Annotated in this window: 65 protein-coding genes, 1 tRNA gene, 1 other RNA gene and 1 other annotated feature (1 of these 68 running past the window's edge); of the genes, 56 read left to right on the top strand and 11 right to left on the bottom strand. The window is 47.3% G+C overall.

All coding sequences use genetic code 11. The annotated features are described in order from the left end of the window. Positions 1 to 347 carry the 5' portion of a DinB family protein gene (locus C3B52_RS29100; protein ID WP_103109857.1) on the bottom strand. The gene continues 157 nt to the left of window position 1, outside the view, so the window shows 347 of its 504 coding nt (coding positions 1-347); it begins with the start codon at positions 345 to 347; the stop codon falls past the left edge of the window. Positions 348 to 457: 110 nt separating this feature from the next. Here C3B52_RS29100 and C3B52_RS29095 point away from each other — a divergent pair, with 110 nt between their 5' ends. Continuing rightward, positions 458 to 1054 (top strand): nitroreductase family protein, encoded by a 597-nt coding sequence (locus C3B52_RS29095; RefSeq protein WP_103109894.1) that lies wholly within the window; start codon positions 458 to 460, stop codon positions 1052 to 1054. Continuing rightward, entirely contained in the window at positions 1054 to 1533 is a 480-nt protein-coding gene (gene tadA / locus C3B52_RS29090; RefSeq protein WP_103109856.1) for a tRNA adenosine(34) deaminase TadA, read from the top strand. The genes C3B52_RS29095 and tadA overlap by 1 nt, the downstream gene beginning before the upstream one ends. A 61-nt stretch (positions 1534 to 1594) precedes the next feature. Here tadA and C3B52_RS29085 read toward each other — a convergent pair whose 3' ends face one another. After that, entirely contained in the window at positions 1595 to 2314 is a 720-nt protein-coding gene (locus tag C3B52_RS29085) for a pseudouridine synthase (RefSeq protein WP_103109855.1), read from the bottom strand. Between the two features lie 171 nt (positions 2315 to 2485). Here C3B52_RS29085 and C3B52_RS29080 point away from each other — a divergent pair. Beyond that, a tRNA-Ser gene (locus tag C3B52_RS29080) sits at positions 2486 to 2574 on the top strand. 297 nt (positions 2575 to 2871) lie between these two features. Here the strand turns inward: C3B52_RS29080 and C3B52_RS29075 are convergent. The 3 genes from C3B52_RS29075 to C3B52_RS37580 form a co-directional block, all read right to left on the bottom strand. Then, entirely contained in the window at positions 2872 to 3546 is a 675-nt protein-coding gene (locus C3B52_RS29075; protein WP_103109854.1) for a hypothetical protein, read from the bottom strand. 457 nt (positions 3547 to 4003) lie between these two features. Beyond that, the gene (locus C3B52_RS37585; RefSeq protein ID WP_103109853.1) at positions 4004 to 4369 is read right to left on the bottom strand and encodes a C40 family peptidase; all 366 of its coding nucleotides are present in this window, start codon (positions 4367 to 4369) and stop codon (positions 4004 to 4006) included. After that, on the bottom strand, positions 4366 to 4650 hold the full coding sequence (locus tag C3B52_RS37580) for a hypothetical protein (protein WP_103109852.1): 285 nt from the start codon (positions 4648 to 4650) through the stop codon (positions 4366 to 4368). The genes C3B52_RS37585 and C3B52_RS37580 overlap by 4 nt, the downstream gene beginning before the upstream one ends. A gap of 153 nt (positions 4651 to 4803) precedes the next feature. Here C3B52_RS37580 and C3B52_RS29060 point away from each other — a divergent pair, with 153 nt between their 5' ends. The 8 genes from C3B52_RS29060 to C3B52_RS29025 all read left to right on the top strand — a co-directional run bounded on the left by C3B52_RS29060 (position 4804) and on the right by C3B52_RS29025 (position 10556). After that, positions 4804 to 5490 (top strand): response regulator transcription factor, encoded by a 687-nt coding sequence (locus C3B52_RS29060; protein ID WP_103109851.1) that lies wholly within the window; start codon positions 4804 to 4806, stop codon positions 5488 to 5490. A gap of 25 nt (positions 5491 to 5515) precedes the next feature. After that, a complete protein-coding gene (locus C3B52_RS29055) occupies positions 5516 to 6892 on the top strand; it encodes a sensor histidine kinase (RefSeq protein WP_235615891.1) in 1377 nt (458 codons plus the stop codon). 117 nt (positions 6893 to 7009) lie between these two features. Beyond that, the gene (locus C3B52_RS29050; protein ID WP_103109849.1) at positions 7010 to 7234 is read left to right on the top strand and encodes a sulfurtransferase TusA family protein; all 225 of its coding nucleotides are present in this window, start codon (positions 7010 to 7012) and stop codon (positions 7232 to 7234) included. Positions 7235 to 7552: 318 nt separating this feature from the next. Then, on the top strand, positions 7553 to 8341 hold the full coding sequence (locus tag C3B52_RS29045) for a sulfite exporter TauE/SafE family protein (RefSeq protein WP_103109848.1): 789 nt from the start codon (positions 7553 to 7555) through the stop codon (positions 8339 to 8341). An 86-nt stretch (positions 8342 to 8427) separates the two neighbouring features. After that, positions 8428 to 8910: a DsrE/DsrF/DrsH-like family protein gene (locus C3B52_RS29040; protein ID WP_103109847.1), complete on the top strand. Its 483-nt coding sequence runs from the start codon at positions 8428 to 8430 to the stop codon at positions 8908 to 8910. 96 nt (positions 8911 to 9006) lie between these two features. After that, positions 9007 to 9273, top strand: a complete 267-nt coding sequence (locus tag C3B52_RS29035) for a metal-sensitive transcriptional regulator (RefSeq protein ID WP_103109846.1) — start codon at positions 9007 to 9009, stop codon at positions 9271 to 9273. Between the two features lie 39 nt (positions 9274 to 9312). Beyond that, entirely contained in the window at positions 9313 to 9687 is a 375-nt protein-coding gene (locus C3B52_RS29030; protein ID WP_235615898.1) for a rhodanese-like domain-containing protein, read from the top strand. Positions 9688 to 9920: 233 nt separating this feature from the next. Beyond that, a complete protein-coding gene (locus tag C3B52_RS29025; protein ID WP_103109845.1) occupies positions 9921 to 10556 on the top strand; it encodes an NAD(P)-dependent oxidoreductase in 636 nt (211 codons plus the stop codon). A gap of 82 nt (positions 10557 to 10638) precedes the next feature. Here C3B52_RS29025 and C3B52_RS29020 read toward each other — a convergent pair whose 3' ends face one another. Continuing rightward, positions 10639 to 10947 carry a DUF4870 domain-containing protein gene (locus tag C3B52_RS29020; RefSeq protein ID WP_103109844.1) on the bottom strand — a complete coding sequence of 103 codons (309 nt, stop codon included), beginning with the start codon at positions 10945 to 10947 and terminating at the stop codon, positions 10639 to 10641. A 281-nt stretch (positions 10948 to 11228) separates the two neighbouring features. Between C3B52_RS29020 and C3B52_RS29015 the strand changes: the two genes are divergently transcribed. The 3 genes from C3B52_RS29015 to C3B52_RS29005 all read left to right on the top strand — a co-directional run bounded on the left by C3B52_RS29015 (position 11229) and on the right by C3B52_RS29005 (position 13472). Next, positions 11229 to 11816 carry a class I SAM-dependent methyltransferase gene (locus tag C3B52_RS29015; protein WP_103109843.1) on the top strand — a complete coding sequence of 196 codons (588 nt, stop codon included), beginning with the start codon at positions 11229 to 11231 and terminating at the stop codon, positions 11814 to 11816. Between the two features lie 14 nt (positions 11817 to 11830). Next, complete coding sequence (locus tag C3B52_RS29010; RefSeq protein ID WP_103109842.1) at positions 11831 to 12487, top strand: DedA family protein; 657 nt, start codon at positions 11831 to 11833, stop codon at positions 12485 to 12487. A gap of 106 nt (positions 12488 to 12593) precedes the next feature. Continuing rightward, a complete protein-coding gene (locus C3B52_RS29005) occupies positions 12594 to 13472 on the top strand; it encodes a DMT family transporter (RefSeq protein WP_164684986.1) in 879 nt (292 codons plus the stop codon). A gap of 13 nt (positions 13473 to 13485) precedes the next feature. On the opposite strand, the gene C3B52_RS29000 is transcribed toward C3B52_RS29005, so the two are convergent. Continuing rightward, on the bottom strand, positions 13486 to 14376 hold the full coding sequence (locus tag C3B52_RS29000; protein WP_103109840.1) for an EamA family transporter: 891 nt from the start codon (positions 14374 to 14376) through the stop codon (positions 13486 to 13488). Positions 14377 to 14577: 201 nt separating this feature from the next. Between C3B52_RS29000 and C3B52_RS28995 the strand changes: the two genes are divergently transcribed. The 10 genes from C3B52_RS28995 to C3B52_RS28950 all read left to right on the top strand — a co-directional run bounded on the left by C3B52_RS28995 (position 14578) and on the right by C3B52_RS28950 (position 23342). Beyond that, positions 14578 to 16266, top strand: a complete 1689-nt coding sequence (locus tag C3B52_RS28995) for an HD domain-containing phosphohydrolase (protein WP_103109839.1) — start codon at positions 14578 to 14580, stop codon at positions 16264 to 16266. 103 nt (positions 16267 to 16369) lie between these two features. After that, positions 16370 to 16634: signal recognition particle sRNA large type (gene ffs / locus C3B52_RS28990), an RNA gene on the top strand. Between the two features lie 304 nt (positions 16635 to 16938). After that, positions 16939 to 18366 (top strand): PAS domain-containing sensor histidine kinase, encoded by a 1428-nt coding sequence (locus C3B52_RS28985; RefSeq protein WP_103109838.1) that lies wholly within the window; start codon positions 16939 to 16941, stop codon positions 18364 to 18366. Positions 18367 to 18493: 127 nt separating this feature from the next. Continuing rightward, complete coding sequence (gene dnaX / locus C3B52_RS28980) at positions 18494 to 20200, top strand: DNA polymerase III subunit gamma/tau (protein WP_103109837.1); 1707 nt, start codon at positions 18494 to 18496, stop codon at positions 20198 to 20200. A 41-nt stretch (positions 20201 to 20241) separates the two neighbouring features. Continuing rightward, entirely contained in the window at positions 20242 to 20553 is a 312-nt protein-coding gene (locus tag C3B52_RS28975) for a YbaB/EbfC family nucleoid-associated protein (RefSeq protein WP_103109893.1), read from the top strand. Between the two features lie 39 nt (positions 20554 to 20592). Continuing rightward, positions 20593 to 21189, top strand: coding sequence for a recombination mediator RecR (gene recR / locus C3B52_RS28970; RefSeq protein ID WP_049742884.1), 597 nt, complete (start codon positions 20593 to 20595; stop codon positions 21187 to 21189). A 106-nt stretch (positions 21190 to 21295) separates the two neighbouring features. Beyond that, positions 21296 to 21772: an SRPBCC family protein gene (locus C3B52_RS28965; protein WP_103109836.1), complete on the top strand. Its 477-nt coding sequence runs from the start codon at positions 21296 to 21298 to the stop codon at positions 21770 to 21772. Between the two features lie 70 nt (positions 21773 to 21842). Beyond that, the gene (locus C3B52_RS28960; RefSeq protein ID WP_103109835.1) at positions 21843 to 22817 is read left to right on the top strand and encodes a CPBP family intramembrane glutamic endopeptidase; all 975 of its coding nucleotides are present in this window, start codon (positions 21843 to 21845) and stop codon (positions 22815 to 22817) included. A gap of 16 nt (positions 22818 to 22833) precedes the next feature. After that, positions 22834 to 23064, top strand: a complete 231-nt coding sequence (locus tag C3B52_RS28955; protein WP_103109834.1) for a DUF2508 family protein — start codon at positions 22834 to 22836, stop codon at positions 23062 to 23064. A gap of 11 nt (positions 23065 to 23075) precedes the next feature. Continuing rightward, positions 23076 to 23342, top strand: coding sequence for a pro-sigmaK processing inhibitor BofA family protein (locus C3B52_RS28950; protein WP_103109833.1), 267 nt, complete (start codon positions 23076 to 23078; stop codon positions 23340 to 23342). 22 nt (positions 23343 to 23364) lie between these two features. Here the strand turns inward: C3B52_RS28950 and C3B52_RS28945 are convergent, their stop codons facing one another. Next, positions 23365 to 23892, bottom strand: coding sequence for a hypothetical protein (locus tag C3B52_RS28945; RefSeq protein ID WP_103109832.1), 528 nt, complete (start codon positions 23890 to 23892; stop codon positions 23365 to 23367). A gap of 305 nt (positions 23893 to 24197) precedes the next feature. On the opposite strand from C3B52_RS28945, the gene C3B52_RS28935 reads away from it, so the two are divergent. The 12 genes from C3B52_RS28935 to rsmI all read left to right on the top strand — a co-directional run bounded on the left by C3B52_RS28935 (position 24198) and on the right by rsmI (position 33086). Beyond that, positions 24198 to 25205 (top strand): hypothetical protein, encoded by a 1008-nt coding sequence (locus C3B52_RS28935; RefSeq protein ID WP_103109830.1) that lies wholly within the window; start codon positions 24198 to 24200, stop codon positions 25203 to 25205. A gap of 60 nt (positions 25206 to 25265) precedes the next feature. Next, positions 25266 to 25448, top strand: a complete 183-nt coding sequence (locus tag C3B52_RS28930; protein WP_049742915.1) for a sigma factor G inhibitor Gin — start codon at positions 25266 to 25268, stop codon at positions 25446 to 25448. Between the two features lie 145 nt (positions 25449 to 25593). After that, on the top strand, positions 25594 to 27066 hold the full coding sequence (locus tag C3B52_RS28925) for an aminotransferase class I/II-fold pyridoxal phosphate-dependent enzyme (RefSeq protein WP_103109829.1): 1473 nt from the start codon (positions 25594 to 25596) through the stop codon (positions 27064 to 27066). Between the two features lie 60 nt (positions 27067 to 27126). Next, positions 27127 to 27768, top strand: a complete 642-nt coding sequence (tmk, locus tag C3B52_RS28920) for a dTMP kinase (RefSeq protein WP_103109828.1) — start codon at positions 27127 to 27129, stop codon at positions 27766 to 27768. 163 nt (positions 27769 to 27931) lie between these two features. After that, the gene (locus C3B52_RS28915) at positions 27932 to 28261 is read left to right on the top strand and encodes a cyclic-di-AMP receptor (RefSeq protein ID WP_007719896.1); all 330 of its coding nucleotides are present in this window, start codon (positions 27932 to 27934) and stop codon (positions 28259 to 28261) included. A 106-nt stretch (positions 28262 to 28367) separates the two neighbouring features. After that, positions 28368 to 28814: a YaaR family protein gene (locus C3B52_RS28910; protein ID WP_103109827.1), complete on the top strand. Its 447-nt coding sequence runs from the start codon at positions 28368 to 28370 to the stop codon at positions 28812 to 28814. 15 nt (positions 28815 to 28829) lie between these two features. Further along, the gene (gene holB, locus C3B52_RS28905) at positions 28830 to 29810 is read left to right on the top strand and encodes a DNA polymerase III subunit delta' (protein WP_103109826.1); all 981 of its coding nucleotides are present in this window, start codon (positions 28830 to 28832) and stop codon (positions 29808 to 29810) included. A gap of 3 nt (positions 29811 to 29813) precedes the next feature. Continuing rightward, on the top strand, positions 29814 to 30629 hold the full coding sequence (locus tag C3B52_RS28900; protein WP_103109825.1) for a PSP1 domain-containing protein: 816 nt from the start codon (positions 29814 to 29816) through the stop codon (positions 30627 to 30629). Positions 30630 to 30657: 28 nt separating this feature from the next. After that, positions 30658 to 31029 carry a DNA replication initiation control protein YabA gene (gene yabA, locus C3B52_RS28895; protein WP_103109824.1) on the top strand — a complete coding sequence of 124 codons (372 nt, stop codon included), beginning with the start codon at positions 30658 to 30660 and terminating at the stop codon, positions 31027 to 31029. 86 nt (positions 31030 to 31115) lie between these two features. Beyond that, positions 31116 to 31883, top strand: a complete 768-nt coding sequence (locus tag C3B52_RS28890) for a tRNA1(Val) (adenine(37)-N6)-methyltransferase (RefSeq protein ID WP_103109823.1) — start codon at positions 31116 to 31118, stop codon at positions 31881 to 31883. Next, positions 31819 to 32202 carry a GIY-YIG nuclease family protein gene (locus C3B52_RS28885; RefSeq protein WP_103109822.1) on the top strand — a complete coding sequence of 128 codons (384 nt, stop codon included), beginning with the start codon at positions 31819 to 31821 and terminating at the stop codon, positions 32200 to 32202. Before C3B52_RS28890 ends, C3B52_RS28885 begins: the two co-directional genes overlap by 65 nt. Further along, on the top strand, positions 32199 to 33086 hold the full coding sequence (rsmI, locus tag C3B52_RS28880) for a 16S rRNA (cytidine(1402)-2'-O)-methyltransferase (RefSeq protein WP_103109821.1): 888 nt from the start codon (positions 32199 to 32201) through the stop codon (positions 33084 to 33086). Before C3B52_RS28885 ends, rsmI begins: the two co-directional genes overlap by 4 nt. Positions 33087 to 33402: 316 nt before the next feature. On the opposite strand, the gene C3B52_RS28875 is transcribed toward rsmI, so the two are convergent. Continuing rightward, complete coding sequence (locus C3B52_RS28875; protein ID WP_049742869.1) at positions 33403 to 33654, bottom strand: AbrB/MazE/SpoVT family DNA-binding domain-containing protein; 252 nt, start codon at positions 33652 to 33654, stop codon at positions 33403 to 33405. Between the two features lie 445 nt (positions 33655 to 34099). Continuing rightward, positions 34100 to 34353 (top strand) — a binding site (T-box leader). Between the two features lie 57 nt (positions 34354 to 34410). Between C3B52_RS28875 and metG the strand changes: the two genes are divergently transcribed. The 11 genes from metG (at position 34411) to spoVG (ending at position 44175) form a co-directional block, all read left to right on the top strand. Further along, complete coding sequence (gene metG, locus C3B52_RS28870; protein ID WP_103109820.1) at positions 34411 to 36441, top strand: methionine--tRNA ligase; 2031 nt, start codon at positions 34411 to 34413, stop codon at positions 36439 to 36441. Positions 36442 to 36468: 27 nt separating this feature from the next. Then, the gene (locus tag C3B52_RS28865; protein ID WP_103109819.1) at positions 36469 to 37239 is read left to right on the top strand and encodes a TatD family hydrolase; all 771 of its coding nucleotides are present in this window, start codon (positions 36469 to 36471) and stop codon (positions 37237 to 37239) included. A 347-nt stretch (positions 37240 to 37586) separates the two neighbouring features. After that, the gene (locus tag C3B52_RS28860) at positions 37587 to 38681 is read left to right on the top strand and encodes a 3D domain-containing protein (protein ID WP_103109818.1); all 1095 of its coding nucleotides are present in this window, start codon (positions 37587 to 37589) and stop codon (positions 38679 to 38681) included. Positions 38682 to 38849: 168 nt separating this feature from the next. After that, positions 38850 to 39398 carry a ribonuclease M5 gene (rnmV, locus tag C3B52_RS28855; RefSeq protein WP_103109892.1) on the top strand — a complete coding sequence of 183 codons (549 nt, stop codon included), beginning with the start codon at positions 38850 to 38852 and terminating at the stop codon, positions 39396 to 39398. A 3-nt stretch (positions 39399 to 39401) separates the two neighbouring features. After that, positions 39402 to 40298, top strand: a complete 897-nt coding sequence (gene rsmA, locus C3B52_RS28850) for a 16S rRNA (adenine(1518)-N(6)/adenine(1519)-N(6))-dimethyltransferase RsmA (RefSeq protein WP_103109817.1) — start codon at positions 39402 to 39404, stop codon at positions 40296 to 40298. Between the two features lie 212 nt (positions 40299 to 40510). Beyond that, positions 40511 to 40783 carry a biofilm formation stimulator Veg gene (veg, locus tag C3B52_RS28845; RefSeq protein WP_005830485.1) on the top strand — a complete coding sequence of 91 codons (273 nt, stop codon included), beginning with the start codon at positions 40511 to 40513 and terminating at the stop codon, positions 40781 to 40783. Positions 40784 to 40894: 111 nt separating this feature from the next. Beyond that, entirely contained in the window at positions 40895 to 41077 is a 183-nt protein-coding gene (locus tag C3B52_RS28840) for a small, acid-soluble spore protein, alpha/beta type (RefSeq protein WP_103109816.1), read from the top strand. Positions 41078 to 41376: 299 nt separating this feature from the next. Then, positions 41377 to 42255 carry a 4-(cytidine 5'-diphospho)-2-C-methyl-D-erythritol kinase gene (gene ispE / locus C3B52_RS28835; RefSeq protein ID WP_103109891.1) on the top strand — a complete coding sequence of 293 codons (879 nt, stop codon included), beginning with the start codon at positions 41377 to 41379 and terminating at the stop codon, positions 42253 to 42255. A gap of 55 nt (positions 42256 to 42310) precedes the next feature. Next, positions 42311 to 43144: a pur operon repressor gene (gene purR, locus C3B52_RS28830; RefSeq protein ID WP_103109815.1), complete on the top strand. Its 834-nt coding sequence runs from the start codon at positions 42311 to 42313 to the stop codon at positions 43142 to 43144. Positions 43145 to 43151: 7 nt separating this feature from the next. Then, positions 43152 to 43535 (top strand): RidA family protein, encoded by a 384-nt coding sequence (locus tag C3B52_RS28825; RefSeq protein ID WP_103109890.1) that lies wholly within the window; start codon positions 43152 to 43154, stop codon positions 43533 to 43535. A 352-nt stretch (positions 43536 to 43887) separates the two neighbouring features. Next, positions 43888 to 44175 carry a septation regulator SpoVG gene (spoVG, locus tag C3B52_RS28820; protein ID WP_049742862.1) on the top strand — a complete coding sequence of 96 codons (288 nt, stop codon included), beginning with the start codon at positions 43888 to 43890 and terminating at the stop codon, positions 44173 to 44175. Positions 44176 to 44222: 47 nt separating this feature from the next. On the opposite strand, the gene C3B52_RS28815 is transcribed toward spoVG, so the two are convergent. Beyond that, positions 44223 to 45239 carry a CobW family GTP-binding protein gene (locus C3B52_RS28815; RefSeq protein ID WP_103109814.1) on the bottom strand — a complete coding sequence of 339 codons (1017 nt, stop codon included), beginning with the start codon at positions 45237 to 45239 and terminating at the stop codon, positions 44223 to 44225. Between the two features lie 195 nt (positions 45240 to 45434). On the opposite strand from C3B52_RS28815, the gene glmU reads away from it, so the two are divergent. From glmU to spoVT, 9 genes are all read left to right on the top strand, one after another. After that, a complete protein-coding gene (gene glmU, locus C3B52_RS28810; protein WP_103109813.1) occupies positions 45435 to 46820 on the top strand; it encodes a bifunctional UDP-N-acetylglucosamine diphosphorylase/glucosamine-1-phosphate N-acetyltransferase GlmU in 1386 nt (461 codons plus the stop codon). A 22-nt stretch (positions 46821 to 46842) separates the two neighbouring features. Continuing rightward, positions 46843 to 47793 (top strand): ribose-phosphate diphosphokinase, encoded by a 951-nt coding sequence (locus C3B52_RS28805; protein WP_103109812.1) that lies wholly within the window; start codon positions 46843 to 46845, stop codon positions 47791 to 47793. Positions 47794 to 47884: 91 nt separating this feature from the next. Further along, positions 47885 to 48508, top strand: coding sequence for a 50S ribosomal protein L25 (locus tag C3B52_RS28800; protein ID WP_103109811.1), 624 nt, complete (start codon positions 47885 to 47887; stop codon positions 48506 to 48508). Between the two features lie 136 nt (positions 48509 to 48644). Continuing rightward, the gene (locus tag C3B52_RS28795) at positions 48645 to 49619 is read left to right on the top strand and encodes a spermidine synthase (RefSeq protein WP_103109810.1); all 975 of its coding nucleotides are present in this window, start codon (positions 48645 to 48647) and stop codon (positions 49617 to 49619) included. Positions 49620 to 49711: 92 nt separating this feature from the next. Continuing rightward, positions 49712 to 50281 (top strand): aminoacyl-tRNA hydrolase, encoded by a 570-nt coding sequence (pth, locus tag C3B52_RS28790; RefSeq protein ID WP_103109809.1) that lies wholly within the window; start codon positions 49712 to 49714, stop codon positions 50279 to 50281. Between the two features lie 108 nt (positions 50282 to 50389). Beyond that, a complete protein-coding gene (locus C3B52_RS28785; RefSeq protein WP_103109808.1) occupies positions 50390 to 50620 on the top strand; it encodes an anti-sigma-F factor Fin in 231 nt (76 codons plus the stop codon). A gap of 215 nt (positions 50621 to 50835) precedes the next feature. Next, on the top strand, positions 50836 to 54393 hold the full coding sequence (mfd, locus tag C3B52_RS28780; protein WP_103109807.1) for a transcription-repair coupling factor: 3558 nt from the start codon (positions 50836 to 50838) through the stop codon (positions 54391 to 54393). 31 nt (positions 54394 to 54424) lie between these two features. Further along, on the top strand, positions 54425 to 55495 hold the full coding sequence (locus C3B52_RS28775) for a peptidylprolyl isomerase (RefSeq protein WP_103109806.1): 1071 nt from the start codon (positions 54425 to 54427) through the stop codon (positions 55493 to 55495). A 250-nt stretch (positions 55496 to 55745) separates the two neighbouring features. Then, positions 55746 to 56288 carry a stage V sporulation protein T gene (spoVT, locus tag C3B52_RS28770; protein WP_103109805.1) on the top strand — a complete coding sequence of 181 codons (543 nt, stop codon included), beginning with the start codon at positions 55746 to 55748 and terminating at the stop codon, positions 56286 to 56288. Between the two features lie 64 nt (positions 56289 to 56352). Here the strand turns inward: spoVT and C3B52_RS28765 are convergent. Then, positions 56353 to 56444, bottom strand: a 92-nt coding sequence (locus C3B52_RS28765; protein WP_164684983.1) for an IS3 family transposase, incomplete at its 5' end; no start/stop codon positions are given.

Below are 56444 nucleotides of genomic sequence, written 5' to 3'. Positions count from 1 at the left end.
GGCCATTGATCACCGTACATATCTGATTCCTCTAGCAGGGTGCTGTCTTTCCATTGATCGCGCAGGGCTTGAATCATTGCTTCGCTTGTTTTTGTCCATGCGGCACTGATTTCTTGTGCGGTAGCGGGGATGGGAGAATCAGGCTCTGCTCCTGCAAATTGCAGGCCAGTACGAGTGAGCATCTCGTGGACTGACGTAACGACATGCCAGGCAAGGCGTCCCAGCGTTCTGTGGTCACTCGTCACGCTTTGTTGCAGAGATGCATCCGTACATGCATCCAAAATTTGTTGAGTATTCTTGGCTTCAACCTCCCACAGCTTTACGAATGAATCGATGGTAGTGAACATGCATAACCCTCCTAATAGGTAATAAGAACATTTGTTCTCTATTATACACGAAAGAAATAAGATTTATCCAGCACAACTTGTAAATAATTTGCAGGAGGTTTGTCACCATGATGAATGAGTATCTTCCACAAGTAAAAGAACATCGCCACGCAGGTCATGAAATTGATCCTGTGTTTTTAAATCGTTGGTCGCCGCGTTCTTACAAATCGGACTCGATTCCCGATGAAGTCCTCAATAGCATCTTTGAAGCAGCGCGCTGGGCGCCATCTGCAAGCAATGAACAGCCATGGCGGTTTATCGTTGCCCGCACGGAGGAAGACAAGGCACGCTTTTATCCATTTATCGCGGATGGAAATCGCATTTGGTGTGAAAAGGCACCTGTGCTGGTTTTGATTGTCTCCCAAACGATGGGTTCCCGTGGTGCGTACAATCGTGCCCATGCGTTTGATGCAGGGACTGCCTGGGGCTTTCTGGCACTGGAAGCGACTAGACAAGGCTTGGCTACACATGCGATGGGAGGATTTGACCCGGAAAAAGCGCGAGAAGTGCTGGGAATTCCTGAAGATTATGAGGCGCATGCCGTGATCGCCATAGGGTATCAAGGAGAAAAAGAAGCGTTGTCTGAAGCGATGCAGGAGCGGGAAAAGCCATCGAGCCGCCGCGCTCTGTCTGAAACAGTGTTTGAAGGAGTATTTACTAAGAAGTGATGTCATCAGTCGAACACGAGAAGTTTATGATGGCTGCGATCGAAGAAGCCGGGAAGGCAGCGGCAATCGGTGAGGTTCCGATCGGAGCGGTCGTTGTGCGCAACGGGGAAATCGTAGGAAGAGGCTACAATTTGCGCGAAACGCAAAAAGACCCTACCTTGCACGCGGAAATGATCGCGATCCGTGAAGCTAGTGAAACGCTGGGTGGCTGGCGACTAATCGGGTGCACCTTGTACGTGACGCTTGAGCCGTGTCCGATGTGCGCAGGCGCGATCGTGCAGAGTCGGATTGAGCAGGTCGTATACGGCGCTCGCGATCCAAAGGCTGGCTGTGCCGGGACATTGATGAACCTTTTAGAAGAGCCACGCTTCAACCATCAGGTTCCTGTTAAGGAAGGGGTACTTGCAGAGGAATGCGCGCAGTTGCTCAAGGATTTCTTTCGCGGTTTACGAAAAAAACGACAACAAGCACAGGACTAACTTGAACAAAAGGAAAGCCGCTCGGGACAAGCATGACGTACCCGGCGGCTTCTTTTGACGCTTATTTATTTACATTTTGCAGCATGTTCAGTTCTTCTTCCGTCAGTTCCCGGTATTCACCTGGCTTTAATGATGGATCGAGGTGGAGAGGACCCATGCGAACGCGCTGCAAATAGGTAACCTGTAATCCAAAAGCGGCAAACATCCGCTTTACCTGATGGAACTTGCCTTCCATAATCGTCACGCGAATTTCAGAGATCTCGCCCGAGGACAGAATCTCCAGCTTGGCTGGCAGCGTAGTAAAGTCCTCCAGCTCAACCCCTTTGGCAAACTCTTGTACATGCTCTTCTGTTACACGGCCATCGATTCGAGCGAAATATTCCTTGTCGACCTTCTTTTTCGGAGAGAGCAGACTATGCGATAGCTGGCCGTCGTTGGTCAACAGCAAGAGACCTTCTGTATCAATGTCCAATCGTCCAACGGGATGTACCTTGATCGCCCATTCATAAGGCAGCAAGTCCACGACTGTTTCATGGACATTGTCCTCAGTCGCAGAAACCACTCCAGGCGGCTTGTTCAGGAGGACGTACACCCAACGCTTGAAATTGAGCGGCTCTCCGTCCACAACGATATCCTGTTCTTCTGCAATTACATGCATGCCTGGATCTGTAGCGACGACGCCCTCGACTACGACCAAGCCTTGCTTTACCAGTACCTTCACTTCCTTGCGGGTGCCGAGCCCCATATTTGCCAGCACCTTGTCCAAACGTTCACGTTTCATGTATGTTCCTCACTTTTCATCGAATAAGCCAAAACGGTCATGACCATTTTTGTACGTTGATACTAGTTTGGCCTAATGCAACGCGCAAATCAAGAGGAACCCCGTGGACCTAAGTCTTGCACTTTTGACGGCGATTTGCTATAGTAGATAATGTTTCTGATCAATCAATATGGAGAGATACCCAAGTGGTCATAAGGGGACGCACTCGAAATGCGTTAGGCGTCGTGAGGCGTGCGTGGGTTCGAATCCCACTCTCTCCGCTTAAAAAAGAAAAAGCATAACGTTGCTGTATGTAGATTGAAGCATATTTTTGCCACCACGGCAAAGATATGCTTCAATTTGTTTTTGGTAAGAATATGCTTCAAACAAAATACTGGTTGTTGTTTTTGTTTAATACGCTAAATAGAACCCAAATTGGGGTATGAAATAGGAAAAAGCCTGATACATTGGTATTATCCCTTTAAGTAAACACTCAGGTGTGACATAATGCGGCTTTCAAATGCTGAAATAGAAACAAAGGGTATCTCCTTCGTGAGATACCCTTTGTTAAATAAGACCTATTTATAATACGAAGTAGTCAATGGTACAAAGACAGCAGTACCACCTTTTACATTTCCGTGAATATACAATGATTTAACGTCACCGATATCCGCTTGGACAGTAACCAAGCCTTCCTCAGCTTTGATCACATCTATCTTTTTCAAAATCGTATTGGTATCGCCGTCTTCTATAGTAAGGTCCTTTATATCACCATTAACAGCTGCTATCTGAAGATATAGTGTTTGATGCTCTTTATTCGGATAGAGCATAAAGTTGGTGCTACGGTCGCCAGGTCCATTGTTGAAATAAGCTTCTTTATAATCCTTACCTTTATAGGTTGTTTGAGCTGAGTTTTTCGTATGATACATATCTTTGAAGCCATCAACAATAGAAACGCCGTCAACTTTCTCGCCTAAAATAATAGTTTTGGTAGTCTCATCATAATCGACTGCTATATCAAGTGCGTCGGAGATGGAGCGAATAGGAAAATAATTTGCTCCTTGATAGGAGATTGGTGCAATAACGTTACCCTTGACATCACGCAAATCAACATGAGTTCCATTGACCTGCACCCTTACCTCAGGGTTAAGGTAAGCTTTAATTTCCTGCAGCTTAGTTGCCGCTAAAGCGCCAGCTCCCATGCTTGCCAGCATTGATGCGCTTATAATAGCTACAAATGCTTTTTTTTTCATTTGATTCACTCTCCTTGTGGTAAGTGATTACAAGCAATACTGGAAAGTATAGAGAAATTATTAATTGAAGTCTATATCTATTTGGAATATTTTATATAAAACAGGAGAAGGAATACCATTTATATTCATTTGAACAGCAGATCACTCATATTCACCTGAATCCGTGAAATTTTGCTGATACCTAAAAACACATGTATCTCATATTAACAAAGATACATGTGTTTTTCCTTTTAAAGTACAAAAAGTAAAGCGATATTACATGTGACTTGGCATGGATATGATTCAATCTAGTAAATGCGGAAAAAATATGCTTCAACTCGTTGATAGCCTTATCTCAAATAAGTCTTTCTTCGGTCCTATATTGGAAAAAATATGCTTCAATACGTGGCAAGTATATACTTCAAGTCACACTGTATCAGCGACGTTATGCTTTTTTTATGTTAAAAAACCATTTCTATTACAAAACACGCCTGGCTCCTTCAAACCGCTGCTCCCATGAAGTGCCACGGAACTTGGTAGTAGTTACACCAGGGCGTCCATACGTATGCAGCAGCGTGTTATTGCCTGCATAGATGGCAACGTGAGTGATTCGTGGGGAAGTGCTACCATAGCTTCGGAAGAAAACGAGGTCACCTTTTTTAAGCTGACCCTTCGACACGTGCTTGCCAACCCTGGCCTGTTGGCGTGAGTCGCGAGGTAACTTAATTCCTACCTGTTTAAATACACGTTGAGTAAAGGAAGAGCAATCAAATGTTCGGGTTGTGTTTTTGCTGGACCCAAATTTGTAAGGTACCCCTCTGTAGCGCAAACCGATCGAAATCACCTGGCTGTATCCGCTTGTGAGCTGCTTTTGGCGGTCGCTATGTTTTGAGTATTCTCACTATTTTGGGCGTACGAATTGTTATTATTGCTTTCTTGAGCGGTGCGCTGCTGTTTCCTTTTCTTCTTCTTCGTTTTTTTCTGCTGTTTTTGCTCGGTTTGTGACTTGTGGCTTTTTTCCTTTGCCGCATAGGCTTGTCCACCTACACCAAATAAGAGAGAAGTACCTATGAGGATAGCTAAGACAGTGCTGGCATTACCTTTCCAGTTTCGTTTTATCAACATTTTCCTCCTCCAGATCTGTGTATATTGCAAGATTATTTGCTCTTATTACATCCTACAGGTCAAAACTAAGATTCCCGGTAGAATTTCATTAGAGTTTCATGAGAAGACTGTTGGTAAGATCTTCACTTTTTCTCACGTATCGGAGTGATTTACATGTCAGGAGCAGATACCAAAGGGCATGTCCTCATCGTAGAGGATGAAAAAAATTTGGCCCGGTATTTACAGCTGGAGCTGGAAAATGAGGGATTTACAACGGATGTCGTCTACGATGGACCCGCAGGGCTGGCAAAGGCTTATGAAAATGTACACGATCTGATTTTATTGGACATCATGCTGCCTGAGCTGTCAGGGATTGAGGTATGCAGGCGTGTCAGAGAGGTAAGTCAGATCCCGATTATTATGATTACGGCCCGTGGCGAGGTTCCTGATATTGTGACTGGGCTCGATAGTGGCGCCAATGATTATGTGACCAAGCCGTTTTCGATCGAAGAGCTGTTTGCGCGTATCAGGACCCAGCTGCGGAGAAAGGAGACAAAAGGAAATCAGGACATTCTTATCGGTGATCTGCGAATCTTACCAAACGCCAGGCGTGTATTTAAAGCGGACGAGGAAATTTTACTTACTCCACGGGAGTTTGACCTGTTGAATTTCCTGGTGCAGCACAAGGAGCAGGCGGTTTCGCGCGAGCAAATTTTGTCCTCTGTATGGGGATTCGACTTTATGGGGAATACAAACGTAGTTGATGTATACATCCGTTATTTGCGAAACAAAATGGAAGATGGCTCATCGATCAAGCTGATTCATACCGTAAGAGGAATTGGATATACGCTACGAGAATAGTGCCTGCTTTTATCTCGTTAGATAGGTGATCGCGTTGTTATTACATCGAAGATACTCGCTGAAATGGAGACTTACCTTTTTATTTACCACTGTCATGCTTGTCTTGCTGCTTTTTCTTACGGTGTTTATTTTTTGGAGTACGTCCAATCTCGTTTATCAGCACGAACAGCAGCTCCTCAATCAAAAGGCTGCAGCTATCGCCTCGGACGTCACAACTGAGATTACAGAGGATTCCACGCTCGATATTTCGTATTTGTCGCGGCTGCTGATGAACTACTCAGACAGTAATCAATCAATCACACTCATTGATGTTCAAAATGGAAAGAAGCTGGCGTCGATTGTAGGAGCCAACTGGAACAAGGAACCGGACGATTTTTATGAAAGAATCCTGGTTGCCGAGGAATCTGTGCGCTTGCCATCGCCTGCCCATCCAATGCTCGTCCAGATAAGTGAATCGACGTCAGCACTCAAATGGTACTTTACGATTTTATTCATGATTCTAATTCTGTCCTCCTCAATAACGCTTGTGCTTTCAGGGGTGGGAGGCTACTTCTTGAGCAAGTGGGGGCTTAGGCCACTGGATCAGCTCATTATGCAGATTCACTCGATTTCCCCGCAGCGTCTTTCTGAGCGAATCCATCATTATAACGTGGAAACGGAAATATACGAGCTGATTCATGCCTTCAACCTGCTCATGGATCGCATGGAGGAAGCACTCGTATCTCAGCAACGGTTTGTAACAGACGCCTCACATGAATTACGTACACCGCTGACCATTATCGAAGGATATGTCAGTCTGCTGCAAAGATGGGGAAAGCATAAGCCAGAGATTCGGGACGAGGCACTCCTTGCGCTTAGTCAGGAGTGTGACCGGCTATCACGATTAATCGAGGATCTGCTCTCACTAGCCAAAATGCAGGATGCAACTCAGATTAGCTCACACAAGACGGTCCAGTCGCTGACTCCTCTGCTGCTTGAAGTAAAGCAGGCATGGCTTCCCGTTTATCCGGCACAGATCAAGCTGTCCTTTGAATGGACGGAACCGCTGTTTTTGTATATGGATCGGGAAAGAATGAGGCAATTGCTCGATATACTGTTGGATAATGCCCGCAAATACACCGATCGGGGACAAGTAGAGGTAAGGGCATATAGTGATGAGAAATGGGTGCATATCACGATTGAGGATACGGGGATAGGTATACCAGAGAGCGAGATTCCTCATCTTTTCAAGCGATTTTATCGGGTAGACAAATCGCGCAACCGGATAAGAGGTGGGAACGGAATTGGGCTCGCGATCGCGCAATCGATCATCACTGACCATCAGGGAATGATTACAATCAGTCCTTCCGCACAAGGCGGGACCAAAGTACATGTCCAGTTGAGCAAGGCATCCCCTACATAAAAGGATTGAATCCCCTAGTTAGGAGGTGTATTGACAGAGTGATCATCCGACATTATTATATACCTATACGGGTATTAGTATTAAGTTGATTTTGCTACTCAAAAGGAGGACAATAAAATGGCAGATATCACAGTAGATACAAAAGGACTGGCATGTCCAATGCCGATCGTCAAAGCGAAGAAAGCATTGGATAGTCTTGAGGCAGGTCAAACGATGGAGGTTTTGTCTACGGATAAAGGCTCTTTGAATGACTTTACAGCGTGGGTGAAGCAAACCAAGAATGAAATGATTTCCCATGAGGAAGAGAACGGTGTATACAAATTTCTCGTGAAAAAGGGATAAAAAAATAAGCGAGCACCTGATGCAGTGTTCGCTTATTCCCGATTTTCATAGACGATCCGCACGCCTAGCGGGGAGTAGGTTTCTTCTCTATAATGACCATTTGGACATTGCTTGGTGCAATGCAGGGAATCGACTTTTGTATGCAACGGCTCTTTACATGTCGGGCAACGATGCTGAAAAATGGATTTCAGATAACGGAGCATGGGTATCACCTTATTCTGATTAAATTACTTGGTTTTATTTTACCTGACGTTTCATCATTTGAGAAGCAGTCCACATGTTCTCATGTGCAAAAAGATGAGAAGGCAGGGAGGATTTATGGGTTTTGACTTATTTTTCTTGATGGTTGCTTTAGGCTTTATCGGCTCCTTTTTCTCTGGCTTGCTCGGAATAGGCGGGGCGATAATCAACTACCCTTTGCTGCTGTTTATACCTGCTTTGATCGGGGTAGCTCACTTTACCGCACAAGAGGTGTCCTCGATCTCCATGTTTCAGGTGTTTTTTGCATCCTTGTCGGGTGTCCTTGCCTTTCGCAAACGGAACGGAAAAGGGTCTGCGCTTATTCATAAAGGCCTCGTGAAGGATATGGGTGCCAGTATTTTGATTGGGAGCTTGCTGGGTGGCTTCATTTCTAAATTTTTGTCGAGTGAAAGCATCAATCTCGTTTACGGGATTTTAGCAATAGTAGCAGTCGTCTTAATGCTCATAAAAAACAAAGGAAGCGATGAAGCAGAGGGCGAGATTGTGTACAGTCGTGTGATTGCGATTGTTTCTGCTTTCAGTGTCGGGATCGTCTCCGGTGTTGTAGGGGCGGGGGGAGCTTTTATCCTGATTCCAATCATGCTTACCGTTCTTAAAATTCCTACACGAGTTACGATTGCTTCCTCCCTTGCCATCGTATTCATATCCGCTATTGGTGGTGTATTAGGGAAGCTGACTACGGGACATATTCCCGTTTTGCCCGTTATGTTTACGGTAATAGGGAGCGTGCTAGGTGCGCCGCTGGGTAGCCGCGTCAGCGCAAAAATGGATGTTAAGTATCTTCGGTATGGCCTGATTGTTTTGATCTGTGCGACGGCGATCAAGATTTGGAGTGATATCCTGTAAAGAGAAGGAGCTTTTCATTGCAAGAGCTCTTTGTATCTTTTAAAATACCTATAGGGGTATAAGTATATATAGAGAGGGGTCTTAAGATGGATACGCAAAAAGAAAAAACAACGATTGTCCTGTTTAGCGGGGATTTAGATAAAGCAATTGCAGCATTTATCATAGCAAATGGTGCTGCTGCCTATGATCACGACGTCACGATTTTCTTTACCTTCTGGGGATTGAATACGATGCGCAAGGATGAGCTCGTCAACGTCAAAAAAGGCTTTCTGGAAAAGGCGTTTGGTTGGATGATGCCTAGAGGCGCGAAAAAGCTGGGCTTGTCCAAAATGAACATGATGGGCATGGGGCCAGAAATGATCAAGCACGTCATGAGAAAGCACAATGCGCTGTCACTTCCGCAGCTGATCGAGCTGGCGCAAGAGCAAGGGGTCAAGCTGGTTGCCTGCACGATGACGATGGATCTTTTGGGATTAAAGCAGGAGGAATTGTTGGATGGTATGGAATATGCGGGCGTAGCTGCTTATTTGGGGGATGCCACACAAGCAAAAGTAAATTTATTTATTTAATTAACACTTGCCCACTTCCCTTGTAGCTTGACAAAGCTTGGCTATCGCATAATATACCTGTATACGTATGCGTGATGTGAAACAGGAGGAATTCACATGGAGTACAACTATGGTGAAGATATTAAAAGACGGTTGAAGAGAATCCAAGGGCAGATTGGTGGCGTACTGAGGATGATGGACGAGCAGAAAAACTGCAAAGAGGTTGTTGCGCAGCTATCTGCCGTTCGAAACGCTTCAGACAGAGCAATCGCCCAGATCGTGGCTGAAAATCTTCAGCGTTGTTTACTGGAAGAACAAGAAGCGGGCAGAGACACAGGCAAGATGGTAAAAGAGGCTGTAGAGCTACTCGTGAAAAGCCGCTAATTTTAGATTGGAAAGGGTGTTCACATGTAGTACTCTACGATTCTTATCATCATTGCTTATGCGTTGATTACGTGGTATCTAGTTTCCCGTTTCCTTCCTGTAAAAGGCTTGGAGACAATACGAGCAGATCAATTCAAGGAACGCGTGAATCAAAAAAGCAAGGTGCTGCTCATCGATGTGCGCGAGCCGCATGAATTCAAGACAGGTCACATTCCTACTGCGATTAACATTCCTTTGTCCCAGTTAAACAGTCGGGTAAAGGAAATCTCCACAAAAAACGATATCTTGCTCTATTGCCGCAGCGGGATGCGCAGCAAGCAGGCTGCAAAAATACTAAAAAAGCATGGCGTACAGAAAATGGCGCACCTGCAAGGTGGGATCACAGCCTGGTCTGGGCCAACAAAAAAGAAATAATCGATTGAGTGTCGGCTACTTCCGGGTGTTATGGCATCCAGAGTAGCCGCTGTTTTTTTATTGCTTGACTTTTTGATTTGTTGTAACTAAAATGATTACAACAGGACGATCGAGTGTATCACCTAATATTTTTGAGTGAGATGTAACTGTTATTGTTACAACGCGCTTGTTGCAAGAAAAATATTCATAATCAAGCAGAAATGAACAAATCATATATGACGGAGGGAAAACAAATGAAAATCGGAATTGTAGGAGCTAGCGGCAAAGCAGGACAATTAATTATGAAGGAAGCGTTGGATCGTGGTCATCAGGTTACCGCGATTGTACGCGATGCATCCAAAATCAGTGAACCAAACGTAGCTGTATTGGAAAAAGATGTGTTTACATTGACAGCGGCTGATCTCAGCGGATTTGATGCTGTGGTTAACGCATTCGGCGCGCCAGCAGGAAAAGAACATCTTCATGTCGAGGCAGGTAATGCTTTGATCGAAGCAATGAAAGGTGCTCCTACTACCAGATTGCTTGTTGTAGGTGGCGCTGGCAGCCTATTTGTAGACGAAGCGAAAACGACACGCGTGCACGAAACTCCTGATTTTCCTAAAGAGTATCTGGCAACAGCGCAAAACCAGGGTGAGAACCTGCGCATCCTCCAAGAAACAAACGGCATTCAGTGGACTTTTATTAGCCCATCTGCTTTCTTTGACCCAGCTGGTGAAAGAACAGGCGCATACCAATTGGGTAAAGATCACTTGCTGGTGAACGCAAGCGGTCAAAGCTACATCAGCTATGCTGACTATGCGATTGCGGTTCTGGATGAGATCGAAAATCCAAAGCATCGCAACGAGCGTTTCACAGTAGGCTCCAAATAAAAAGCTGATTAACAAAAAGACCAGTATCGCTATTTGCGAACTGGTCTTTTTTCCTGTTTTTTTCAATTTGAGCAGGAAGTTCTTATCTCACCAACGAACCGATAATCGGATAATGGAACGGGCGCCCTTGCAACGAGTATAAAATACCCTTGATTGGATAGTAGATCGCCATCAGCCCGAAAACGATCAAGAATGGGATCCCAATTATTATGAAGGAAAGTGCCCAGGAGATACTGACTAAAATCCCCATAAACAGATGGAACAACAGAGCTTGCAGTGCCATATTTTTTGCTTCACGGTCAGCCATTAAAAGCCAAACAATGAGAGGCACTAGAAAAGGTGCGAAAAATGCGCTGGCATGAGTAATCGCTTTTACTCCTCGATAATCCATAATAAGTCCTCCTCGTTATATGAACGGTTCAATGATTGATCTTATTGTAACGCACTTATGGAGTGAACCAAAACCATCAAAAGCGTGATTTTGGATCAGCCTTGAGACGGAGGAATTTTGAAATGGAATCCATTACTGTTATGATTAGAAAACTTACTAGAAAACCTGGTTTTTAAATTCTTATCAATAATTAAGAAAATCTTTCGCCTTTTGATACGTAATACTATATAGATATCCGTTACAATACAAAACAAGACGTAAGTGAAGGGAGCGACTAATAGATGATGATAGATTGTCATCAACCGCTAGGAATCAAAGAGCGGCTGACATTTTTCTATAATTTCTTGCAGGCGCCAGGGCAAGTCGGGAGTATTACGCCTAGCTCCCGTGCCTTAGCTAAACAAATGATGAAGCCGATTGACTGGGAAAAAGCAAATACGATTGTAGAATTGGGTGCAGGAACAGGAATATTCACCAAATGGATTCAGGAGATGAAACGCCCTGATGCGACGCTGGTTTCTTTTGAGAAGGAAACCACGATGAGAAACAGGCTGGAGCCTCTTTTTCCGAATGTCCTCTTTCACGAGGATGCCGTAGACTTGGGGCGAGTTCTGTCTGAGGCTGGCTTGGGAAAGGCAGACTGTATTATATCTGGACTGCCGTTTGCTAATTTTCCGCAAGCGCTGCGCGATCAGATCATGGAGCAGGTCATCACTACCCTGAAGCCTGGAGGCGTATTTGTCGCATTTCAATACTCCTTGCAAATGAAAAAGCAGCTTTTATCCGAGTTCGATAGCGTATCAGTAAAAATGGTTCCATTTAATGTACCGCCTGCTTTTGTTTACGTTTGTCACAAGGCACAGCGGTAGGAGGATAGTCAATAATGATGGTGGAAATGCTGACCGAGTCAGTGGGCCAGTTTGGGTATTTTGCTCTCTTTTTTACTTTGTGGCTTGGTATTGTTGGAATGCCGATTCCAGATGAGGTTATCGTCCTGTCAGCAGGCGTTTTGACCTCAATGAATATTTTAGAGATTCTCCCTGCTTTCATCGCTACGTATTTGGGGGTAGTCTCCGGCTTGTCACTAGGGTACGTCCTGGGAAGAATGCTGGGAGCGCCTGCTCTGAACTGGATCGGGCGAAAAAAGGGAATGGGCAAATACGTGCAGCAGGCGCAGTCTCTTTTGGAGAAATACGGGAGCTATGCGCTGTGCATCAGTTATTTTTTGCCGGTAGTCCGACATGTTGTCCCTTATCTCGTGGGAATCGGAAAAATGACGTTTCGCCGTTATGCGGCTTTTTCCTATACGACAGGGCTTGTATGGACCTTGATCCTGTTTTTTGCCGGACACTTCATGGGAAACAATGTAGCGAATCTGAATGCATTCCTAAGCATGTTCAACCAAGGCTTGGTAGTAGGAATTGCGGTTTTGGTGCTCGTGGCGGGTGCAAGTATATATGGATATAAGGTCTGGAAAAGAAAAAGAGTCTCTGTTTTATCAACAAAGACTCTGGTGAATGAAAATGAACGAAGTGAATAAAGTAGGCATCGATACCAAAGAGAATCTTCTGCTACGGCGGAAGATTTTTTTTGTCTTTTCGTAGATAGCCTTATAATAGATGGGAGTGAGAGGAGAGAAAGAGAGAGTGGCAACGAAAAAACAATTACTCTGGGCAGATTTGTCACTGTTTATCATTGCAGTGGCCTGGGGATATACCTTTATTTTGAGCAAGGATTTGCTGCTGGAGATTACGCCTTTTTATTTTCTGGGAACGCGATTCCTCCTGGCGGCATTGATCCTTCTTCCGTTTCTTTGGAAAAGGGTGAGAAGTTTTGGTCGTGATGTATGGGTGCAAGGAGCGCTATGCGGTGTGGTACTCTGTGCTGCGTTTACTTTACAGCTCTTGGGCATTGATCGAACGACCCCGGGCAAGGCTGGTGTCATTACCGGAACGAATGTAGTTCTAGTCCCCTTCCTGTACTTCTTGTGGCGGCGAAAAGCCGTGGGCAAGGGAGCGATCATTGGAAGCATCTTGGCTTTCATCGGACTCGTTTGCCTGTCTGGAGATGGGGAGTGGACAGGGCTCTCCTTGGGAGACATGCTGGTATTTCTCTGTGCAATCTTTTTTGCCATGCACATTTTGATGGTCGATCGTGTCTATGAAAAGAATGCCAATATAGACACGCTGGGCTTCGTGATGATCCAGCTGCTGGTGGTCGGATTGATCGACTCGGGCATTGCGATTTTTACTGAGCCGATTCCAGGGCCGCTCAGCTCCTATGGATGGTTTGCCTATTTATTTGACTGCTTGGTGGGAACCTTGCTCGCGTATGTGGTCCAAATTAAGGCCCAGCAATTCACCCCGCCCGTCCACGTCAGCATACTGCTCTCCCTTGAGGCTGTTTTTGCGTTTTTCTTTTCGTGGCTGCTCTGGGGGGAGCCAGTAACCGCTGTAGTGTTGACTGGCGTATTTCTGATGCTGGCAGGTATATACGTAACCGAGCTCAGTAGCCAGGAAACGTGAGTGTGTAAGCAAGTCAGGAAAGCGACGGTTTTTGTCGTTTTCCTCGCTTGCGCATGAGCTCGGGCAAGATAATTCCGATCAAAATAATGATGACGCCAGTGACTTGCAACAGAGAAACGGATTCATGCAGAATGATGAACGAAGAAAAAACGGCCATAGGCAGCTCGGCAGCACCTAAAATGGCAGCCATTCCTGGACCTGTGTGAGGGACACCAAAATTGAAGCAAACGGTCGGAATGAGAATGCCAAAAAAGGCAAGCAAGAACACGTAGGGGAAAAGTCCATCCAACAAAACACCGTTCCAAATAAACACGGGTGGATAAATGCATGCAACGAGTAAGAATGACCCAGTCGCCATGCCTGAGCTGCGAATCCATGGGTTTACGGTGACCGCCGCTTTTCCACTGAAGAGGATAAATAATGTGTAAGCAACAGCAGCCAGTAATCCGAAAATGACACCGATGAAGGTAAACTGTGCCAGACCTCCCGTTTCCAGCAAGCCACCTGCCAAGATGGTGCCGACTAGCAGCAGTCCGAGGGAGAGCAGCGTTTGTTTGTTGGGAAGCTGGCGGGAAATCACCGCTTCTGCCAGGACACCCATCCATGTAAATTGGAATAACAGGACAATGGCGATGGAAGCGGGTATATACTGCAACGCATTGTAATAGAAAACGCCCGTAGAGCCGACGGCCAAACCTACTGCCACAAGCAGAAGCAGTTGCCGTCCATTTGGCTTGGTCCGCAAAAAGAAGAGAGCGGGAAGCCAGGTAAGCAAAAAACCGAAAAACATCTGACCGCCAATCACTTCTGCTGGAGAGTACCCTTGCGCATAGGCGAGTTTTACGATGGTCGATAAAATTCCGTAGCTGCATGCCCCTAAAAAGACCAGTAGTATGTATCTCATATCATGTATCTCCTTACATACAGCATTTTTTGTCTTAGCTAGGATAATACGCGTTCTTATGTTTGTCTATGTATCCAAAAAAAACATGGCTGATAAAAACAGAGGTTTACCTTTTCTTTTAGCGCGGAAATAGGGAAGTGACACGTGATTGCATCTGTTACTTCTTTAATCCCTGCAGCGCGAAAAGGAAGGGGGAGACTAGTGCTATTAAAACTAAAAGACCGATTATTCGCAACATTCCTGTTGCTTAGCCTGCTCCCGATTTTGTTTATTTGCTTTCTCTTCTACAAAGAAGCGCAAGAGGCGGTATATGGACAATATGAAACAAGCATAGGAACGCATTTAAACCTGATTGATGAAAAGCTGACCTTCTTTTTTCGGGACATGCAAAAGGAAACCAGCCTTCTCGCTGTTGATCCCGTTTTAAAGGTTGCAGATAGCCTCTCAGACGTGAGCTCGCTGAGAAGCGTCTTTTTACATTTTGCCCATTCTCATGAGGCCGTAGGGAACATTCACTTGCTACGAGACGATCTCCGTACTTTTTCGATGCGGGAGGAGCTGGGATGGGATAGAAATAGTCATCGTCCATTTTGGCTGAGTCAGGAGGATATCGGTCTCAAAGACAGTCAAGTATGGCTGTACAGCCGATTGGATCAGGTAAGTAGCCAAAAATCGATGTTTGTTTCCCAGCGAGTAAGAAACAACGAAGGGAAACCCGTAGGAATGTTGTTAGTGGAGATTAAATTGGATTTATTAGCTAACTGGCTCAAATCAAACATATTACATACGCATAAAGAACTGATGGTACTCTCACCTACTGGAAAAATTATAATTCATTCGGACCAAGCCAAGCTGGGAAAACAAGTTCAAGATCTGTCTGAATACGACAACTTGAGCAGATCACTGAAAACGTCCCCAGAGGGAGAAGTTTTTTCCTTTCGTGAAAACGGTAGGCTTGTATACGCTTACCTTCAGGTTTCTCCAACCAGTGGCAACGTGTACGTAGAGTGGCTGCCGGGAGATGATATTACTAACCGTTTAGATCGTCTTCACCTCATTTTGCTTTGTACCATTTTTTTAATTGTTGGGTTTTCCGCATATGTGGCCCACAGACTTTCCCGTTGGGTAAGCAAGCCGATTTATACGTTGGTACAGGCAACAGATGTATTATTGAAGGGTGACTTTTCTGTACGTGTTCCGATTCATGGGATGGAAGAAATAACGCTGCTGGAGCGAAAATTTAATCAAATGGCAGAACAGCTGCACTTTCTGATTGGCCGTGAGCGAGAATATTTGCAAAAAGAATTGGACCAAATCGTAAGCAGCTTTTATCTAGCAGTAGAAATGAAGGACCCTTACACAGCAGGACATACGGAGCGGGTCACCCATTACGCACTCATTATTTATGATCATATGGACCCGATGGATTGCCAAACGTTTTCGCGTGATGATCTCCGCTATGCCAGCTTGATGCATGATATCGGAAAAGTGGCGATCCCTGATGATGTTCTCCTGAAAAACGGGAGACTGACAGAAGAGGAGTATGAGCGTATGAAGCAGCATTCCTCGATAGGCGCCGACATCGTAGAACAGATCGAGAGCCTGGCTCATGTCAGTCCCGGTGTCAGACACCACCATGAGCGCTGGGATGGACAAGGCTATCCAGACCGCTTAAAGGGAGAAGAAATTCCCCTGATCGGCCGTATTCTTGCTGTTGCTGATACGTTTGATGCGATGACGTCTACACGTTCTTATCGAAAGGCAATGACTGCTACTGAAGCCTACGAAGAAATTTTACGCGGATCTCAATCACAGTTTGATCCGAAAATCGTCAAGGTATTTCAGCAAGCGTATGACAAAGGCGCGTTCCAGGTAAAGCAGCGAGATTGAAGTAGAGGCTGAAGACTGTAACCGTGGGGTGCAGGATGCTTTTCCCTCCATTGGATGCGTTTTCGCCTTGCTATCGTTTCATATCTTTGGTATTCTAATTCTACCGTGCTAGACGGGGAGGTTGCGGTGCCCTGTAACCTGCAATCCGCAATAGCAGGGTTGAATTCCTATCCTAGGTTTTCTTATGTGAGGCTGCCTTATGGCGGCGGTGTTGAGGAGCGGGTCCTGTGCAACGCGAACCCATGAACCTGGTCAGGTCCGGAAGGAAGCAGCCATAAGTGGATCATCGCGTGTGCCGCAGGGTAGCCTGTTCTGAGCTGCTACCATAAGTAACGCTTGGATGAGAATTATCGAAGATAGGTGCACGGTACTTCTATACGAATGTGTAAATAGCATGTTTCCTAATGGGAGCATGCTATTTTTTATTTGCTCGCACAACAAAAATTGGAAACATTGAACTGTGCCAATACGTCTGATAAAGCGAAGAATATTAATCGAGCTAAATCATTTTTTGTTGATTTTTGGCGATAACTAGCGAAACATTTCCACGTGTTTATAGTCTTGTAAGGGCAGGTTTTGCGCACTTTTTCACGAAATTTTCATTATGGTAGAAGTATTCACATCTATGTGGTTTCACATTTAAAGTACGTCATAGGCCAGGGGGGACAAGCTGTGAGTGCATCTTTTTCGTTACATCTCGTAGGCTCGTCCGGACGATTGCAGCGGTTCATGCATCAACTGCCTACTGCCGTTTTATTGGTGAATCAAGCGGGTAGTATCGTGGAAGTCAACGAACAACTGCTTCGTGTAACCGGATATTCACGTGATCAACTTGTGAAACAACCGTTTCAGACGATCCTTCCTTATCAAGGCTCAGCGGAACAACTGTATGAGGAACTTCTGCACAGAGAGGCAGAATCAGGTTCAAACGTCGAGATTGAATGGCGTGATAAACAAGGAAGAAGCAGAAAAACTCCTGTGATGATACTTAGGCAAGAAGAACAGGAGCTGTATCTCATTCATTTATGTCAATTGGTGAAGGAAACCGATCAATCGCTGTCTGAGCGTCTGCTGGGAAAGCTTACTCATGATACAAGTCTGGGCTTGTTCATCTTAGATGAGCATGCCCACATCATCGAAGCCAGTCAGACAGCATGCAAACTGCTTGGCATGGATAGGCTGAATGTGATAAACAAGCATGTGGACCAAGTCTTTTCAGGCATACCCGAACAACATCGTCTGATCAAAAAAGAGCTATTGGAAGGCGTAAAGCTACAAAATATCGCTACTTCATGGACAAACGACAACCAGCGCTATGAACTGATTGTGGATGCGAGTACATTGCAGGACGAATCTGGCAAAACCGTCGGCGCGTTTGTCCTTTTTAAGGATATCACCAATTTGCGATCCTTTGAGCAAAAGATCGAGCGGAATGAACGCCTAGCTATGATTGGACAAATTGCTGCAGGCACTGCCCACGAAATCCGGAATCCGCTCACATCTATCAAAGGATTTTTGCAAATGTTCTTAAAGTCATTCAGTGACAGTGGCATGGATCGGGAAAAAACATATACCGAAATCATGCTGACCGAGATTAACCGGATCAATTCGCTCGTCAGCGAATTTTTACTCTTGAGCAAGCCTCGTGATATTCAATACTGCATGGTGGATCTCAACACCGTCTTTGTCGAAATTCTGCCCATTGTCGAATCACAGGCACTTCTGTACGGGATTGATGTTCGCTTTACCTCGCAAGGGAAGATGCCGATGGTGGTTGGAGACACAGAGCTGTTAAAGCAAGTATTTATCAACATCTGTAAAAATGGGATTGAGGCGATGGGAGAACAGGGGACACTCCAGATTTCTCACCATATCGATCAGGATGGCGATCGGGTGAGCATCGATATTCACGATACGGGACCTGGTATTCCGCTGTACATCATCGACAAGATTTTCGATCCATTTTTTACGACAAAAGAAGAAGGGACAGGGCTTGGATTGTCTGTCTGTCAAAAAATTATCCACGACATCGGTGGACAGATTCGTGTCTCGTCAAAGGGATACGGAACAACCTTTCACATTATGCTGCCGTATCTGTAATAACAGCATGTACCAGAAGCGTCCCGCACACATGTGATGGGGCGTTTTCTTTGTACGAACCACCTCGATAGTGTATAATAAATAGAATATGGAAGAGGACTGTGCAGATGGGGAGTGTCACACGAACATGGCTTATACCGCGCTATATCGCGTATATCGACCACAGACGTTTCAGGATGTAGTCGGACAAGAACATGTGACGATTACTTTGCGTAATGCCTTACGCGAAAGCAGGCTGTCCCACGCCTATTTGTTCAACGGTCCCCGTGGTACGGGTAAGACGAGCGCGGCCAAGATCATGGCCAAAGCAGTCAACTGCGAGCAGCCGATAGACGGCGAGCCGTGTAATCAATGCGAAACATGCAAAGCAATCTCCAATGGTTCCGTGACCGATGTGCTGGAGATTGACGCCGCGTCTAACCGTGGGGTCGAAGAAATCCGTGACATCCGTGACAAAGTGAAATTTGCCCCTAGCGACGTCAGGTACAAGGTGTACATCATTGACGAGGTGCATATGCTGACGACGGAGGCATTCAATGCTTTGTTAAAAACGCTGGAGGAGCCACCGTCACACGTCATTTTTATTTTGGCGACTACAGAGCCGCATAAGCTGCCCGCAACGATCATTTCTCGTTGCCAGCGATTTGATTTTCACCGGATTCCTTTAAAGGTAATGGTTAATCTTCTTCAGAAGATTTGTGAGTCGCAGGGAGTGCGAGTAGAGGAGCAGGCTTTGCAGCTGGTTGCGAAAATGGCAGAAGGCGGTGCGCGTGACGCACTGAGCCTCTTGGACCAGGCAATCAGCTACAGCAAGGATGAGGTTCGGGCAAGTGATATCATGCAAATAACCGGAACGGTGGCCCAAACCTACTTTTCCGTCCTCGCCCACCATATTGTCCATCGCGATGTAGCTCAGGTCATGGAACAGTTTGACCAGGTGATGGTACAGGGCAAGGACCCTGAGCAATTCTTACATGATTTTCTCTACTACTACCGCGATATGCTTCTACTGAAGACGGCTCCTCAGCTCGAAGAGATCGTGGAGCGGACAATGATAGACGATCAGTTCGCTGAAGTGGCAAAGCTTTATACGCTGCCTGATCTGTATGCGACGATTGAGATGTGCAATGCAGCGCTTGCCCAGTTAAAATGGTCAACGTATGCTCGCGTTTTAGTGGAGCTGACACTGGTTAAAATGTGTCAGCCTTCCGCGACTCAAAGCGGGGGGGCAGCTGCAGAGGATGCTGCTCCGATGAACAATGAGGAACTGTCCGGCATGTCCAATCGTATACGTGTATTGGAAGAAAGATTGGCGCAAGTGCTGCAGGGACAGGTAGTGATCCCAGGTCAACCAAATGCAGAAGAACCCCGAAAGGTCGAGCCAAGACGTATTGCGGCAGCTGGTGGCGGCTCTCGTACACCAATTAACCGGGTACGGGAAGTAGCCAAGACGCTCGATGAGAACCTTACGAGACAGGTACGTGGACAATGGAGCCAGATTTTGACGGATTTAAAAAAGGTCAAGATCCAGTACCAAGCATGGCTCGTAAATGGTCAGCCAGTTGCTGCTGGCAGCGACGCTGTCGTGGTCACCTTTAAAAGCCCGATCCACTGTGACAAAACCATGGAGCCTGAGCTTCGGGGCGTAGTTGAGCGTGTCATGTCAAATGCGCTGGGCAGGCCCTTGCAGCTTTTATCCGTCATGGAAGAAGAATGGCAAGGCGTAGATGAGCAGATAGGGCAAAAGGATGAATCTGCCGATGACGGCCAGGACCCCTTTTTAGCTGAGGCAATAAAGCTCGTTGGCGAAGGGCTTGTGGAAGTAAAAGACTAAATCCGTAACAACAATAAGGGAGGAACACCCCAATGAAAAACATGCAGCAAATGCAACAAATGATGAAGCAAGTGAAAAAGATGCAAGAAGAAATGCAAAAAGCGCAAGAGGGCTTGAAGGATAAAATCGTAGAAGGTTCCGCAGGTGGCGGGGCAGTACTTGTGAAAGCAGATGGTCACAAGCAAATTAAAGATATCGTGATCAAGCCAGAGGTAGTAGACCCTGAGGACGTAGAAATGCTGCAAGACCTCGTTTTGACTGCTGTCAACGACGCTCTGCGCAAGGCAGATGAGATGGTAGGCAAAGAAATGGGCAAATTTACTGGAGGCATGAACATCCCAGGCCTGTTTTAATCAGGTAGAGTGTGTAGACAGGTAAAGGAGTAATACGCGATGTTCTATCCAGAACCGGTGTCGAAGCTAATTGAAGGATTTATGAAACTGCCTGGCATTGGTCCCAAGACCGCTGGGCGGCTTGCCTTCTTTGTTCTCAATATGAAGGAAGACGATGTACTGGATCTGGCGAAAGCGCTAGTGAATGCCAAGCGTCAGCTCCACTACTGTTCTGTGTGCAACAACATTACGGATTTGGACCCTTGCCATATTTGTCGCGACAAACGCAGGGACGGATCGATTATTTGTGTTGTACAGGAGCCTAGAGACGTAGTGGCCATGGAAAAAACCAGGGAGTTTGAAGGATACTATCACGTACTTCACGGTGCGATCTCTCCGATGGATGGGATAGGGCCGGAGGATATCCGGATTCCTGATTTGTTAAAGCGTCTGGGCGACGAGCAGGTAAAGGAAGTCATCCTGGCAACAAACCCAAACATCGAAGGCGAAGCCACTGCAATGTACATATCCCGCCTCATCAAGCCTTTTGGGATTCGTGTTACGCGCATTGCACATGGATTGCCGGTAGGTGGAGATTTGGAATATGCGGATGAGGTAACGCTGACCAAGGCACTCGAGGGCAGGCGTGATCTATAGGAACGAAGAGAAGACAGGGTTCTTATACCTGTCTTTTTTCATTTTTCTTTGGAAAAGTGTAAACTCGATAGCGAGATAAAGCTGGAAAGCCGAGGGGGGAAGCGATATGCCGGTCATCCGCATGGAATTTCTGATTCATGCGCCGCAGCAAATCTGCTTTGATGCAGCGAGGAGCATTGATTTACATATGGAGTCTACGGCGAAGACCCGCGAAAGGGCGATCGCTGGTGTGACGAGCGGATTGATTCAACTAGGGGAGTCTGTCACCTGGGAAGCAATCCATTTTGGGATCAAGCAAAATTTGACCGCCAAGATTACCGAGATGGAAGAGCCACGGTATTTTGTTGATGAGATGGTGGCGGGAGCGTTCAAGCGGTTTCGACATGAGCATGAATTTATTCCGTTGGGACAGAGTCAGACTCGGATGCTGGACACGTTTGATTACACCTCTCCCTTTGGGCTGCTTGGTAAAATTGTCGATAGGCTTGTCTTGGAAAAGTACATGACCGATTTTTTACGAACGCGCAATGAGTATATCCAGAGTGTGGCAGAAGCGCAGGCGAAAGATATTCGGTGGCAATAAATGAAGTGGACAAATCAAACGGACTTTTTTGAATGGACGAGACATAGAGTGGGAGTAGGAGCGTGAGGAGATGTTGACAGGACCAGGACTGTTGCTGCGAACAGAGGTACAGCGACAAAAGTCCACTCCGTGGGCGATCATGCTGTTTATTGGATATTGGCTTATGTTTGCAGCAGAGTTTACCATGATTCGTTTTCAGCTGGGTAATGACGGACGATGGATTGTTTCTACAACAGACCAGCCGCCGATGTGGGTATCGCTCCTCATTTTGGCTGTTGTGTTTTGTAGCTTTGTCGTCACAATCGGATTTGTCATCGCCCAATGGAGAGAAAGAAACCAATCTTCTTGGCTCTGGGAAAACCGGGATTTGTCAGGAAATGATGTGATCCACATAGTGGCTTGGATGCATGCCTTTCAAACCGGGGTCCTGCTTTTGTACGGATTTTTTCTGGAGGGTACCATCTTTTCCGAGGGAACGATTGGGGGGACGTTGGAATCTGCATCGTTTCAATTGTTTCTCCTGCTGTTGATACCACTATGGTTCCGAGGTCGTTGGGCAGAAATCGGTCTGACGCGCCCCGTTCGGCTTGGACAGATGATCATCGCGCTTGTGGTGCTGTTTTTTTTCATTTCCAAGGTGTTAGACGTAGCGATTACGAATCCGGTGGCGGACTTTTTTGGACTGTCTCTATCTTCCGAACGGGAGCAACAGATTGAGAATGAAATTTTGCAGGCGAAAGACACGGATTGGCTCGCGTCTATCGCATCGTTTGTCGTTATCGGGATATTGGTGCCGATTGCGGAGGAGGTGCTGTTTCGCGGTGTAGTTCAAACGTTTTTAGTACGTCGCTTGGGGGCTATTCTCGGTATTTTGCTCACCAGTCTCTGGTTCGCGCTGTTGCATATTGATATCGCGTTGTTTGTGCCACTGTTTGTCATTGGACTTGGACTTGGATTTGTCCGGCATCGGTATCAATCAATTTGGGGGGCCGTATTGCTGCATGCAATAAACAATCTGACAGGGGTTCTATACTACTTTAACTAAAGGGGGAACTTATCTGGTGAGCAGGTGGAGGAAGAGGGCGAGTGTTGTTATCGCTTGGGATGCAGAAGAACTGGATGTGGCGGTGAATCAGGCACGCTTGAATTGGCAGCATGCCCGCCATCTCGCAGAAATCAGTGAGCCGGATAGTAGCTTGGACGATGTCATTTACTATTTGCATCTAACCGAAAAACGCTATATGTATCTTCTTGCGCAAGCGAAACGAGAGCGGTATCGGAAGCAAGCCTAGGAGGGAAGCTCATGTCTACAGGGTGGATCATAGCGCTAATCATTATCGGGATCTTACTGCTGATAACGGCAAGCAAGTCTGTTACAGGTCCAATCCGGTGGCTTGGATTTGGGGTCATGCAGCTAGTAATTGGTGCGATTCTTCTGTTTTTTACCAATCTGGTTGGTGAATTGGCCAGCTTTCATATCCCGATCAACCCCGTTACGGCCTTGCTCGCAGGCTTTCTCCGCCTGCCAGGTCTGGCCGCGTTGATTGTCATCAAGCTATGGGTGATGTAGCTTCTATGCTGAAAAGCTCTTCTCATCCATCTGTCAGCAAAAAAGCAACGCCACGGTTCTCGTATTTGACGCGACTGTTACCTGGCTGACGATAGGAAGCGATTAAAGCAATCAGGCGAGGTAGGGCCAGAATCACTGTCGCACCTAGCAGCATCAGGCCGTATTCCTCTGGTAGCCACACAAAAGCACCTGCGGAGATGAGAATACTCCCGGCGAGTACGATGCTCTCGCTGGCACGGAATACCGACATCGGCACGGGAAGAGGGAATCCGGTTCCCCACCACGGGGAGACAAGCATATCGGCAGTCGTTTGAGGCTTCAGCCCGCGCATCGCTGTAAACAGGCGAAAAACGACTAAATGACAAATCGGGACAACGGGGAAAATCGCCAATGTGACGATCAGCTTTAAGACAGGCACATGTAAAACAAGTGAGATTCCGATCAGAGACAAACCGATGAGCAGAAGCTGAAGTAAATAACCGATAGGGTTCCAGCGAAAGCGATAGAGAAGCTTGTAGCTATATATGGTTTGATGCAGGGGTTCTCTCATAGAAGTTACTTCACTTCCTCCAAAACAATTTTCCTTATTATCGCACACTGGGCCGATCTTGAGGAAGCTGGATACGTATCGAAAAACCAAGCTGTTGGTCACCGCCCAACGGCTTTTTTATCATGTCTCGCGTCCGAGCCCGTTGCAGACAAGGTGTATCCAGCGGGGGAATTTCCTGATCTGGTTGCGCCACTGCTCCTAGGTGAAGCTGATTTACGTCATGGGTTCGTCGTTAATGGGTACGATAAAAGGAACGAAATGGTACGGTCGTCGATCGCTCGATACGTTAGAGAGGAGGATATTGTTTGTCTAGCTACATCATGACGCTTCTCACGTCTGCGGACAGAGTTGCTCCACATGTGCAGGAGGATTTGGCTGCATGCGGGATTATATTGAAACCATGGGGAATGGGTGATGTGTTACCCGATGGAGCGGCAGGGCTTCTTGTCGCCCACACGGATCATACTGCGGTTCTACAACGTAGAGATATACGAATGTGCGAGACACCGGGCTTGCTGCTTGTCTATGGAGAAGATATTCCCAAAGGATTTGCGGATACACTAGCCCTAGCAGATACGAACCAAGAAAGCTGGGAAGTAGTCCGAATGGCTTTTTTCTGTGGTGGAGAGCGTGTACTGCTTGGCGGCAATCCAAATGGAGTATGGGTACGCCGACTCTGCCGCCAGCTCGCTCATCACGATCGTATGTCGATGGTATGTCAGAGACGTGAAGTAGATGAAGTTATTCATCAATTGCCACGTTATTTGGCTTGGAAGGAACAGTTCTATTTCGAGCTGGGCGAGGTATGCGACGGGCAACACATTTCATTGCAAAGGGTATCTCGGGCGCTCGGGATGGACACGCGAATTGGCCAACAATGGCTGTATCCAGAGCGAATGGACCATGCAAAAGTGTGCCAGTGGCTTGAGCGGGAGTGCAGGCCTATCCTGCAAAAAGCGAACATGCAGAAAGTTGCTTTGTGGGGGCCGATGTCCCTGTGGAGCCAGATGCCTGCTGATTGGTTGGCTGGTAAAGAGGTTTTCCTCTACGGATGGGAGGACAAGCTATTTCCGAATAACAAATTTCCAGAATGGACAATTTGCAAAAATTGGGAAAAAACGCTTGAAAACACGGATTTACTGGTCATTGGAGGTATAGGTGATAGGCTGGGTGAATTGCCACTGTATCAGCTTGTCCGTCTCATGAGACAGGCGGTAGTAGTGGATGCTGCTGCTACTTTTCCCATCCAGGAAGCCCAGGCCTACTTAAAAGGTTACCGTGCTATCGGCGAAAAGACGAACGTTTGGGAATGATGCTGATTATAATGGGGTATAATGATTGGTAGATTGAGGAAAAGGGCAGGCGTTTACACTATGGAAAAGGTTGCTCAGCGATGTATCGTCTGTGAACTGGAACGCAGCGACGGAATCGCCATCTGTGAGCAGTTTATCTGTCAGAGATGCGAGCAGGAGATGGTAAATACCGACGTACAGGACGAAAAGTACCCGTTCTTTATTCACCAGATGAGGCGTATATGGTTACGAAAAGACGCGTAAAAGATGCGCAAGTGAAAAAAGGCATCGGATGAATCCCCGGTGTCTTTTTTCGTTGCGGAAAAAGCTTGATGAAATCACGTTTTTCTCTTGCCAAATCGTGCTAAAATAGTGGGGGTAAATTAAGAAATAAGGACGTGAGTAGCGCGTGGTGGAGAAAGATGCTGATTTTAGAGAGAGACAAAAGCATGCGCCTTTGTATGAACAGCTAGAACGGCATGCCAAGCGTCGCCCGCACCCATTTCATGTGCCTGGGCACAAGATGGGACATAGCTTTGATAGCCATGCAAAAAATCGGTTTCAGGAAATATTGGAGCTCGATTTGACTGAGATCAGCGGAACAGACGATCTTCATCAACCTACTGGCGTGATTGCAGAAGCGCAGGGACTGGCTGCCGAAGCATTTGCCGCAGATGAGACGAGGTTTCTCATCGGAGGCAGCACGGTAGGCAATGTAGCGCTGATTATGACGGTATGCCGTCCAGGCGATAAAATACTTGTTCAAAGGAACTGCCATAAATCTGTTTATCACGGAATTATCATGGCCAGAGCGACGCCGATCTTTTTGGTGCCGGCTGTCGATTTGGCGACAGGAGTAGCTGCAGGTGTCAGGCGAGAAGACGTGGAACGAGCACTGCACGCCCATCCGGATGCCAAAGCCGTCTTTTTGACCAATCCTACCTATTACGGAATGGGCATTGATTTGGCAAAAATGGCTGCGACCGTCCATCGGTTTGATGTGCCGCTGTTAATCGATGAAGCACATGGCGCACATTATGGCTTTCATTCCGCTTTTCCTCGGTCTGCGATGCAGTCTGGAGCAGATGCAGCCGTGCAGTCCACACACAAGATGGCTACAGCTATGACGATGTCCTCCATGCTTCACATAAAAGGCGATCGGATCGACCGGGCACGGTTGTATCGCCACCTAGCTATGATTCAGTCATCGAGTCCTTCTTACGTGCTCATGGCTTCGCTTGATCTGGCCAGGCGCCATCTGGTACTGGAGGCTTCAAGTGAATGGGACCGGCTTTTGCCGCTTTTGGACAAGCTGCGTGAGCGGGTTGCCAGGCTGGAATGGCTGGAATGGCCTGAGCAAGCGTCGAATAGCGTGTATGCTACACTTGATCCGTTAAAGCTGTTCTTGCATCTGCGCACCTCGCAGCTGAGCGGATTTGCCCTGCATGAGTACATGGAGCGCTTCGGTATTTTTCCTGAGCTGTCCGATGACTCTCATGTACTGCTGGCTGCCTCTTCAGGGACATCGGCACGTGACGTGGAAGCATTGGCGCGACTGCTCGAATCGCTGTCGCCACAGGTAGAGCCAGGGGAAGAGCGAGTGCTTTTGCCTGGTGTCGTGTCTTCCCATTATTTGCGTGAACAGGCTTTGCCGATGTACGAGGCTGTTGACATGCCCCAGGAAACGATTGCTTTGGATCAATCGTTAGGTCGAATTGTAGCGGAGATGGTGATTCCGTATCCTCCGGGCATTCCTGTACTGGTCCCAGGTGAAAGGATGGATGCGGAGGGCCTCGTGATGCTGCAGGAGCTGCGCTCAGGGCAGACTCGTTTCCACGGTGTACAAGACGATCGCCTGCAGACCATACAAGTGTTGCGTTAAAAAACCTCTAGCGAGGAATAAAAAAGGCAAGGGCCTGATTTCAACAGGTGTGGAAGGAGCATGGAAGTGACAACAGGAAAAAAAGGCCGTTTTATTACTGTAGAGGGCGGGGAGGGAGCCGGTAAATCAACAGTTATTGTGCGGTTGTATGAAGAGCTGCTATCTCGTGGCGTGAATGTCATGCTGACCCGTGAGCCTGGCGGAATAAATATTGCTGAGCAAATTCGTGAAATCATTTTAAATCCTGCCCATACAGAAATGAACGAAAGAACGGAAGCGCTTCTGTATGCCGCCGCCAGAAGTCAGCATTTGGCGGAAAAGGTAATCCCGGCGCTGGCGGAAGGAAAGCTGGTGCTTTGCGATCGGTTTATTGACAGCAGCTTGGCTTATCAGGGGCATGCGAGGGGATTGGGCATCGATGCCGTATATGAGATTAACCGTTTTGCGGTCGGGGATTGCATGCCAGAATTGACACTGTTTTTTGATGTACTGCCGGAGACTGGATTGGCGCGAATCAATGCTGCGCGTGGCCGGGAAGTGAACCGGCTCGATCTGGAGGGTATTCGCTTTCATGAACGGGTGCGCGAAGGCTATCAATTAGCGATGGAACTTGATCCAGAGCGCTTTGTTGTCATTGATGCCGAGCAGCCGATGGAGCAGGTGTACCAGGATGCATTGGCTGCCCTAACTGCCCGTTTATAAAAGAAGTTTGATCGCTTTGAACAAGGTTGGCAGTACCGCATTGTAACGTACATGCTGTATAATATGAATAGGCTTTATATCGTACCATGCCTAGATGTTTATCATACAATGAAGAAACCACGCACTTTAAGGGAATGATTACCTGCGGAAAGGGTGATAGCCGATGAAAATGGTAGTTGCGGTCGTCCAGGATAAAGATAGTGGTCGTCTGTCTCAACAACTTGTAAAAAAGGGGTTTCGGGCTACCAAGCTTGCCAGTACAGGCAGTTTTTTACGAGCTGGCAACACGACTTTTTTAATCGGTACGTCTGACGAAAGCGTGCCGGAAGTAATCGACATCATTGCACATAACTGCAAATCCCGCAAACAAATGGTCACTCCCGTTTCTCCTCTCAGTAATGCTGTGGATTCGTTCATGCCGTACCCACTAGAAGTGCAAGTGGGCGGAGCAGCCGTATTTGTACTGGATGTCGGAGAATTCCACTCGTTCTAACCTCTCATGAATGAAATAGTTCCTTCTCTCTTTTTTCGCCGCTTTCGTATATACTTGATCTCACAGGGACAAATCCCTTTTTGGATCAGGGTGCGGAGGTGGCGATTTGAAAATCGGTGACGGATTACGACCGAAACTGGACTTGATCAAAGCTGCGGATTCTCGAAGAAATCCTCAGCTCGAAAAGATGAATTTTGGCACGATGATTCAAGGCGAAGACGAACGAATGTCCCAGGAGCGGTTGAATCGACTTCTGTCAGACATCGATAAGCAGGGGCAGATCCTCGCCCGTTCCAGATCCGTTCGTGACTTCTATTCCTATAAAAACCTCGTCAAGCAGTTCATGGAGGAAGCCGTTAAATACGGTGTTGCCCTGGATGATAGACGTGGAATGAATCGGCGTGGACGCAGCAGGCTCTACAAGATCGTCAAAGAGGTGGATGCGGAGCTGCTCAGATTAACAGACGAACTGCTCAGTGAACAGGCACCGATGATTGATCTGTTGGCCCGGATTGGCGAAATTCGCGGCATGCTGATTAATTTGTACTTTTAGTAGGTGTGAAACATCATGACATGGACTCATTTTTCTCAGCAGCCAAGAGCGGCGGAGCTCTTATACCATAGCTTGCGCAACGAGCGACTGGCCCACGCTTATTTACTGGCCGGTCCCAAAGGCGCGGGAAAGAAGCAGATGGCCCTGCATCTGGCGAAATCCCTTTTTTGTCAGGAGAGGGAGGCGGACGCCTGCGGGGCCTGTGTTACATGTAGACGCATCGAGGGTGGCAATCATCCTGATGTGCTGTTTATTACACCAGATGGCGCTTCTATTAAAATCGATCAGATAAGGGCGCTGCAAAAAGAAATGGCGATGCGGGCCGTTGAGTCCCAGCACAAGGTATACATTATTGAGCACGTTGATAAAATGACGACCCAGGCTGCCAACAGTCTGCTCAAGTTTTTGGAGGAACCACCTGCAGGTGTACTGGCGTTGCTCTTGACGGAGCACAGTCACGCGATGCTTCCAACGATTTTATCCCGATGCCAAATTGTACAATTCTCCCCACTTTCTGCAGATTCGATCGCCGAAGAACTGCGCGCTGATGGGGTTTTAGCAGGAATGGCGCAGGTTGCTTCCCACATTACGACAAATGTGGAAGAGGCCAAGGTGCTCAGCCAATCAGAATCGTTTGCACAGCTAAGAAATCTAGTGATACAATTGGTGCATGAGTGCAAACAACGCAATTCGTCTGCGCTCTTTACCATCCATGATTTGTTGCAAAAGAGCGACAAAATAAAGGAGGAACTACCCCTCTTTTTAGATTTGCTCATCCTTTGGCTGCGCGATATCCTGTACGTGCAAGTAGGCAGGCATGCCCATCTCATTAACAGCGACCAACAGGATGTGCTGCAAGGACAAGCACTGGTATGGACAAAAGCTGAGCTCTTGCACGGGATAGATTTGGTCATGGAAACGAAAAATCGGATAGAGCGAAATGCCAACGCACAGTTGGCTCTTGAGCGGTTGGTTCTTCAAATCCAGGAGGGATAACCCTTGTATGAGGTTGTTGGCGTCCGCTTTAAAAAGGCGGGCAAAATATATTATTTCGACCCTGACCGACTGCCGATAGAGAAGGATTGCACCGTCATTGTTGAAACGGCGCGAGGGGTCGAGTTTGGGAAGGTCGTCATCGGTAAAAAAGAAGTGGCTGATTCCGATGTGGTCTTGCCGCTTAAAAAAGTGATTCGGATGGCAGATGACCGCGATGCCAAGCAGGTTGACGAGAATAAGCAGGCTGCTAAGAACGCATTTGCAGTATGTCAGACGAAGATCAAGGAACACAAGCTCGACATGAAGCTGGTCGATGTGGAATACACATTTGACCGCAACAAGATCATTTTTTATTTTACTGCTGATGGAAGAGTTGATTTCCGTGAGCTGGTCAAAGATTTGGCTTCCGTATTCCGCACGCGTATCGAGCTGCGTCAAATCGGTGTACGTGATGAAGCAAAAATGCTCGGCGGCATCGGTCCGTGTGGTCGATTGCTGTGCTGTTCGACGTTCCTCGGTGATTTTGAGCCTGTATCGATCAAAATGGCCAAGGACCAAAACCTTTCGTTGAATCCAGCCAAAATCTCTGGTCTGTGTGGCCGGTTGATGTGCTGTTTAAAATACGAGAACGACAACTATGAAAGCACGCGCGACGAAATGCCTGATGTTGGAAAAATGGTGACCACCCCGATGGGGAATGGACGCGTTGTGTCTGTTAACGTACTGGACCAATCCGTCCAAGTAGAGCTTTCGATCGACAAAAAGGTCACAGAGTTTGGACTTGATGAGATTGCGATAGGGCTCCCCACTTTTGAATAAGCAGTGGGGGTAGGGGAGAGGTGAGCTAGTGGACAAACGGGAAATCTTCGTCAAAATGGCGAGCATTGAAGAACGTATTGGGGACCTGTATAAAGAGATTGGTGAGTTGAAAGACGTCATCGTCGTTTTGATGGAGGAAAATGCCCAATTACTCGTTGAAAACCAGCACCTTCGCAACCGACTGGACAGAAAGAAGACAGGGTCCCAAACGAAACAAAAGGGAACAAGCCCTGTTGCGAAGGAGAAAGCCAAAAAGGCAGTAGTCGGAGAAGGATATGACAATCTGGCTCGTCTGTACGCAGAAGGATTCCACATCTGCAATGTGCATTTCGGAAGCTTACGAAAAGAAGGAGATTGCCTCTTCTGTCTCTCGTTCCTGAGCGGAGGCCCTCAAAAATAAACGGTGTGTAAGGAAAAGCGACCTGGACCACGTGTCAGGTCGCTTTTTCAAAGAGACGCAGAAATAAAAGGAGTAGAAAGCAACAGATGGAACCTGTCACAGGCGTGCCGCTTTTTGAATCAGAGCGCATCGACGATTTATTGACACACGAGCTGAAAATAATTCAAAGCCATGAAGTATTTTGCTTTTCGATGGATGCCGTACTGCTGGCGCGCTTTGCTTCCGTACCGAAAAGAGGACGAATCCTGGATTTTTGCACGGGCAATGGTGCGATTCCGTTAATAATGACGACACGGACACCAGAGGCAAAATTTGAAGGAATCGAAATCCAAGAGCGGTTGTTTAGCATGGCGAGCCGCAATGTAGTGCTAAACGGGCTGGAAGAGCGAATTACGATGCACCACGGCGATGTTAAAGACGCGGTTTCGCGCTTTGGCCATGGCAAGTTTGATTTGATTACGTGCAATCCGCCGTATATGCCAGCAACAAGTGGAGAAAAAAACATCAGCGAGCACTTCGCCATTGCGCGGCACGAAATTATGCTTTCCCTGGAGGACGTGATCCGGGTAGGCAGTCAGCTGCTGAAAAACGGTGGCAAGCTGGCGATGGTTCATCGTTCTACTCGCTTGATCGATATCATTTCATTGATGCGCCAATACGGGATCGAGCCCAAGCGGATGCGGCTTGTATATCCGCGCAGAGAAGCGGAACCAAACATGGTCCTCATTGAGGGGATGAGGGGCGGCAAGCCGGAGCTCAGAATTGGTTCGCCGTTGATTGTCTACGAAAATGGAGAGGAATACTGTGAAGAACTGCAAGAAATCTATTTCGGAAGACGCGATTCCCTCCTATAAAAGTCATTTTGTCTACATGCTGTCCTGTGCAGACAACAGTCTGTACACCGGCTACACTACCGAGCTGTTGAGGCGCATTCGTATGCACAACGAGGGCAAGGGTGCGAAATACACGCGTGGACGTGGGCCGGTAGAGCTGCTTTATTGGGAAGAAGGGACAGATCGCTCCTGGGGATTGAAGCGTGAGGAAGCAATCAAACGACTGCCCCGCCCAAAAAAGGAAGAGTTGATTGCCGCATTGCATGATCGACTGAATAAAGCCAGTCAAAATAGTGTCGAAGAATTCGATGCCACAGTCGGAGGGAGGGACTCACGATGAATGTGCAACGCAGTTTTGCTGCTGAAGAAACAGGTGTCCTTTATCTGGTGGCAACACCTATTGGAAATCTGGATGATATCACGGTCCGCTGTCTGGAAACATTGCGAGCTGTCGATGTCATTGCTTGTGAAGATACGCGCCAGACGAGAAAGCTGCTCAATCATTTTCAAATTGAAAAACGAACGGTGAGCTATCACGAGCATAATAAGGAAGCAAGTGGCAGCGGACTGTTGCAATGGCTCGCAGAGGGTAAAAAAATTGCCTTGGTAAGTGATGCGGGCTTGCCAGCTATATCTGACCCTGGAGCCGAGCTGGTGCGTGATGCAACTGAGGCAGGCTATCCGGTAATCCCGGTTCCGGGAGCCAATGCAGCTTTGACTGCGCTGATTGCATCAGGCTTGCCGACAGAGCGCTTTGTATTTTGCGGATTCATAGGACGCGAAAACAAGGAGCGGCGCGAGGAGCTGGAACGGCTCAAGCGATATCCGGAGACTTTGATTTTTTATGAAGCGCCGCATCGTATTGAAAAGACATTGACCGCGATTCACGAAGCGTGGGGAAATCGCCGCGCTGTTTTGGCGAGAGAGCTTACCAAGCGCTACGAAGAGTTTGTCCGTGGAACGCTGGACGAGCTGATCGGATGGCTGCAAGAGGGTGAAGCGCGAGGCGAGTTTTGTTTGATAGTAGAAGGGTACACAGGGCCTTTAGAAGATGACCCCGATGAAGCTTTGTGGTGGACTGCACTCAGCGTTGTGGAGCATGTCGATCATTACTGCACACAGGGTATGACAAAAAAGGAAGCAATCAAGCAGGCTGCTGATGATCGAAATGTTGCGAAGCGGGATATATATAACGAATACCACCGTCATTCGGAGGATGAGTAGAGCTGACCAAATTGGGTCAGCTTTTTTTGTACTATCGGAAAGTATAAAATTCTAAGGAAGATAGTATAAGCGCAACTAAGGCCCCGCCTGCGCCAAAAGGCTTGGCAAAGCCAAGTTTTCTAAACGTATAAGAATTTATAAGCGCAATGCTTATGAATTCTGGAGCGCATAAAAACCAACCGCTAAAACGCGGTCGCTCCTCCATGAAAAGTCCTCGATAGAGGTTTTTTTATGCAGATGCGAGTAAACGTGATACAAAAAAGCCTTCAAAGGGCTTGTCCACCTTCGAAGGCTTTGGTATATGTAAAGACTAAAATTAGCGTTTTACAACTGGCATTTCAGTCAGACAGTCTTGGCAAACAATTTTACCTTTAAAATGAGATACTCGATCAGCGTTACCACAGAAGATGCATGCAGGCTCGTACTTTTTCAAGATGATGCGCTCGCCATCTACGTAGATTTCCAAAGCGTCTTTTTCAGCGATGCCCAGTGTACGGCGCAATTCGATTGGAATAACTACACGGCCCAACTCGTCCACTTTACGAACAATACCTGTTGATTTCATCATAATGATTTCTCCTCCTAAATTGTGGATATGTCGATCCTATTGGTACGCGTATATTGTTAATCGTCAATATTCGACATTTTCTGTTGGAATCATCATACCAGCGATTCCCAAAGGTGTCAACATCATTTTGACAATTCTTTGAAAAGAAAAGTGTTTTTTGAAAATGAAAAGATTGATATACCAACGTTTATTCGGTCGACTTCAACAATATGGAAAATTTTATGGATAAAATTTACTGGGATTATAGCCTGAAATTTAAGTCGTATTATGTCGAATTATATAGAGCTAGTTCGACAAATAAACCTTATTTTCCCGTTAGGTCCTTTTTTTGTAACCATAATTTGTCGAATACGCAATTTTTCCTTATCCGTAAAAAGGCGCAAGGAGGATGTTTACAAAACATTGCGGTCGTGTACAATAGAGGATAAATGAGGCATTTCTATAGCAAACGACCATGATGGGAAGAGTAAGCGGATACTCCTTATTCCAGAGAGCCGGGCTAGCTGAAAACCGGTATAAGCGAGCATGCTGAACATGGACCCTGAGTCCTGTTGATGAATGAGCGACGGCTTGACTGTTCGCAGTAGTCTACAGCGTATGCCCACGTTACGGGTCGAGTCCCTTTTGACTCACCAAGTCCATTTTCCGTGAGGGAATGGAGCTTTTGGGTGGTACCGCGAGATAGAGCTCGCCCCAATTTATTTGGGGTGGGCTTTTCCTTTTTTTTAAAACGTAAATAGGAGGAGTTATGTTGCAATGAAACCGACTTATTACATTACCACACCGATTTATTATCCAAGCAACAAGCTGCACATTGGGAATGCCTACACCACGATTGCATGTGACGCGTTGGCACGATTCAAACGTCTGCAGGGCTATGATGTTTACTACCTGACAGGAACAGATGAGCATGGTCAAAAGCTCCAGGAGCGTGCAGCCGAGGATGGCAAGCAGCCACTGGAATTTATTGATCCGATTGTCGATTGGATTAAAGACTTGTGGAACAAACTCGATATTTCTTATGACGATTTTATTCGTACGACACAGCCTCGCCACAAAGACGTGGTACAAAAAGTATTCCAGCGCTTGCTCGATCAGGGAGATATTTATTTGGGCGAGTACGAAGGATATTACTGTATACCGGACGAGGCGTTTTGGACGGAAACACAATGTAAGACCGACAAAGGCTACATTTGTCCTGATTGCGGACGTGAAGTGAAGAAAGTAAAAGAGAAAAACTACTTCTTCCGCATGTCGAAATATCAAGACAGACTGCTTCAGCATATCGAGGCGAATCCTGAGTTTATCCAGCCAGAGAGCCGCCGCAACGAAATGATCAACAACTTTCTGAAGCCAGGACTGCAGGATTTGTCTGTTTCTCGCAGCACATTCGACTGGGGAATTAAAGTACCAAGCGATCCAGAGCATGTCATTTACGTATGGATCGATGCTTTGACCAACTACATTTCTGCGCTTGGCTATCTGTCCGATGATGACAGCAAATATCGCCGCTTCTGGCCAGCCAATGTCCACATGGTAGGAAAGGACATTTTGCGCTTCCATACGATTTACTGGCCGATTCTGTTGATGGCTCTCGATGTTCCGCTGCCAAAACAAATCTTTGGTCATGGCTGGCTCTTGATGCCAGACGGAAAAATGTCCAAATCAAAAGGGAACGTGATTGATCCGAAGCTGTTAATTGACCGTTATGGTTCTGACGGTGTTCGTTACTTCCTGCTTCGTGAAATCAACTTTGGTCAAGACGGTATCTTCACGCCTGAATCGTTTGTCCAACGTTTGAACTATGATCTGGCAAATGACATCGGCAACCTTTTGAGCCGTACTGCAACCATGATCGAAAAATACTTCGATGGCGTTGTTCCTGCTGCCCAGGATGCGGGCGAGCCGGATGACAGCCTGATTTCTCTGGCGGTGAAAACTAAAGGACTGGTTGAAGAGCATATGGAAGAAATGCGCTTCAGCAACGCGCTGGCTCACATCTGGGAGCTGGTGGGAAGAACGAATAAATACATCGACGAAACAATGCCGTGGAACCTCGCGAAGTCCGAGGAAACAAAAGGGCGCCTGGCGACTGTTATGTATAATCTCGCAGAAAGCATTCGGATCAGCTCCGTGCTCATTCAGCCGTTTATGACCAAAGCACCGACGAAAATTTGGGACCAATTGGGTATTTTGGGTAATGCCGAAGCGACAAGCTGGGAATCCGCAGGCGTATGGGGTGGACTGCCAGCAGGCAGCACTGTTAGCCGTAAAGAGCTCTTGTTCCCACGTCTGGATGTTCAAGCCGAGCTGGCATTCATCGATGATTCGACAGCAGAGGCACGCCGCCAGGCAGAAGAAAATAAGAAAAAGCAAGACGCGTTGAAAGGGGAGCCAGCTGTGAGTGAAACAACTGCAAACCAAACTGAAGCAGCCCAAGCTGAAAAGCCGGCAGATGCCAAAGACGAGATCGGCATCGATGATTTTGGCAAAGTAGAGCTGCGCGTAGCACAGGTAGTAGAATGTGCGAAGCATCCGAATGCAGATAAGCTGCTGATTCTCCAATTGGATCTCGGTTATGAAAAGCGTCAGGTTGTTTCTGGGATTGCCAAGTACTACACGCCGGAAGAAATGGTGGGCAAAAAAGTTATTCTGGTTGCCAACCTCAAGCCAGTAAAACTGCGTGGCGAAATGTCCCAAGGCATGATTTTGGCAGCATCTGCAGGCGATCAGCTGACACTTGCTACAGTAGACGAGGGTATGCCAAACGGAGCAATCGTGAAGTAACAAGGGGCAGGAAAGGAAGGACCAGCTGTGTTATTTGAAACGCACGCGCATTTAAATGCAAAGGAATTTGATGAGGATCGGGAAGAAGTCATCGCCCGCGCGCAAGAAAATGGCGTCAGTACGATTGTGAACATCGGATTTAATGCAGAGACGATCCCGACCTGCATGGAGCTGGCAGAAGCCCATGATTTTATCTACGCAGTCATCGGCTGGCACCCGCAAGACGCCAAGGACATGACTGATGAGCATCTGGAGTGGATCGAGGAGCTGAGTCGTCATCCAAAAGTCGTAGGCTTGGGTGAGATGGGTCTTGATTACTACTGGGACACATCACCGAAGGATGTTCAGGCAGAGGTGTTTCGCAAGCAGATACGTCTTGCGCGCAAGCTCGATATGCCGATCATTATTCACAACCGGGATGCCCATCAGGACGTTTTGACCATTTTGAAAGAAGAGAAGGCAGCAGATGTGGGCGGGATCATGCACTGCTTCTCCGGTAGCTGGGAAACAGCCAAGCTCGCTCTCGATATGAACTTCTATATTTCGTTCGGGGGACCACTTACTTTTAAAAATGCCAAGCAGCCAAAAGAAGTAGCGGCCAAAGTACCACAGGACAAGCTATTGATAGAAACAGATTGCCCATATCTCACGCCGCATCCGTTCCGTGGCAAGCGAAATGAGAGTGGCTACGTCCGCTATGTCTGCGAGGAGATGGCGAACATTCGTGGCTTGTCTTACGAGGAAATGGCGCAAATTACTACTGACAATGCCAAGCGTTTGTTTCGATTAAGCAAATAAGTAAAAGCGGGAAATCACGGCTGTCGTGGATTTCCCGCTTTTTTGTCGTTGTTCTACTCCTTTTTATCGACGCATACCATGAACAATGTGTCGAACGATTATTGTCCATCCGACACGTGCTCTCGACAGGAACCTGCTACCATTCGCCATTGGTTTTTTGCTAGTCTGGTTCCATTATCGCTTCGGCCAAGGTAGGGGAAATTTGACAAAGCCGGGAAGATAACATACAATCAAATCCGACCTTAATTAGTACCGGCCACTTCCAGAATATTAGTGCAATTACATCGACCCTTACCTGGCTAGACAGGAAAAGCCAACGCGCTTTTCTAGGAAAAGGAGTGTGGGAAATGGAGTTACGCGCAATTTGGGAAAGGTATAAGAATCGGGGGCTTGTCTTTTTCGGCTGCCTTGCTCTTGTGCTGGTTCCCATGATTGGCTATTTCTCTGCCCAGGCTACCCAGCCAAAACAGGTCACTTTTTCGTTGGACGGAGAAAGTAAGACGGTAGCTACCAAAGCAAAGACCGTCGAGCAGTTCTTAACCGAGAGAAGCATTACGGTAACGGAAAAGGATTCCCTTCAACCGACACCTCAGACGAAGCTAACAGACGGAGCAATAATTACCTTACATACAACCTGGTCAATACCAGTCCAGGTTGACGGGCAGACAAAAGTGATACAGACACTCAATCGCGATGTAGCTGGTGCGTTGAAGGACGGCGGCATTGCGCTTAGTGAAAAGGACCGGGTAGAACCGGCCTTGACCGCATCGTTGACCAAAGATTCTGCGATAAGCATCAAGCGCGTTGTGGAGCAGACGGTCGATGTGGAGGAGAAAGTTGCTTTTCAGGAAATACGCAAGAATGATCCCTCGTTAGAAAAGGGCAAGTCCCGTGTGTTACAAAGCGGGCAAGAAGGTAAGGCAATTGCACACTACAAGCTGGTCATGGAAGATGGGAAGGAGGTCTCCCGTGAACTGGTTTCAAGAGACGTACTTGCACCAAAGAAGGACCATGTGATCGCTGTCGGAACTGCAGTCCCAGCACTCCAAACGGATGATAAATCACAACGGGTCTTGGTCGCTTCAGCAGGTATGGTTTCTCGTGGTGGAAAAGTGTTTAGGCCGAAAAAAGTACTGACTGGTGTTACTCTAACTGCCTATTCACCATCAGGTGGAGGCAAACATCCTAGCTCGCCGGGCTATGGTCGAACGGCGACAGGGGTAAAGGCTAAGGCAGGTCATACGATTGCTGTAGATCCAAAGGTCATTCCATATGGATGGTGGGTCTACATTGACGGAGTAGGGTATCGTCGAGCAGAAGATACGGGTGGCGCTATGCGTGGTGGTAAGATTGACGTATTTGTTGGCACAGAATCGGAAGCGGTCCAGTTTGGCCGCAAGCGCAACAAAACCGTTTACATTATAGGTCCGCAGAAGCCGTAGGACAGGAGCGATTGCTCCTGTCTTTCCGTTTTTTAGCCAGTCATGATAAGCTGAATACTAGTAAGACGGTCCAGGGCCCAAAAACGTTTCACCCTTTTTGGGCTTTGGGCTTGGTTTTTTTGGCACACTAGTACCATACGGATTTTTGTACGAAAGTGGGAGCACATGATGAAGATCAAAGAAGTCATCGTGGTAGAGGGAAGAGACGATACCGCTGCAATCAAGAGGGCGGTCAAAGCGGATACGATTGAGACGGGCGGCTCTGCCATCCATACAAGAACGATCGAGAAAATCAGACTCGCGCAGCAAAAGCGCGGTGTTATCATTTTTACGGACCCTGATTATCAGGGGGAGCGCATCCGCAAAATTATTAGCCGTCAGGTGCCTGGCTGCAAGCATGCCTTTATCACACAGGAGGACGGCACCAAAAAAGGCGATATCGGGGTCGAGAACGCCTCTGACGAAGTTATCATTCGTGCACTGTCAGAAGTGCGTACAGAGATGGCAGAAACGGCAGGAGAGATTACGGCAGACGATATGCTCGAAAACGGACTGACGTCAGGTCCAGACTCCAAGGAGCGCCGTATAAAGCTGGGAGAGGCTCTTGGCATCGGATACGCAAATGCGAAGCAGATGTTGCAGCGACTAAACGCTTTCCAGATCAATCGAGAAGAATTTGAAGCGGCTATGAAAGCCATTAACAAAGAGAGGGAGTAAGCCATGACCCAACTAGCTGGCAAGGATATCGCCACACCTACACGAACCAAGGAAATTTTGGAGAAGTACGAGTTCTCCTTTAAAAAGAGTCTCGGTCAAAACTTTCTGGTTGACACCAATATCCTGCATAATATTGTTTCAGCCGCTGATCTGACCAAAGCAAAGGGTGCAATAGAAATCGGTCCGGGTATAGGTGCGCTCACAGAGCAGCTGGGACGCGTGGCAGGTAAGGTTATGGCGATTGAGATCGATCAACGTCTTTTGCCTATTCTGGAGGATACGCTGTCTCCCTATGAAAATATCGAGGTTGTGCATGGAGACGTGCTGGAGCTGGACCTGAAGTCCTTGATAGAGGAAAAAATGACTGGCGTGGACAAGCTGAGCGTAGTAGCCAATCTACCTTACTACGTGACGACGCCGATCCTGATGAAGCTCTTAGAAGAGCGTCTCCCACTAGAAAACATCGTCGTCATGATCCAAAAGGAAGTAGCGGAGCGGATTGCAGCCAAGCCAGGGACAAAGGATTACGGCTCTCTTTCCGTAGCAGCACAATTCTATGCGGAAACAGAAGTAGCTATGATTGTGCCTGCTAGTGTCTTTGTTCCGCGTCCAAATGTAGATTCTGCCGTGATTCGTCTAAAGGTGAGAGACCGTCCTCCTGTCGAGGTGGATGACCAGGACGTTTTCTTCCGAGTTGTGCGCAGCTCGTTCGCTCAGCGACGCAAAACGTTGCTGAACAACCTGATGAATGGTCTGTTTCTAAAAACGCAAAAGGATGAAGTGATACAGATGCTCGCTGACATCGGAATCGATCCGATTCGTCGAGGGGAGACACTTAGTATTGAAGAATTTTCTCGACTTGCAAACGAAGGTTTACGGCGCGGTTTGATCAGCAAATAATGAAAATGCCTCCCTGTTTTTGGGCTAATTACGCCAAAAATGGGGTTTTTTTATGTATTCAGCATTTAGTGACGATATTAGTGACAAAAATCTACGTATTTCATGAAAAAAACCCCGTTGACAAAATATCGGCTGGGTTGCTATAATTTTTTATTTCTTTGACAAAATAAGCATGTGCTGTTATAATAGATTTAAGCGAGGTGGATGGAACAATGGCAAGAAACGCGTTACTTGACATTAAACGCAGTTTAGACGGGCACATTGGTGAGCGCATCCTGTTGAAAGCTAACGGTGGCCGCCGAAAAACTGTCGAACGAAGTGGCATCCTCGAGGAAACATACCCATCTGTGTTTGTGGTAAAGCTTGATGATGATCAACTCTTTGAGCGGGTCTCTTACAGCTATGCTGACATCTTGACGGAAACAGTAGAGTTGACGGTGTGCCGAGAGAACGAGCACATCCGCATTACATTTGTACAACAGTAGAGCCCTTTGGGTTCTACTGTTTTATTTTTCGGAGTAGGAGCAGATAATATTCTGCCTTTGAAAAAGCCTCTGTGGGACAAACTAAACTTGTCAACGAGAAGGGAGGCTATCATGGGTCGCAGACGAGGCAGCATGATGTCAGAGGAGTTCAAAATGGAGCTAGCCAAGGAGCTTGGGTTTTACGATAAGGTGAAAGCCGAGGGCTGGGGTGCCATCACGACGCGTGACGCTGGCAACATGGTAAAACGGGCTGTGCAGATGGCTCAGGAAGCGCTAGCTGCCAAAAAGCTATAACGGGCTGATTGTCCGAGCGGTGCAGCTGTAGGTTTTCGCAAGAGGGTCGAGGCGCTTTTCGCATACCAAACAAACTCGTTGACAAGGCCAGGGGATTCCCTGGTCTTTTTGTTTGATACATAGCGTTCCCGGGATGGAATGACGAGGGCCAAAAGCATGCTACGCTAGTGCCGCTTTTTCGAATCTTTCGCCTTATCATAGCCAACATATTCTTTTTGGTTGATCAAGTGGCATGGAAGAGAATCCCTATGCTACAATAGGGAACTAGGAAATTGAGAAAGTGGGCAGAGGTGAACAACGTGCGTATCTCGGTCAAAGCTCCGGCCAAAATCAACTTGACTCTTGACGTGCTTGCCAAACGGCCGGACGGTTATCACGAAGTGGAAATGGTGATGACTACCGTAGACTTGGCTGATCGTGTAGATCTGACCCTACGCGAAGATGGTGAGATTACGCTGGACTGTTCTGCCAGCTTCGTACCAGATGATATTCGCAACCATGCGTATAAAGCGGCAGTCCTTATGAAAGAACGCTATCAGGTGCGCCAGGGCGTACACATGTATATCGACAAACAAATACCCGTCGCTGCCGGTTTGGCAGGTGGAAGCAGTGATGCTGCTGCCACGTTGCGCGGATTGAATCAATTGTGGAAGCTCGGCCTGACGACAGACGAGCTGGCTGTATTAGGTGCAGAGATCGGCTCTGATGTGCCATTCTGCGTTTATGGAGGCACAGCGCTAGCAAAAGGGCGTGGAGAGAGAATCACGCATCTAGGGACGCCAGCTCCGTGCTGGATCATTCTCGCCAAGCCCCCGGTAGGTGTATCGACTCCAGACGTATACGGAAATTTGCGTGTACAGGAGATTACTAACCATCCGCCAACCAAGCAGATGCTTCAAGCCATCGAAAGACAAGACTTCTCCCTGATGTGCCATTCGCTTGGGAATGTGCTTGAAAATGTAACGTTATCCATGCATCCACAGGTACGGCAAATCAAGGAGCTCATGATTTCGTCAGGTGCAGATGGAGTCCTGATGTCAGGCAGTGGACCGACTGTATTTGCCCTTGTACAAAAGGAAGCCAAAGTGCATCGCATCTATAATGCCTTGCGTGGATTCGTCAAAGATGTGTATGTTGTCCGAATGTTAGGCGCCAGTGAAGGGGAAGTGCTTGCATGAACCCGTATGGAAATGATACATTAGCACCATAATATTCGGTTTTGGAGGAAGAGCCATGAAGAAATTGCGCAGAAGTGCGCGTCTGGTCGACATGACGCAGCACTTGCTTGCTCATCCCCACACACTGACTCCTCTTACTTTGTTTGCCGAACAATACGGGGCGGCGAAATCATCTATTAGTGAGGACTTGTCTATCATCAAGGAAGCGTTTGAAGTCCAAGGTGTAGGCTTGTTGAAGACGGTGGCGGGGGCGGCGGGGGGAGTAAAGTTTATTCCCCAGGTCAAAACGGACGAGGCCCTTCAGTTTATTCGTGATCTGATGGTTCATCTGGCTAACCCGGAGAGACTGTTGCCAGGTGGATACCTGTACATGTCCGACATTCTAGGAAACCCGTCTACGATGTCACAGATCGGCAAGATTTTTGCGACTGCTTATGCAGAAAAGAATGTAGATGTCGTCATGACCGTGGAAACGAAAGGAATTCCGCTTGCATATGCGACGGCCATGTTCCTGAACGTTCCAGTGGTGATTGTGCGCCGTGACAACAAGGTAACGGAAGGCTCAGTTGTGAGCATCAATTATGTATCAGGTTCCAGTAAGCGGATTCAAACCATGTCACTGGCTAGACGTGCTCTTGCTGAGCAATCGCGTGTCCTGATTGTGGACGACTTCATGAAGGCCGGCGGTACGCTGCGGGGCATGATCGATCTGTTGCAGGAATTCCGTGCTACGGTAGTTGGATGCGGCGTTCTGGTGGAAACTACGGCCGACGTGTCTGAGCGTCTGGTCGATGATTATGTTTCACTTGCCAAGCTGCAGGATGTGGACATCAAGGGCAAGCAGATAGAAATTGAGCTAGGCAGCTTTTTTGAAAATAGAGGGGAGTAGATGAATGATGGCAATCTCTTTTGTTTCAACTGACAAGGCTCCAGCAGCAATTGGTCCTTACAGCCAAGCGGCAAAGGTAGGTCCGTTCTTGTTTGCATCCGGACAAATCCCGCTGCGTCCAGACGGTACATTGGTAGAAGGCGACATCGCAACACAGGCTCATCAAGTCTTCGCGAACATTAAAGCTGTATTGGCAGAAGCAGGCGGAAGCTTGTCCAATGTAGTGAAAGCAACTGTGTTTATTAAAGACATGAACGATTTTGGCCAGCTGAACGAAGTGTACGGTCAGTATTTTGGCGACCATAAGCCGGCTCGTTCTACTGTAGAGGTTGCGCGTCTGCCGCGTGACGTGAAAGTAGAAATTGAAATCGTTGCCTATTTGGAAGCATAAAAAACCTCTCTCGTTGCCTGCTCATGGAGAGCGATCGCTTTTTAGTGAAAAAGGCAATGAGAATAGAAAACAGCCTGATGCGCGCTTACGCATTGGGCTGTTTTTTGTACTATCGGAAAGTATAAATGTAAGGATGATAGTATAAGTGCAACTAAGGCTCCGCCAAAAGCTTGGTGTAGCTAAGTTTTCTAATGTTTTTATGACCGTAGTCTTAAAGTTATCTCGTAAATATGCTCAATGATATGAATAATTTTATATATTTTATAAAAATTTGCATAAGATTAGCAGGAATATTTACCCAGAGGGTGGAAATACTCCTAAACGCGTTTCATAGATAAAGGGAGTGAACTAGATGGAAGTTACAGACGTAAGACTTCGCCGAGTGAATACGGATGGTAGGATGAAAGCGATTGCATCCATTACAATCGACCATGAATTCGTGGTTCATGATATCCGTGTCATTGACGGGAACAATGGCATGTTTGTAGCCATGCCGAGCAAGCGTACACCGGATGGAGAATTCCGTGATATCGCGCACCCGATTTCCTCGACTACTCGAGAAAAAATCCAAGCGGCAGTATTGAATGAGTACGAACGCGTAGGTCAAGAAGAAGAAAGCACCATCGAAGCTGGTGCATAACCAAACAAAGCACCCTGTCCCTTACCGGCAGGGTGCTTCGGCGTCCGTTACGCGTAGCAATCTTTTAGATCGTTCAAGATTTTTTCCTGATCCATTCCCTCCCCGATGAAGACGGCTACCATCTTAGGGCCAAAGTTTTCAAACGGAAACAGATGAACCTGATTATCTGTATGCTGAAAAGAAATAAGCTCTTGCTTGCCGTGAAAAAGAACGTACCCTTTTGCACGATAGACGCTTTTCGGCAAAGCATAAAGAAAGTCCTCAAATTTTTCAGCATGGACCGGACCGGTGAACTGGTAGGAAAAGCTGTCGATACTATTGTAAAGAGATGGCTTGCTCGTCCGTAGACCCAGCGACTGCTTAAGCTTGTCCATGGGAGAGAGTCGTCCAATTGTTTTTTGTACGGGTACCATTTTTTCGGGATCACTGTCTTTGGTGTACGATTTTACCAGACGTTCGACTGATAATAGGCTCTCCAGGTTCATATCGCTTTGGATGGCCTGATGGATCGGAGCAAGTGGATTTAGTTCTTTTAATTTTTGCTCCACTTTTTGAATAACCTCGGGTGTGGTCAGATCAATTTTATTTAATAGGAGCAGGTCTGCGTATTTGACTTGGTTGCGAATGGTTTTGACCAAAGTGCTTGTAGAGGCAAAACGAGAATTGAGCTCCAGGAAGCGAGAAGCATCTACGACACTTACGATTCCGGAAAGCTGCAATCGATCATACAATTCTGGGTGAGTCAGCGCATCGACCACATCAATCGGGTCTGCGACACCAGTCGTCTCAATGAGGATACGGTTGGGAGCAAGCGATTGGAGAATTTCTTTTAACCCCTCGGTCAATTCCCCCTGGATGGAGCAACAGATGCAGCCGTCCAATAATTTTTTTACAGGAAAGCCAAAACCTTGTAGTTGTTCTCCGTCAATATCTTCCTCGCCCATTTCATTCATCAGGACCACAACCTTGTCATCCTGCTGCTGCAGATGAGTAAGTAATTTTTGCAAAAGTGTAGTTTTTCCGCTTCCCAAATATCCAGTCAGTAAGTAAACCTGAGCACTCATGTATTCCTACCTCCTCTAAAAACCCCTTTCGCCCATCAATATATCACACTTTTATCAGAAAATTAAATGTTGTCCGTTATATGGCTAACTTTCAGGAAAGATCAGGGAAACAGTCAGAATCCTGCATCGAGTGTCTTGAAATCCACATATGATTAAGATATAGTCATTGTGGAACTTCTACGATGGAGGGTTGACATGTCTAAGATCCATGCCGTGGTTTTGGCCGCTGGTCAGGGTACACGGATGAAATCGAAGCTGTACAAGGTTTTGCACCCTGTGTGCGGTAAGCCAATGGTCCAGCATGTAGTGGATACGCTTGGCAACATGCAGGTTGAGGAAATCGTTGTCGTCGTAGGTCATGGTGCTGACGCAGTCCGCGCCAAACTTGGCGAGGACATCACTTATGCACTGCAAGAAGAACAGTTGGGAACGGCACATGCCGTTTCGAAGGCAGCGCCGTTTTTACAAGATAAAGAAGGCACTACGTTTCTTTTATACGGAGATGTCCCTCTCTTGTCTGCTCAGACGTTGTCCGATTTGCTACGCTATCACGAAAAGCAGCAAGCGGCAGCGACTGTTTTGACAGCCGTGCTTTCTGATCCTACGGGTTATGGGCGAATCGTGCGGAATGAGTCAGGCGAAGTATTGCGAATCGTGGAACATAAGGACGCCTCCGATGAGGAAAGGGCGGTCCGCGAGATTAATACCGGAATATACTGTTATGACAACCGAAAATTATGGAAAGCCTTGGCGGAAGTGAAAAATGACAACGTGCAAGGTGAATACTATGTAACAGACTGTGTGGCCATTTTGCGCGATGCTGGTGAAAAGGTAGTAGCATTCGAAGCGAAGGACCCGGATGAAACGATGGGTGTCAACGATCGCGTGCAGCTGTCTGAAGCTGAGGCGTACATGCGTAAGCGTATTGCGGCAGCTCACATGCGCAATGGTGTGACGATTATTGATCCTTCCTCTACGTACATTGAGGCGGATGTCATCATCGGGTCGGATACCGTAATCGAGCCGGGTACACACTTGCGCGGACGGACAACCATTGGTGCAGATTGCGTCATCGGTCCACAAGTCGATTTGACCAATGTCGAATTGGCTGATGGTGTTTCCATTACGTACTCTGTCATGGTTGATGCAAGTGTTGATGCAGAAACTACGATTGGCCCATATGCCAACATTCGTCCGGGAACACAGATCGGGCGCAATGCCAAGGTCGGTGATTTCGTAGAATTGAAAAATGCAAAAATTGGCGACGGTACAAAGGTCCCTCATCTTAGCTACGTAGGTGACGCGGAAATTGGTGACGGAGTCAATATTGGCTGCGGAACGATTACCGTCAATTACGATGGGGCAGTAAAGCATAAAACAATCGTCCAGGACGGAGCATTCATTGGTTGCAATACCAACTTGGTTGCTCCAGTCACTGTGGGACAAAATGCGTACGTTGCTGCAGGTTCGACAATCAATCAGGATGTACCAGATAATGCGCTTGCGATTGCACGTGAGCGTCAGGTAAATAAATTAGACTACGCTAGCAAAATGCCTCGCAAGGGCAAAAAGCAATCATAACGGGAGGTTCTAAGAGAAGATCATGGCTAACTACCGCGACCCAAAACTGAAGGTATTTACGTGCAACGCAAACCCGGAACTGGCAAAAGAAATCGCTGAACACATTGGTGTACCGCTCGGAAACGCACAAGCAGTGCGCTTTAGTGATGGCGAATGCCAAATCAAATTGAATGAAAGCGTTCGCGGTTGTGACGTATTTGTTATTCAGCCAACGTCTGCTCCCGTTAATGAACACCTGATGGAGCTTTTGGTAATGGTGGACGCACTCAAACGCGCTTCTGCAAAAAGCATTAACGTAGTGATTCCTTACTACGGCTATGCTCGCCAAGATCGCAAGGCTCGCGCGCGTGATCCGATCACTGCCAAGCTGGTTGCTAATCTGATCGAAACTGCAGGGGCACAACGTGTCATCACAATGGACCTGCATGCTACACAAATCCAAGGATTTTTCGACATCCCTGTGGATCACCTGCTGGGAGTACCAATTCTGGGTAAACACTTCTCTGAAAAAGGTCTGTCTGACATCGTGGTTGTATCTCCAGACCATGGTGGGGTTACTCGTGCTCGTAAACTGGCAGAACGTCTGGAAGCGCCAATCGCCATTATCGACAAGCGTCGTCCTGAGCCAAACGTAGCTGAGGTTATGAATATCGTAGGGAACATCGAAGGCAAAACCGCAATCATCATTGACGATATCATCGACACAGCTGGAACCATCACACTCGCTGCCAATGCACTGGTAGAGGCAGGTGCTCGTGATGTTTATGCATGCTGCACGCATCCCGTTCTGTCTGGACCAGCCATCGAGCGTATCGCTAACTCGAAAATTCGCGAGCTGATCGTAACCAACTCGATTCCGCTGACAGAGGAACAAATCATTGATAAAATTACGGTTCTGTCCGTTGCACCAATCATTGGTGAAGCGATTATTCGCGTACACGAAGAGCTGTCTGTAAGCAAGCTGTTTGATTAATCAAGCCTTCCCCTTTTAGGGGATTGAAATAAACCTCCGATGGACAAGCTAGTGAGGAAACTTTTACTAGCGGTCTGAAGGAGGTTTTTTTGTGGAAGCGATACAGGCACAATCGCGCGCTCTAGGCACGGGTAACACCGTTAAGGCATTGCGGAGAAATGGGTGGGTACCTGCTATTGTTTACGGCAGCGATATGGGCAATCAGACCATCCAAGTCTTGGGCAAGGATCTGGATGCTGCTCTGCGCCATCAGGCGACGAACAAACCTTTTCGATTAAGCGTAGATGGCAGCGCACATGATGTGATGGTGTACGAGCTGCAGCGCCACCCTTTAATGGGGAACATTCTGCATGCCGACTTTAAGAAGATTAACATGAATGAAAAGATCCATACGACTGTACCGGTCCTCATGACAGGCGATCCGGAGCTGGGGGTTGCAACACTCATCCGCCATAGTGTAGAGGTAAGCTGTCTGCCAGGAAACATCCCGGAATCATTTACGGTAGATGTGGATGGCTTCAATATTGGTGATGTCGTACTGGTCAGTGATTTGCAAATTCCTCCTGGTGTTGAGCTGGGGCTGGATTCTACGGAAGTGCTAATCAGTGTACTGCCGGTCAAAGCCAAGTCAGAGGAGTCCATCGAAGCACAGCATGCTGCCGCAGAGGTAGCGGAGCAGGCAGAGTCTACAACAGAACAGGCAAAAAAAGTATAGAATATCAGGTAGAAGGCTCAGATGGACAGCTCTGAGCCTTTTTCTTGTTGCCTTAAGGGACAGGTATCCAAGCAAAAGACGAACCGATTTCATACCTTGACTATATACACAAAGAGAGGGTGGAATCGAGACAGGTATGGACAAGCTTTTTTGGATTGCGTCGGGTGCAGGCATTGCAGCGGTTGTAGGGTTACTGGTTTGGATTTTCGTACGGTATTGGTTAGGAATACTCAGACAGTACGTTTCCAAGGATGAACAACCAGATGGGCCTTATCGTGTTCTGCGCAAGGTTCAAACGCCTTTTCAAAAGGTCGCGCTGGTTGAGCACAATGACCAAATGTTAGTGTATGCAAACGGATATGTGATGTTCGGTACGACCGATGATGAGGACATGTACGGGGAAGCGCTGATTCATGTGCCTTTATCTCTGGCAAAAAAACGTGACAGCGTTCTGCTCATTGGTGCGGGAGGTGGTATTACGACAAGGGAAGTGCTTCGGTATCCGGATGTCAAAGAGATTACCGTTGTCGACATAGACCCAGTGATGATGGAGTTCGGGAAGACACTGGAGCCGCTGGTCAAATTCAATCAGGGCTCATTGAATCATCCCAAGGTACGTACGATAGTAGCCGACGGCAGAGCTTTTCTTGAGGAGAACGATGAGAAGTGGGATGCTATCATTCTGGATCTTCCTGAACCGACGATGAACAGCCTCTCGCTGGGGCGACTATACAGCTGGGAATTTTACAGACTGTTGCAGGAGCGTTTGAATCCCGGAGGAATCGTGGGCATTGCCTGCTCAGTCCTGTCTGCCATGCCCGAATATTTTTGTACCATTCAAGCAACGCTTAAAGCTGCAGGTTTTTCCGTATTGCCTTACCATTTCGACTTGATTGTGGAGTACGAAGAGGATTGGGGATTTATGGTAGCCTCCACCAGACCCATTTCAGCGGCAGAGGTGCGAATTTCCGTTCCTAACCGTTACCTGAACCCCGCAAGGTTAAAAGATATGTTCCACATCCGTTATGGATACGCAAAATATTGGGAAGAGGATGAAATCCAAACGGATAGCAATCAGGTATTGGCTTTAATCGAGGATGAAACAGATTAGCACGTCTTTTTTGGCTCCACTCCCGGTGGGGCTTTTTCTTTTGTTCACGTCGGCATTCTAGTACAATGAGGGGAGATTAGGAGGGAAGCAGAGTGAAAGTGATCATCGGATTGGGCAACCCTGGCAAAAAATATGAGGACACAAGACATAATGCTGGATTTATGGCCATAGATAAGATTAGCGAGAAATGGGGTATCCCTGTTACGCAAAACAAGTTTCGTGCGCTCGTAGGCGAGGGGAGACTGGAAGGAGAAAAGGTTCTTCTCGTTAAGCCTCAAACATACATGAACCTGTCTGGTGAATCGGTCGCAGAAATTATGAAATTTTACAAGCTGATCCCGGATGATTTGGTCGTCATTTTTGATGATCTGGATTTGCCGACAGGACAGCTGCGCTTGCGGGAAAAAGGAAGTGCAGGGGGACACAATGGCATCAAGTCCATGATTGCACATTTGGGTACGCAGGATTTCAAACGGATCAAGGTAGGAATCAACCGTCCAGAGCCCGGAAGAAGCGTCAGTGATTATGTGCTGCAAGCATTCCCGGCTGCAGAGAAGGAACACATTAACGAGGCTGTTACACTTGCAGCAGATGCGGCCGCCATGTGGACAAGAGAGCCATTTATAAAAGTGATGAATCATTATAACAGCTTGAAAAAATAACAGGCACGAATGACTCAAGCACTCGTACAGCGATCGTGTGCCTCTAGTATGATTTCCCATCGAAAAGTCCATACTAAGCGATATGAACAGTATGGGGGTGGCATATACATGAGCATACGATATACGTGTCGTTGTTGCGGGATGAAAATTGCCGAATTTGACGAAACACAAGTGACAGAAGCGCAGCTCGGGTTTGATTCCTTGACCCCAGAGGAACGTGCTCTTATAATATCGAGAGAACAGAGTGGAGATACGGTTGTCAGCATCACGTGCGATTATTGCCGTGAAGCGCTGAATCATAATCCAGAACTTTCGCTGGTTGGAAGCCCGCTTCAATAAGTGGATACTCTTTTTGAAAGGCTTGCACTGACAAGGTCTTAGCTTGGGGAGCTAAGGCTTCTTTTCGCATGGTCGACTCATTCGGTCACCATAGCGTACTGTCTCTTGGCAAACTTTCTGAAATGCATAACAACTTTTTCTTAAAGCAAACACCTTGCCATGAATAGTCCTGGTAGAGGTTTTTACCCGAGAAGAATGAGAGAGGGGATTAGTGAATGCAAGTCATCATTAACCCGATGAAACAGGACACAAATGTCGGGACGATCGTGGCTGGTCTGGAAAAGGGACTACACGAACAGCTCGTCTCTGGTTTGGCAGGCTCAGCCAGACAGACGCTTATGGCGGCAGTGAAACAGATGACTGATCGCCCTGTTTGTGTTGTGACCCATAACATGTACCAAGCGCAAAAAGTATATGAAGATTTGATCGAGCTAGTTGACCCCGATCAAGTATTGCTCTATCCAGGCAACGAGTTGATCGGTTCAGAGCTTGCCGTGGCCAGTCCAGAGATGCTGGCACAAAGAATTCATGTGTTCAACCGTTTGGCCCAAGGCTTTACGGGTTTTTTGGTTGCGCCGTTCGCAGGCTTGAGGCGATTAGTGGTGCCACCACAGGTTTGGAAGGAAGCGCAAATCAAGCTCACTGTCGGTGAAGAGCTGGACATTGAAGCCTTTTTACTGCGCTGTATTGAGCTTGGCTACGAGCGCGTTGATATGGTTGAGCGCAAAGGAGAATTGAGCGTCCGCGGCGGAATTATCGACCTGTATCCGATCGATTCTGAATGGCCTGTGCGAATCGAGCTGTTTGATGTGGAAATCGACTCGATCCGTACGTTTGACATGCTTTCCCAGCGCTCTCTGGAATCCGTACAGACGTATGTCCTCGGTCCGGCAAAAGAAATGTTTGCATCGACGCCGTTGCTTCAAGAATCCGCTGTGCGCTTAGAACAAAAGCTTGGTGAAACCGTTGCCAAACTAAAGGATGGTGGAGCCAAGGAAAAAGTAGTCGAGCGCATCGGGACAGATGTTGAGAAAATGAGCCAGGGGCAGCGTTTCCCTCAGCTTTATTCATACATTTCGGTGATATATCCAACCGAGGATACACTTCTGTCCTACATGCCAGCGGAAACTCTACTCATTATTGACGAGCCTTCTCGCGTCTTGGATACGTCTGCTCAGTTGCAAAAGGAAGAAGCAGAGTGGCTCACAGGCAGAATCATTCAGGGTGAGTATATGGCCAATCTCAGCCTGTCTCGTACGTATGAAGATATCGTGATGACCAAAAAGCGGCAGATCGTATACTTGTCCCTTTTCCTGAGACAATCTCCGAAGACACAGCCGCAAAATATCGTCAATCTGACCTGTCGCACCATGCAAAATTTCCATGGGCAAATGAACGTGCTCAAAACGGAGCTGGCTCGTTGGAAAAAGTCACAGGATCAAATCGTTTTCGTAGCAGCAGACATGGAGCGTGCCAAAAGATTGGAACGCGTCCTGCACGATTATGAGATGGAAGCAGATGTACTTGGAGACGTCGTAGAAATGGTGCCGCCGGGACGTCCAACCATCATTTTGGGCAACCTGCAAACCGGATTTGAGCTTCCTTTGAATAAGCTTGTCGTCATCACGGAGGGCGAGGTATTTACAGCGAAGCAGCGCAAGGCGCGCAAAGTACAGCAAACGATGAACAATGCCGAGCGGATCAAGAACTACCTGGAGTTAAAACCGGGCGATTACGTCGTGCACGTCAATCACGGTATTGGAAAATACCTTGGAATTGAAACCAAGGAAATACTCGGAATTCATAAAGATTATCTTCATATTCAATACGCTGCGGGCGACAGTTTGTTTGTTCCGATTGACCAAATCGACCATGTGCAAAAGTACGTGGCGAGCGAAGAAGCTACTCCCAAAATCTACAGCTTGGGCGGCAGTGAGTGGAAGCGTGTCAAAAACAAGGTACAATCCTCGGTCAAAGACATTGCGGAGGATTTGATCAAGCTGTATGCTGCCAGGGAAGCGGCAGTCGGTCACTCCTTTTCTACGGATACAACAGAACAGCGTGAGTTTGAGTCGATGTTCCCGTACCAGGAAACGCCGGATCAGCTGCGAGCTATTGCAGAGGTCAAGACTGACATGGAACGAAAGCGTCCAATGGATCGTCTAGTATGTGGAGACGTAGGCTACGGAAAAACGGAGGTAGCGATTCGTGCAGCCTTTAAGGCAGTCATGGATGGCAAGCAGGTAGCTGTTCTTGTGCCGACGACGATTTTGGCTCAGCAGCACTACGAAACATTTCGCGAGCGTTTCTCTGAATATCCGATTCGGGTTGAGGTATTGAGTCGTTTCCGTTCACGCAAAGAACAGAACGCAACCTTGAAGGGGCTAAAGGAAGGTACAGTCGATGTCGTCATCGGTACACATCGCTTACTCTCCAAAGACCTGCATTTCCGCGAGCTGGGTCTGCTCATCGTGGATGAGGAGCAGCGTTTTGGTGTAAGTCACAAGGAGAAGCTCAAGCAGATCAAAACGAATGTCGACGTCATGACGCTGACAGCAACTCCAATTCCGCGGACGTTGCATATGTCGATGCTGGGCGTTCGGGATTTGTCTGTCATCGAAACGCCTCCAGAAAATCGCTTCCCGGTACAAACATACGTGATGGATTACAGTCCGGCACTGGTTCGTGAAGCGATTGAACGAGAGCTCGCCCGCGATGGTCAAGTGTTCTTCCTGTACAATCAGGTGCAGGGGATCGAGCAGATGGCAGAGCAGATTTCCATGCTGGTTCCAGATGCACGTATCGCGGTAGCCCATGGACAGATGAATGAAAGCGAGCTGGAGGGCGTCATTCTCGACTTTTTAGAGGGCAACTTTGACGTTTTGGTTAGTACGACCATTATTGAGACAGGTGTGGACATCCCGAATGTAAACACGCTGATTATCTACAATGCTGACAAAATGGGCTTGTCCCAGCTGTATCAGCTGCGTGGTCGGGTCGGTCGTTCCAATCGGATCGCGTATGCCTACTTTACGTACCAGCGCGACAAGGTACTGACAGAGGTAGCCGAGAAGCGTCTTCAGGCCATCAAGGAGTTTACCGAGCTTGGCTCCGGATTCAAGATCGCTATGCGCGACTTGTCGATTCGCGGCGCGGGTAATTTGCTCGGCGCTGAGCAGCATGGCTTTATCAACACAGTCGGATTTGATTTGTACAGCCAGATGCTCAAGGAAGCGATCGATGAGCTGAAAGGCGAGGTCAAGCAGGAAATTGTGACACCTGTGGAAATCAATTTGCAGCTGGATGCGTATATTCCTTCGCTGTACATTACGGATAGCAGGCAAAAAATTGAAATGTACAAAAAGTTTGTGGCTGTTTCTTCGCTGGAGGACGTCGATGATCTGGCAGAAGAGCTGCTCGACCGCTTCGGTCCTGTACCAAAGCCAGTTGATAATCTCCTGACCATTTCCAGATTGCGCGTATATGCCCTACAGCACCACATTACGGAAATTAGTCAAAAGAACCCGGATGAAATCAAGCTGCTTCTGCATCCTAGCCAAAACAACAACATTGATGGAGGAGCCTTGTTTGCTCTTGCCAGTAGTTGGAGCCGGAGAGTCGGGCTCTCGGGTGGACAACAGATCACTATTGCTGTTAAAGTAAAAGGGTTAAGAGAAGACGAAGGCGTGCAGTTGGTTGAAAAGCTGCTGCGTCAATTCGATCAGGTGCGTCGAGACACTGGTACGAAAGAGCCCTATGTCCTAGACAAATGAGTGGGCCTGCCAGGAAGGGAGAACCTTAATTATGAAACGTTCTGTAGCCATTTTATCTTCGGCTGTATTGGTCGTGGCACTCATGACTGGATGCGGAAAAGCGGAAGAAAATGCGCAGTCTAACCAACCACCAGCAAATCAGACAGATGGCCAAAATGGGAATCAGGCGGCAGATGCCAATGATCCATTGACTCAATTTCCTAAACTGACTTTGCCGTTTACGGTAGATCCTAAGGCAGTGGTAGTTGAGTATCAGGGAGGAACCGTAACAGGTCAGGAGTATGAAGAGTTTTTGCGTGTTATCAACTTCATGAATCCTCAACAAGGCGGCATGATTGAGATTGCTGACAACGATGCGCTGAAAGCTTTTGCCCGTGAGTACACAGCGACTAAAATTTTGGCGTCCCGCGCTGATGCTGCGATCCAAAAAGAGTCCAAGGATATGGCGGAAAAAACCTTTGAGAAAATCAAAGGCCAGTACATGGGCTTTTTGGGTAAAGACGAAGCGAAGTTTACCAAGCTGATAGAGGGCCAAGGAGTAACCAAGGAAAAGGTTATTAACCAAATGGCGCTCATCAACGACTCGATCAATGTGCTGAAAAAGGACATTAACGACGCTAAATTGAAGCCGATTTATGACAGCATGGATAAAGCGTCCCGTACGACTGCTTCTGTCCGTCATATTTTGATCTCCACCGAAAAACGTACGCCAGAGGAAGCATTGAAGCTGGCTAACGATCTGGAAGCTCGCCTGAAAAAAGGGGAGGACTTTGCAAAGCTCGCGAAGGAATTTACGGATGATCCAGGCAGCAAGGAAACTGGCGGCCTGTATGAAAATGCTGACGTAACGCAGTGGGTGCCTGAGTTCAAAGAGGCATCCCTGGCACAAAAAGTTGGAGAAGTGGGACCACCAGTTAAAACAGACTACGGTTACCACATCATCAAGGTAGAGAACCGCAAAGAAAAAACGTTTGACGAAATGAAAGACCAGCTCCGTGCAAGTGCACTGGAGAAAGGGTACGATGAATTTGGCAAAACTGAGCTGGACAAGCTCATCACCAAGTACAACGTTCCTGAAGCAAAACACCCAGCGGCAAAGTAATAACATAGGCTCACTTAAAAACAGGGAAGCAAATTTCCCTGTTTTTTCGTTTTCTCGCATATTCTTGAAGCGTGGGCAAATACTATAATCACTCGCTACCACCCGGGGGAGAGTAACTGAAACAATCTGGTAAAAATTACAGCCGTCACGCATAGTTAAAATTAGAATTTCAGGAAAAAATACAGCTAACCAACCAACAACACCATTTCATTTCACTACCCACTTCTCAGGGAAAGCGAGGCAACATGACATGAAAGCAACTGGTATCGTTCGTCGAATTGACGACCTCGGCAGGGTCGTGATTCCCAAGGAGATTCGTCGTACACTGCGCATTCGTGAAGGCGACCCGCTTGAGATTTTTGTGGACCGTGACGGAGAAGTCATTCTCAAGAAGTATTCACCAATTGGAGAACTGGGAGATTTCGCAAAAGAATACGCTGACTCTCTCTATGAGAGTATGAATCATACCGTATTGATTTCGGATAGGGACAGCGTGATTGCCGTATCGGGTGCGTCAAAAAAGGAATATCTGGAAAAAGCAATTGGCAGCATTGTGGAAAAGAGCTTGGAGGAAAGAAAAACACGCCTGGAGAAAAATGCGGGATCGTATGAGATTTGTCGCGACATGAATGAGACGTATGGATCATTCGTGGTTGCTCCTATCGTAGCCGGCGGCGATCCAATCGGGTCAGTCATTCTTCTCAATAAAAATGAATCCACCAAGATGAGCGACTTGGAGATGAAAATGGCAGAAACAGCAGCCGGATTCCTCGCCAAACAGATGGAGCAATAGGTGTGTAAAAAGAAGCAGCCTCGCATGTCTGAAGTGACCCCATAAAGTTGGACACGTATTTTATTTAAGCAATCTGAAGGGTTTGAGTTCGGTATTGTACTGGACTCAAGCCTTTTAATTTTGTCTTGATTCGCTTGCAGTTATAGTAGTCGATAT

The sequence above is a fragment of the Brevibacillus reuszeri genome (assembly GCF_002897295.1).
Lineage (GTDB): Bacteria > Bacillota > Bacilli > Brevibacillales > Brevibacillaceae > Brevibacillus > Brevibacillus reuszeri_A.
This window is presented reverse-complemented; position numbering and strand designations above follow the sequence as displayed.

Coding starts and splice junctions, on each gene's coding strand:
- C3B52_RS29095 (WP_103109894.1), top strand. CDS start 458: ATGAATGAGTATCTTCCACAAGTAAAAGAACATCGCCACGCAGGTCAT.
- tadA (WP_103109856.1), top strand. CDS start 1,054: ATGTCATCAGTCGAACACGAGAAGTTTATGATGGCTGCGATCGAAGAA.
- C3B52_RS29085 (WP_103109855.1), bottom strand. CDS start 2,314: ATGAAACGTGAACGTTTGGACAAGGTGCTGGCAAATATGGGGCTCGGC.
- C3B52_RS29075 (WP_103109854.1), bottom strand. CDS start 3,546: ATGAAAAAAAAAGCATTTGTAGCTATTATAAGCGCATCAATGCTGGCA.
- C3B52_RS37580 (WP_103109852.1), bottom strand. CDS start 4,650: ATGTTGATAAAACGAAACTGGAAAGGTAATGCCAGCACTGTCTTAGCT.
- C3B52_RS29060 (WP_103109851.1), top strand. CDS start 4,804: ATGTCAGGAGCAGATACCAAAGGGCATGTCCTCATCGTAGAGGATGAA.
- C3B52_RS29050 (WP_103109849.1), top strand. CDS start 7,010: ATGGCAGATATCACAGTAGATACAAAAGGACTGGCATGTCCAATGCCG.
- C3B52_RS29045 (WP_103109848.1), top strand. CDS start 7,553: ATGGGTTTTGACTTATTTTTCTTGATGGTTGCTTTAGGCTTTATCGGC.
- C3B52_RS29040 (WP_103109847.1), top strand. CDS start 8,428: ATGGATACGCAAAAAGAAAAAACAACGATTGTCCTGTTTAGCGGGGAT.
- C3B52_RS29035 (WP_103109846.1), top strand. CDS start 9,007: ATGGAGTACAACTATGGTGAAGATATTAAAAGACGGTTGAAGAGAATC.
- C3B52_RS29025 (WP_103109845.1), top strand. CDS start 9,921: ATGAAAATCGGAATTGTAGGAGCTAGCGGCAAAGCAGGACAATTAATT.
- C3B52_RS29020 (WP_103109844.1), bottom strand. CDS start 10,947: ATGGATTATCGAGGAGTAAAAGCGATTACTCATGCCAGCGCATTTTTC.
- C3B52_RS29015 (WP_103109843.1), top strand. CDS start 11,229: ATGATGATAGATTGTCATCAACCGCTAGGAATCAAAGAGCGGCTGACA.
- C3B52_RS29010 (WP_103109842.1), top strand. CDS start 11,831: ATGATGGTGGAAATGCTGACCGAGTCAGTGGGCCAGTTTGGGTATTTT.
- C3B52_RS29000 (WP_103109840.1), bottom strand. CDS start 14,376: ATGAGATACATACTACTGGTCTTTTTAGGGGCATGCAGCTACGGAATT.
- dnaX (WP_103109837.1), top strand. CDS start 18,494: ATGGCTTATACCGCGCTATATCGCGTATATCGACCACAGACGTTTCAG.
- C3B52_RS28975 (WP_103109893.1), top strand. CDS start 20,242: ATGCAGCAAATGCAACAAATGATGAAGCAAGTGAAAAAGATGCAAGAA.
- recR (WP_049742884.1), top strand. CDS start 20,593: ATGTTCTATCCAGAACCGGTGTCGAAGCTAATTGAAGGATTTATGAAA.
- C3B52_RS28965 (WP_103109836.1), top strand. CDS start 21,296: ATGCCGGTCATCCGCATGGAATTTCTGATTCATGCGCCGCAGCAAATC.
- C3B52_RS28960 (WP_103109835.1), top strand. CDS start 21,843: ATGTTGACAGGACCAGGACTGTTGCTGCGAACAGAGGTACAGCGACAA.
- C3B52_RS28950 (WP_103109833.1), top strand. CDS start 23,076: ATGTCTACAGGGTGGATCATAGCGCTAATCATTATCGGGATCTTACTG.
- C3B52_RS28945 (WP_103109832.1), bottom strand. CDS start 23,892: ATGAGAGAACCCCTGCATCAAACCATATATAGCTACAAGCTTCTCTAT.
- C3B52_RS28930 (WP_049742915.1), top strand. CDS start 25,266: ATGGAAAAGGTTGCTCAGCGATGTATCGTCTGTGAACTGGAACGCAGC.
- tmk (WP_103109828.1), top strand. CDS start 27,127: ATGGAAGTGACAACAGGAAAAAAAGGCCGTTTTATTACTGTAGAGGGC.
- C3B52_RS28915 (WP_007719896.1), top strand. CDS start 27,932: ATGAAAATGGTAGTTGCGGTCGTCCAGGATAAAGATAGTGGTCGTCTG.
- holB (WP_103109826.1), top strand. CDS start 28,830: ATGACATGGACTCATTTTTCTCAGCAGCCAAGAGCGGCGGAGCTCTTA.
- C3B52_RS28890 (WP_103109823.1), top strand. CDS start 31,116: ATGGAACCTGTCACAGGCGTGCCGCTTTTTGAATCAGAGCGCATCGAC.
- C3B52_RS28885 (WP_103109822.1), top strand. CDS start 31,819: ATGGAGAGGAATACTGTGAAGAACTGCAAGAAATCTATTTCGGAAGAC.
- rsmI (WP_103109821.1), top strand. CDS start 32,199: ATGAATGTGCAACGCAGTTTTGCTGCTGAAGAAACAGGTGTCCTTTAT.
- C3B52_RS28875 (WP_049742869.1), bottom strand. CDS start 33,654: ATGATGAAATCAACAGGTATTGTTCGTAAAGTGGACGAGTTGGGCCGT.
- metG (WP_103109820.1), top strand. CDS start 34,411: ATGAAACCGACTTATTACATTACCACACCGATTTATTATCCAAGCAAC.
- C3B52_RS28860 (WP_103109818.1), top strand. CDS start 37,587: ATGGAGTTACGCGCAATTTGGGAAAGGTATAAGAATCGGGGGCTTGTC.
- rnmV (WP_103109892.1), top strand. CDS start 38,850: ATGAAGATCAAAGAAGTCATCGTGGTAGAGGGAAGAGACGATACCGCT.
- rsmA (WP_103109817.1), top strand. CDS start 39,402: ATGACCCAACTAGCTGGCAAGGATATCGCCACACCTACACGAACCAAG.
- veg (WP_005830485.1), top strand. CDS start 40,511: ATGGCAAGAAACGCGTTACTTGACATTAAACGCAGTTTAGACGGGCAC.
- C3B52_RS28840 (WP_103109816.1), top strand. CDS start 40,895: ATGGGTCGCAGACGAGGCAGCATGATGTCAGAGGAGTTCAAAATGGAG.
- purR (WP_103109815.1), top strand. CDS start 42,311: ATGAAGAAATTGCGCAGAAGTGCGCGTCTGGTCGACATGACGCAGCAC.
- C3B52_RS28825 (WP_103109890.1), top strand. CDS start 43,152: ATGGCAATCTCTTTTGTTTCAACTGACAAGGCTCCAGCAGCAATTGGT.
- spoVG (WP_049742862.1), top strand. CDS start 43,888: ATGGAAGTTACAGACGTAAGACTTCGCCGAGTGAATACGGATGGTAGG.
- C3B52_RS28815 (WP_103109814.1), bottom strand. CDS start 45,239: ATGAGTGCTCAGGTTTACTTACTGACTGGATATTTGGGAAGCGGAAAA.
- glmU (WP_103109813.1), top strand. CDS start 45,435: ATGTCTAAGATCCATGCCGTGGTTTTGGCCGCTGGTCAGGGTACACGG.
- C3B52_RS28805 (WP_103109812.1), top strand. CDS start 46,843: ATGGCTAACTACCGCGACCCAAAACTGAAGGTATTTACGTGCAACGCA.
- C3B52_RS28795 (WP_103109810.1), top strand. CDS start 48,645: ATGGACAAGCTTTTTTGGATTGCGTCGGGTGCAGGCATTGCAGCGGTT.
- C3B52_RS28785 (WP_103109808.1), top strand. CDS start 50,390: ATGAGCATACGATATACGTGTCGTTGTTGCGGGATGAAAATTGCCGAA.
- mfd (WP_103109807.1), top strand. CDS start 50,836: ATGCAAGTCATCATTAACCCGATGAAACAGGACACAAATGTCGGGACG.
- C3B52_RS28775 (WP_103109806.1), top strand. CDS start 54,425: ATGAAACGTTCTGTAGCCATTTTATCTTCGGCTGTATTGGTCGTGGCA.
- spoVT (WP_103109805.1), top strand. CDS start 55,746: ATGAAAGCAACTGGTATCGTTCGTCGAATTGACGACCTCGGCAGGGTC.